Annotated in this window: 47 protein-coding genes, 1 tRNA gene and 4 pseudogenes (1 of these 52 running past the window's edge); 14 read left to right on the top strand and 38 right to left on the bottom strand. The window is 55.5% G+C overall.

Going from position 1 to position 57,671, the window contains the following annotated elements; genetic code table 11:
* The first annotated feature begins 312 nt into the window (after window positions 1–312).
* The 3 genes and pseudogenes from wecC to RAE09_RS05370 form a co-directional block, all read left to right on the top strand.
* A complete protein-coding gene (gene wecC / locus RAE09_RS05360; protein ID WP_316981144.1) occupies window positions 313–1,566 on the top strand; it encodes a UDP-N-acetyl-D-mannosamine dehydrogenase in 1,254 nt (417 codons plus the stop codon).
* A gap of 262 nt (window positions 1,567–1,828) precedes the next feature.
* Window positions 1,829–2,035, top strand: coding sequence for a hypothetical protein (locus RAE09_RS05365; protein WP_316981145.1), 207 nt, complete (start codon window positions 1,829–1,831; stop codon window positions 2,033–2,035).
* Window positions 2,036–2,600: 565 nt separating this feature from the next.
* Window positions 2,601–3,213: pseudogene (locus RAE09_RS05370) on the top strand (DDE-type integrase/transposase/recombinase); the annotation flags it as partial.
* A 117-nt stretch (window positions 3,214–3,330) separates the two neighbouring features.
* Here RAE09_RS05370 and RAE09_RS05375 read toward each other — a convergent pair.
* The 5 genes from RAE09_RS05375 to RAE09_RS05395 form a co-directional block, all read right to left on the bottom strand.
* Window positions 3,331–5,628 carry a heparinase II/III domain-containing protein gene (locus RAE09_RS05375; RefSeq protein WP_316981146.1) on the bottom strand — a complete coding sequence of 766 codons (2,298 nt, stop codon included), beginning with the start codon at window positions 5,626–5,628 and terminating at the stop codon, window positions 3,331–3,333.
* 144 nt (window positions 5,629–5,772) lie between these two features.
* The gene (locus tag RAE09_RS05380) at window positions 5,773–10,200 is read right to left on the bottom strand and encodes a glycosyltransferase (protein ID WP_316981147.1); all 4,428 of its coding nucleotides are present in this window, start codon (window positions 10,198–10,200) and stop codon (window positions 5,773–5,775) included.
* A 15-nt stretch (window positions 10,201–10,215) separates the two neighbouring features.
* A complete protein-coding gene (locus RAE09_RS05385) occupies window positions 10,216–10,767 on the bottom strand; it encodes a hypothetical protein (protein ID WP_316981148.1) in 552 nt (183 codons plus the stop codon).
* 2 nt (window positions 10,768–10,769) lie between these two features.
* Window positions 10,770–12,338, bottom strand: a complete 1,569-nt coding sequence (locus RAE09_RS05390) for a glycosyltransferase family protein (RefSeq protein WP_316981149.1) — start codon at window positions 12,336–12,338, stop codon at window positions 10,770–10,772.
* 3 nt (window positions 12,339–12,341) lie between these two features.
* The gene (locus RAE09_RS05395; protein ID WP_316981150.1) at window positions 12,342–12,719 is read right to left on the bottom strand and encodes a hypothetical protein; all 378 of its coding nucleotides are present in this window, start codon (window positions 12,717–12,719) and stop codon (window positions 12,342–12,344) included.
* A 596-nt stretch (window positions 12,720–13,315) separates the two neighbouring features.
* On the opposite strand from RAE09_RS05395, the pseudogene RAE09_RS11925 reads away from it, so the two are divergent.
* Both RAE09_RS11925 and RAE09_RS05400 read left to right on the top strand, forming a co-directional pair.
* Window positions 13,316–13,711, top strand: a pseudogene (locus RAE09_RS11925) (glycosyltransferase family protein); the annotation flags it as partial.
* 561 nt (window positions 13,712–14,272) lie between these two features.
* Window positions 14,273–15,119: pseudogene (locus RAE09_RS05400) on the top strand (IS3 family transposase); the annotation flags it as partial.
* Here the strand turns inward: RAE09_RS05400 and RAE09_RS05405 are convergent.
* From RAE09_RS05405 to RAE09_RS05435, 7 genes and pseudogenes are all read right to left on the bottom strand, one after another.
* A pseudogene (locus RAE09_RS05405) lies at window positions 15,107–15,703 on the bottom strand (transposase); the annotation flags it as partial. The pseudogenes RAE09_RS05400 and RAE09_RS05405 overlap by 13 nt on opposite strands.
* Window positions 15,704–16,139: 436 nt before the next feature.
* Window positions 16,140–17,075 (bottom strand): ABC transporter ATP-binding protein, encoded by a 936-nt coding sequence (locus RAE09_RS05410; protein WP_316981151.1) that lies wholly within the window; start codon window positions 17,073–17,075, stop codon window positions 16,140–16,142.
* A gap of 11 nt (window positions 17,076–17,086) precedes the next feature.
* Window positions 17,087–18,019 (bottom strand): ABC transporter permease, encoded by a 933-nt coding sequence (locus RAE09_RS05415; RefSeq protein ID WP_236882566.1) that lies wholly within the window; start codon window positions 18,017–18,019, stop codon window positions 17,087–17,089.
* Between the two features lie 116 nt (window positions 18,020–18,135).
* Window positions 18,136–20,223: a glycosyltransferase gene (locus tag RAE09_RS05420; protein WP_250412530.1), complete on the bottom strand. Its 2,088-nt coding sequence runs from the start codon at window positions 20,221–20,223 to the stop codon at window positions 18,136–18,138.
* A gap of 652 nt (window positions 20,224–20,875) precedes the next feature.
* Window positions 20,876–22,174: a glycosyltransferase family 4 protein gene (locus tag RAE09_RS05425; protein ID WP_250412529.1), complete on the bottom strand. Its 1,299-nt coding sequence runs from the start codon at window positions 22,172–22,174 to the stop codon at window positions 20,876–20,878.
* A 116-nt stretch (window positions 22,175–22,290) separates the two neighbouring features.
* Complete coding sequence (locus RAE09_RS05430) at window positions 22,291–23,505, bottom strand: glycosyltransferase (protein ID WP_250412528.1); 1,215 nt, start codon at window positions 23,503–23,505, stop codon at window positions 22,291–22,293.
* A gap of 3 nt (window positions 23,506–23,508) precedes the next feature.
* Window positions 23,509–25,299, bottom strand: coding sequence for a glycosyltransferase family protein (locus tag RAE09_RS05435; protein ID WP_250412527.1), 1,791 nt, complete (start codon window positions 25,297–25,299; stop codon window positions 23,509–23,511).
* Between the two features lie 212 nt (window positions 25,300–25,511).
* Between RAE09_RS05435 and RAE09_RS05440 the strand changes: the two genes are divergently transcribed.
* Complete coding sequence (locus tag RAE09_RS05440) at window positions 25,512–26,363, top strand: hypothetical protein (protein WP_316981152.1); 852 nt, start codon at window positions 25,512–25,514, stop codon at window positions 26,361–26,363.
* On the opposite strand, the gene RAE09_RS05445 is transcribed toward RAE09_RS05440, so the two are convergent.
* Complete coding sequence (locus tag RAE09_RS05445; RefSeq protein WP_250412525.1) at window positions 26,351–27,580, bottom strand: hypothetical protein; 1,230 nt, start codon at window positions 27,578–27,580, stop codon at window positions 26,351–26,353. The two genes, RAE09_RS05440 and RAE09_RS05445, sit on opposite strands and share 13 nt — an antisense overlap.
* Window positions 27,581–27,754: 174 nt before the next feature.
* Here RAE09_RS05445 and RAE09_RS05450 point away from each other — a divergent pair.
* Window positions 27,755–27,827 (top strand) — tRNA-Asn (locus tag RAE09_RS05450).
* Window positions 27,828–27,970: 143 nt separating this feature from the next.
* On the opposite strand, the gene RAE09_RS05455 is transcribed toward RAE09_RS05450, so the two are convergent.
* The 5 genes from RAE09_RS05455 to RAE09_RS05475 form a co-directional block, all read right to left on the bottom strand.
* On the bottom strand, window positions 27,971–29,170 hold the full coding sequence (locus RAE09_RS05455) for an IS1249 family transposase (protein ID WP_316981153.1): 1,200 nt from the start codon (window positions 29,168–29,170) through the stop codon (window positions 27,971–27,973).
* Window positions 29,171–29,880: 710 nt separating this feature from the next.
* A complete protein-coding gene (locus tag RAE09_RS05460; RefSeq protein ID WP_316981154.1) occupies window positions 29,881–30,546 on the bottom strand; it encodes a DUF1707 SHOCT-like domain-containing protein in 666 nt (221 codons plus the stop codon).
* Between the two features lie 38 nt (window positions 30,547–30,584).
* Window positions 30,585–31,766, bottom strand: coding sequence for a non-hydrolyzing UDP-N-acetylglucosamine 2-epimerase (wecB, locus tag RAE09_RS05465; protein WP_316981155.1), 1,182 nt, complete (start codon window positions 31,764–31,766; stop codon window positions 30,585–30,587).
* An 86-nt stretch (window positions 31,767–31,852) separates the two neighbouring features.
* The gene (locus RAE09_RS05470; RefSeq protein ID WP_316981156.1) at window positions 31,853–33,022 is read right to left on the bottom strand and encodes an acid phosphatase; all 1,170 of its coding nucleotides are present in this window, start codon (window positions 33,020–33,022) and stop codon (window positions 31,853–31,855) included.
* Window positions 33,023–33,257: 235 nt separating this feature from the next.
* Window positions 33,258–33,407 carry a hypothetical protein gene (locus tag RAE09_RS05475; RefSeq protein ID WP_005324243.1) on the bottom strand — a complete coding sequence of 50 codons (150 nt, stop codon included), beginning with the start codon at window positions 33,405–33,407 and terminating at the stop codon, window positions 33,258–33,260.
* A gap of 156 nt (window positions 33,408–33,563) precedes the next feature.
* On the opposite strand from RAE09_RS05475, the gene RAE09_RS05480 reads away from it, so the two are divergent.
* Window positions 33,564–33,845: a hypothetical protein gene (locus tag RAE09_RS05480; RefSeq protein ID WP_005324241.1), complete on the top strand. Its 282-nt coding sequence runs from the start codon at window positions 33,564–33,566 to the stop codon at window positions 33,843–33,845.
* Window positions 33,846–33,924: 79 nt separating this feature from the next.
* Here the strand turns inward: RAE09_RS05480 and dnaG are convergent, their stop codons facing one another.
* A complete protein-coding gene (gene dnaG / locus RAE09_RS05485; RefSeq protein ID WP_179386822.1) occupies window positions 33,925–35,847 on the bottom strand; it encodes a DNA primase in 1,923 nt (640 codons plus the stop codon).
* A 211-nt stretch (window positions 35,848–36,058) separates the two neighbouring features.
* Here dnaG and RAE09_RS05490 point away from each other — a divergent pair, with 211 nt between their 5' ends.
* Both RAE09_RS05490 and RAE09_RS05495 read left to right on the top strand, forming a co-directional pair.
* Window positions 36,059–36,520: a ribonuclease domain-containing protein gene (locus RAE09_RS05490; RefSeq protein ID WP_040425180.1), complete on the top strand. Its 462-nt coding sequence runs from the start codon at window positions 36,059–36,061 to the stop codon at window positions 36,518–36,520.
* Window positions 36,521–36,522: 2 nt separating this feature from the next.
* Window positions 36,523–36,756 (top strand): barstar family protein, encoded by a 234-nt coding sequence (locus RAE09_RS05495; protein WP_005324236.1) that lies wholly within the window; start codon window positions 36,523–36,525, stop codon window positions 36,754–36,756.
* A gap of 154 nt (window positions 36,757–36,910) precedes the next feature.
* Here RAE09_RS05495 and RAE09_RS05500 read toward each other — a convergent pair whose 3' ends face one another.
* The 4 genes from RAE09_RS05500 to RAE09_RS05510 form a co-directional block, all read right to left on the bottom strand.
* Window positions 36,911–38,203: a deoxyguanosinetriphosphate triphosphohydrolase gene (locus RAE09_RS05500; protein WP_040425179.1), complete on the bottom strand. Its 1,293-nt coding sequence runs from the start codon at window positions 38,201–38,203 to the stop codon at window positions 36,911–36,913.
* Window positions 38,204–38,254: 51 nt separating this feature from the next.
* A complete protein-coding gene (locus RAE09_RS05505) occupies window positions 38,255–40,018 on the bottom strand; it encodes an FtsX-like permease family protein (protein ID WP_316981157.1) in 1,764 nt (587 codons plus the stop codon).
* Entirely contained in the window at window positions 40,015–40,656 is a 642-nt protein-coding gene (locus RAE09_RS11930; RefSeq protein WP_083798079.1) for an ABC transporter ATP-binding protein, read from the bottom strand. The genes RAE09_RS05505 and RAE09_RS11930 overlap by 4 nt, the downstream gene beginning before the upstream one ends.
* 133 nt (window positions 40,657–40,789) lie before the next feature.
* Window positions 40,790–41,377 (bottom strand): YdcF family protein, encoded by a 588-nt coding sequence (locus tag RAE09_RS05510; protein ID WP_316981158.1) that lies wholly within the window; start codon window positions 41,375–41,377, stop codon window positions 40,790–40,792.
* 54 nt (window positions 41,378–41,431) lie between these two features.
* Between RAE09_RS05510 and RAE09_RS05515 the strand changes: the two genes are divergently transcribed.
* Entirely contained in the window at window positions 41,432–43,444 is a 2,013-nt protein-coding gene (locus tag RAE09_RS05515; protein ID WP_316981159.1) for a TPM domain-containing protein, read from the top strand.
* Between the two features lie 94 nt (window positions 43,445–43,538).
* On the opposite strand, the gene RAE09_RS05520 is transcribed toward RAE09_RS05515, so the two are convergent.
* Genes RAE09_RS05520 through RAE09_RS05530 form a run of 3 tightly spaced genes read right to left on the bottom strand, consistent with a single transcriptional unit; the run spans window position 43,539 to window position 45,870 of the window.
* Window positions 43,539–43,979 (bottom strand): hypothetical protein, encoded by a 441-nt coding sequence (locus RAE09_RS05520; RefSeq protein ID WP_316981160.1) that lies wholly within the window; start codon window positions 43,977–43,979, stop codon window positions 43,539–43,541.
* Complete coding sequence (locus RAE09_RS05525; RefSeq protein ID WP_005326456.1) at window positions 43,979–44,488, bottom strand: hypothetical protein; 510 nt, start codon at window positions 44,486–44,488, stop codon at window positions 43,979–43,981. The genes RAE09_RS05520 and RAE09_RS05525 overlap by 1 nt, the downstream gene beginning before the upstream one ends.
* A 2-nt stretch (window positions 44,489–44,490) precedes the next feature.
* Window positions 44,491–45,870, bottom strand: a complete 1,380-nt coding sequence (locus tag RAE09_RS05530; protein WP_239278674.1) for a glycine--tRNA ligase — start codon at window positions 45,868–45,870, stop codon at window positions 44,491–44,493.
* Window positions 45,871–46,054: 184 nt separating this feature from the next.
* On the opposite strand from RAE09_RS05530, the gene RAE09_RS05535 reads away from it, so the two are divergent.
* Complete coding sequence (locus tag RAE09_RS05535) at window positions 46,055–46,345, top strand: ArsR/SmtB family transcription factor (RefSeq protein WP_005324221.1); 291 nt, start codon at window positions 46,055–46,057, stop codon at window positions 46,343–46,345.
* A gap of 70 nt (window positions 46,346–46,415) precedes the next feature.
* Window positions 46,416–46,835 (top strand): Fur family transcriptional regulator, encoded by a 420-nt coding sequence (locus RAE09_RS05540; protein ID WP_005326453.1) that lies wholly within the window; start codon window positions 46,416–46,418, stop codon window positions 46,833–46,835.
* Between the two features lie 82 nt (window positions 46,836–46,917).
* Here RAE09_RS05540 and RAE09_RS05545 read toward each other — a convergent pair whose 3' ends face one another.
* From RAE09_RS05545 to RAE09_RS05560, 4 genes are all read right to left on the bottom strand, one after another.
* A complete protein-coding gene (locus tag RAE09_RS05545) occupies window positions 46,918–47,673 on the bottom strand; it encodes an isoprenyl transferase (RefSeq protein ID WP_005326452.1) in 756 nt (251 codons plus the stop codon).
* Between the two features lie 10 nt (window positions 47,674–47,683).
* On the bottom strand, window positions 47,684–48,400 hold the full coding sequence (gene recO / locus RAE09_RS05550; protein ID WP_316981161.1) for a DNA repair protein RecO: 717 nt from the start codon (window positions 48,398–48,400) through the stop codon (window positions 47,684–47,686).
* Window positions 48,401–48,406: 6 nt separating this feature from the next.
* Entirely contained in the window at window positions 48,407–49,444 is a 1,038-nt protein-coding gene (era, locus tag RAE09_RS05555; RefSeq protein ID WP_316981162.1) for a GTPase Era, read from the bottom strand.
* A gap of 82 nt (window positions 49,445–49,526) precedes the next feature.
* Window positions 49,527–49,772: a hypothetical protein gene (locus RAE09_RS05560; RefSeq protein ID WP_005324209.1), complete on the bottom strand. Its 246-nt coding sequence runs from the start codon at window positions 49,770–49,772 to the stop codon at window positions 49,527–49,529.
* Between RAE09_RS05560 and RAE09_RS05565 the strand changes: the two genes are divergently transcribed.
* A complete protein-coding gene (locus RAE09_RS05565; RefSeq protein ID WP_005324208.1) occupies window positions 49,771–50,160 on the top strand; it encodes a hypothetical protein in 390 nt (129 codons plus the stop codon). The genes RAE09_RS05560 and RAE09_RS05565 overlap by 2 nt on opposite strands.
* A gap of 82 nt (window positions 50,161–50,242) precedes the next feature.
* On the opposite strand, the gene RAE09_RS05570 is transcribed toward RAE09_RS05565, so the two are convergent.
* The 8 genes from RAE09_RS05570 to RAE09_RS05605 form a co-directional block, all read right to left on the bottom strand.
* Window positions 50,243–51,259: a formamidase gene (locus RAE09_RS05570; protein ID WP_005326447.1), complete on the bottom strand. Its 1,017-nt coding sequence runs from the start codon at window positions 51,257–51,259 to the stop codon at window positions 50,243–50,245.
* 371 nt (window positions 51,260–51,630) lie between these two features.
* Window positions 51,631–52,479, bottom strand: a complete 849-nt coding sequence (gene pdxY, locus RAE09_RS05575) for a pyridoxal kinase PdxY (protein WP_316981163.1) — start codon at window positions 52,477–52,479, stop codon at window positions 51,631–51,633.
* Between the two features lie 52 nt (window positions 52,480–52,531).
* Window positions 52,532–53,149: an rRNA maturation RNase YbeY gene (gene ybeY / locus RAE09_RS05580; RefSeq protein WP_005326445.1), complete on the bottom strand. Its 618-nt coding sequence runs from the start codon at window positions 53,147–53,149 to the stop codon at window positions 52,532–52,534.
* Window positions 53,146–54,126 (bottom strand): PhoH family protein, encoded by a 981-nt coding sequence (locus tag RAE09_RS05585; RefSeq protein WP_040425220.1) that lies wholly within the window; start codon window positions 54,124–54,126, stop codon window positions 53,146–53,148. Before RAE09_RS05585 ends, ybeY begins: the two co-directional genes overlap by 4 nt.
* A gap of 23 nt (window positions 54,127–54,149) precedes the next feature.
* Window positions 54,150–54,908, bottom strand: coding sequence for a 16S rRNA (uracil(1498)-N(3))-methyltransferase (locus tag RAE09_RS05590; protein ID WP_316981164.1), 759 nt, complete (start codon window positions 54,906–54,908; stop codon window positions 54,150–54,152).
* Window positions 54,908–56,059, bottom strand: a complete 1,152-nt coding sequence (dnaJ, locus tag RAE09_RS05595) for a molecular chaperone DnaJ (protein ID WP_005326440.1) — start codon at window positions 56,057–56,059, stop codon at window positions 54,908–54,910. Before dnaJ ends, RAE09_RS05590 begins: the two co-directional genes overlap by 1 nt.
* A 69-nt stretch (window positions 56,060–56,128) precedes the next feature.
* Window positions 56,129–57,178, bottom strand: a complete 1,050-nt coding sequence (gene hrcA / locus RAE09_RS05600) for a heat-inducible transcriptional repressor HrcA (RefSeq protein WP_316981165.1) — start codon at window positions 57,176–57,178, stop codon at window positions 56,129–56,131.
* Between the two features lie 10 nt (window positions 57,179–57,188).
* Window positions 57,189–57,671: the end of an ATP-binding protein gene (locus tag RAE09_RS05605; protein WP_316981166.1), read on the bottom strand. It continues 690 nt past the right edge of the window; only the last 483 of its 1,173 coding nucleotides appear in the window; the start codon falls outside the window, past its right edge — the gene reads right to left on this strand; it ends in the stop codon at window positions 57,189–57,191.

Consider the following 57,671-nt stretch of genomic DNA (forward strand, 5'->3'; position numbering starts at 1 on the left):
GTAAAATCCCAGTCGGCTAGCAGCCATGCCCGAAAACAACACGACCAAACAACCCCGCAGAGAGAATCCGCCCCCAATTTCTCCACCCGCTAGGTTGACAACCTATATAGGAACACCCCCCACCTTAAGGCATTGTTTAAGCCGAATTAACCCAGTGACACAAGGCACCTAACATTTCCGCGCGCTTGTCACCTCATTTTCTCCCTAAAGCAAAACAAGACGCATAAAAAGTGCTAAGTTCTTCCTGTTAGCCGTTTCTTCCACATGGGACTCGGTTTCAAAACTGTACGTAGGTAGGTTAGGAACCCCAAAATGACCAAACAAAAAGTTGCATTCGTCGGACTTGGCTACATCGGCCTTCCAACGGCTGTTGTGATGGCAAACTCCGGTGTAGACGTAACCGGAGTGGACGTCAATGCCGCAAACGTGGAGAAAATCAACCGCGGTGAAGTGACTATCGTCGAGCCAGGTCTCCAGGAAGAATTGAATAAGGCACTTTCTTCCGGTCGTTTCCGAGCTACCACTGAGCAGGTTCACGCCGATGCTTACATCATCGCGGTTCCAACCCCGTTCACCGATTCCTACGACGTTGACATGAAGTTCATCTACTCGGCGGCAGAGGCAATCGCCCCTCAGCTTGTTGGCGATGAACTCATCGTTCTCGAGTCCACCTCCCCTCCACAGACCACCGCAAAGATGGCTGAGCGTATTCTCGAAATCCGCACTGACCTCGTTGCTGATGGTGCCGAGAATCCTGATGACAAGCCAGTTATATATTTCGCGCACTGCCCTGAGCGTATCCTCCCTGGGTACGCAATGGAAGAATTGCGCACGAATGACCGTATTATCGGCGGCCAAACTACAGAGGCCACCCGCCGCGCAACCGAGATATACGCAACCTTCTGCAAGGGCGAGCTTCTGCCAACTAACGACGTCACCGCCGAAATGGCAAAACTTACGGAGAACTCCTTCCGCGACGTCAACATCGCGTTCGCCAACGAGCTCTCCCTCATCAGTGACAATCTGGGCATCGACGTCTGGGAGCTCATTAACCTTGCAAACCACCACCCTCGCGTGAACATCCTGCAACCAGGCCCTGGCGTCGGCGGCCACTGCATTGCAGTTGATCCGTGGTTCATCGTCGCCGCTGACCCGGAGAACTCGAAGCTGATCCACACCGCCCGCAAGGTAAACGACGGTAAGCCGGAATGGGTTAAGCAGAAGGTCAAGGAGGCTGTGGCAGAGTCCAACGCTTCCAAGGTTGCTGTCTTCGGTCTGGCATTCAAGGCAGATATCGACGACCTACGCGAGTCGCCGGCGCTGAATATTGCGGTTGATCTCGCTGAGGAACTCGAAGACAAAACCGTCTTCGCCATTGAGCCGAATGTTTCAGAGTTGCCAAAGCGGCTTAAGGGATTCGATAACGTCCAGCTCAAGGAATACAACGATGCAATTGCAGAAGCTGACGTCGTAGTCCTCCTCGTGGACCACAAGGAATTCAAGGAGTTCGACAAGACGAAGCTCGAAGGCAAGGAAATCATCGATACCAAGGGATTATGGAAATAGCCGAGTCCTTTCATTAGGGTTACTTCTACTGGGGCGCTTGGTCCGACCACGGTCCGCGTACTTCGTGCGTGGACCACTTCTTTTCTTCACGTATGTTGGGCTAAGTAGCAAAAGGGGATGCGGACATTTTTAGGAATATTCAGAGTAGCAGTTCGCGTCAGCGTTGATTGATGCTTAATCCGTCGAACTTGGACCTGACCCCGTTAGGTAGACACCCCTGTATTCCAGCCATTGTGGTTGGGGAGGAAGGTAATCTACCACCATGCCGCGTAAGGTTTACACGGAACAGTTCGAGCGCGACGGCGTCGCGATGCTCGAGGCGAGGCCAGATGCTTCGATGCGCAAAGTCGCAGAAGTGCTCGGGAGCAATCGCGCGACCCTGGGATATTGGTACAAGCAGTTTGGTACCAACGTTGCCGCTAAAGGTGCAGGCTCGTCAGCAGCAGGTAAGCTTGCTTATGCGGAGTGAATTCGCCAGCTAGAGCGCGAAAACAAACGGCTTCGTGAAGAGCGTGAAATTCTGCGCAAGGCCGCGAAGTATTTTGCGGAAGAGACGACCTGGCGATCCGCTTCCAGTTCGCCTGTGACCATATCCCCGACTACGCGGTTAAGCGGATGTGCGAAGTTCTAAACCTTAACCGGTCTTCGTACTACACGTGGAAGACTTCGGCTCCACGTCGTCGTCAGCGCCTTGTAGATGGCGCTGTGGTGGCCGCTTAAATCCAGACTATTTTCGACGCTGAAAACGGCGCCTGGGGCGCTCGTCGCATCACTGCCGAATTCAACAACCCCACACGTCGCGACGGTGCTACAACCCCTGCCAAGCGGATCAATCGCAAAAAGTGGCCCGCTTGATGTGTGCCCAGAACCTGTTCGGATGAAGCGTCCTGTTTTTAGTTCCTACCTCAAGTAAGGAAGGATTAGGCACTATGCCCAGAAAGTATTCCGTCGAGTTTAAGGAGAAGGCGGTCCATCAGATCATTGAAATGGTCCGCTTGGAGTCCTGCTTACTACAGCGCGCCTGAAAACATGGTCGGCGAGCTCCTCAACGTATGCCAAGTGCGAGAGAGTTAAGCGATAGCCTGCTCATTCCAGAGGTTCGGCATGTACATGCGGAGAATTTTTTGGTCTACGGTATTCGAAAAAGTGGCACGCTATCAACCGCGAAGGCTTTCATATTGGCCGCGATAAGACTGCCCGGTTGATGAAGCTAGCAGGTGTTTCCGGCCGCAAACGTGGACGAGACCCGGTAACAACGCTAAGTCCAAAACACCTGATTGTCGCCCGGACCTGGTGCAGCAAAACTTTCGTGAGCACGCACCGGGCAGGATTTGGGTTGCCGATATTACCTAAGTTCGCACTTCGTCGGGATTCCCCTATACCGCATTTGTAGTTCGTGTCTTCAGTCGGAAAATTGTTGGTGTTGCTACGTGCTCTACGCTGCGCACTGATGCGCTGCCGATGGAGACTTGAGAGCACGTTTTAACCACTGCTGGAAGAATCCATGGCAATCAGTTGATTCCCCATAGTGAACGGGGCAGTCGGTACGTGTCGTTGAAATATTCAACGGCTTTAGCTGAGTATGAAGTTCGCCCGAGTGCGGGAACAGTCGGCGACTGCTATGACAACGCATTGGCGGAGGGTGTCGGAAGCTTTGTGTATGAGGTTTAATCCTCAATCACAAAGCTTCCGACACCCTCTTGGCATATGATTTTAGAAGTCACGTCGAAAACTGCCAGAGTCGTATTTCATCGAAATATGCTCCTACGACCTCTTACGGATCAAATGCGCGGGATTTCCCGCTACTACCGAATTCGACTCAACAGGTTCTAACACAACCGATCCCGCGCCAACAATACAATTGTTCCCAATGGTACCTCCAAGGAATACCGAATTGGCACCAAAAAATACATTGTCTCCTACCACTGGAGCTCCCAATCTTCGATTACGACCACCGAGCGTCACATTTTGTGCTACGGTCACGTTTTTTCCAATGATTGAGTTCGCATGAATGACAACTCCAATACCGCCATCTCCGAGTTGGAATCCGGGGCCTATCTCGGCAGAACCTGGGATTTTGCAGTTGAACCGTCGATAAAGTTCGTTATCGAGAAATTTTGATCTTTCAACAAGCCCGAGTAGAAACAATGAGCGGCTAGCCCGGTAGAGTTGAACGGCATTCGCTTCTCGAATCACCTCCTCAGGAACTCCACCCAGACCATCCAGATTACTAGTTCCAGCAAGAACACGTTCATTGATATGCTCACTAGAATCCTTGACTTCGCAACCAAAGATTCGCATTCCTACGAACTTGGACTCATTGGAAACTAATCCTTTAAGTAAACCGCGAGCTTTTAGAACGGCCGCGACGGTTAAACTCCGCTCGTCAAGTCCATAGACAACTGTTGGTTGATTTGCGATTTCACGATCGGACGCGCGTTGAAAGGAACTCGCATACTCAACCAGCTCGTCCAAGGACGGGCCCTCTGTCTTCTTGTTTTGTCGAAGATCCCCTTCAGAAGCGTGGATCGTATACTTCAGAGATCCGGCCTCAGATGGGCGGGGAAATATCTCTAAACATATTCCTTCGATTAATTGATTCGCATTTGTCGAGTACCATCCACGATATGGTTCCTGTCGCTCACCACGAATCTCCTTGATCTCTACATCAGAATCAAAAACAACCTTCAGTTGGACCCCCAATCGAGTCAATAGAAGAGTCCTCCCTGATATAGACCATTCGCAATTATTCGGTAACAAATAGCGCGACACGACGACATCTCCAGCGACCCCTGACCAAGAATCTTCAACTACAACCGAGTCATGGGGTGACACCTCCACTCGACGATCAAGTATTACTCCGCTGATTATGTTTCTCATTTTGACGTGACTGTCACTAGCTTCGGGCATCGAGGGAAGAGCCGCAGGTTTAGAAGATTTGTAAGCTTCCCAAGACGGAACCCGGCTAGCGCTTTCTATGGAAAGAACAGAATGTGCTGCGTAGGTACGCAATGCTCGGACCCGAGGATCTTCGTAGTTGTAGCTGTGAAAACCTCCGTCAATAAAGAAATCAATGCCCTTGTAGGCTAGATAAAGCTGCGTATCGTCAGGATGTTTATGAGTCACTGATGAGTAGCCACAAGTAGCTAACAAATAGAGATTCTGAGAGGAATAGACCCATGTACCTACTCGCTGGCTAAATGCCGTCCCAAGTTGCGGGGCCAGTCTAGTGAGCTGCCTAGGAGTGTCTCCGCGAGGGACGTAACGTTTGTTCTTCAAAATCAGATATCGAGAAGATTCATCTGATGCTTCAAGAATCCACCGAACTTTGTTGAAAACCCCGATATCAGTAAGCTCCGGAGTAAACGTATTCGTTAGCCCCCGCAGCAAATTTATCCAAACTCGGTCGTACATTGGAGAGTTCTCACCGCACCAACCGTCATCGCCATATACATAATCCAATATGGCAGGTAGACGATCAGAGATAGCTTTGTCTATACGTCTGGAAAAGTCATTGGTGCCAAGATGCTGAAACGCGCCGCCTTCAACTAACTGCATTTTCGCGAATAAAAGTGAACGAACGACAAACATCCCGTGATTATTCAGCGGAATGTTGGAAACATCGCTCGCCCACTCAATATCTTCAGCCACAAGTCCCGTGACTGCTCGAATAACATCGTCGGGAACATACCTATCCAGAAGAAGCATCGCGAATGTTTCAATCCGCATGGAAGTAGCGTGATCCCATGAAGGATTACTCACATTTTTCCTGCGAACCTTAGCTGAACCAATCCAGCCTGCATAACTTTCAAGAACTGGACTCCACGACTCCGAGGACAGCCGAGGGGCCACAAACCCCAAAAACTGCCCTCCATGTAAATACAGTCTTCCGGATACCGAAAGCCCCGCTTCAACGTCATCCCACGGAACTGTGTCTCCGGGCACGAACTCGAAGCTCTCGCCAGTTGGCAAACCTACACGCACTACACCGCCCTTCAGGTCAGCTGAGGTATTCGCGTATGGAGCGTAGAATGAATGGCTTCTTGCCGAAATGGAGGTCAATTCAAATCCTTTGAACTTTTAGGGTCGATATTATAATCGATACCCAATAACTTATAGGCGTTTTGGAACAACTATCGCCTAGTACCCGACAAGCGGAGGCCAACATAACGTAACAGCGCAAAGTGCAGCGCAGGCGCCAGACCCTCAACCAAGCCGTACGACCTTTCTGTCAATGCAGTTTGAGGAGATGAAATCTTTCACCTCGCGCTGTCGGGAAGGGTTGGAAGAATAATATTTGCGGATAAAGCTAGCCTGATTATCAATCAGATAATTAACCGCTCCAGCGTTTTTCTTGTGAATTCGATTACGGGTTTCAATCAGGCAATTAATAACTGCAATACGTTGCTTTACGCAAAAGTCAAATGACTCGGGTTGGCGAGAGACGGAGTTGTCGCTCATACGTCGCACATACATTGAGCCCGCCATCGGAGCGCACGGAACTAGAGTGAGGTCTTCAAACTCCAAAAGTTGACTCATGAAAACGGTATCCTCTCCCGATACCAAAGAATCTTCATACTTGATTCGTTTGGCATATTTGGAAGGTATTAGCTTGCATGCATTTAATCCCAGCAATCCGGATCGATTTCGAAGAGGCTGACGGCCTCCCTTGAGAGCTGCGACTCGATTGTTGTTCGGTGTATTAATCTCCCGCTCTCCGCGGAGCGATTCGTCAGCTAATAGGCCAATTACAACGGATTCATCAGATGCAGACAACCACATAGACAGAAGATAGTCTGGCTCCAGGTAATCGTCATCGTCAACAAACGTTATATATTTGCCCGTCGCAGCCCTTATTCCAACGTTTCTCGCGTTGCCAACGCTTGCTCTTTTTTCAAACATGTACGACACATCAAGGTCGGGATGTTCTGAGGCAAATTCCTCAACAATTGATCTGGTATTGGATTCGTTTCCGTTTTCAATTACGATCAGTTGAATCAGACGTTCTGGAAGCGTTTGGGCACCTATGCTGTCGAGCATTTTTTGTATCGTAAATTCTCCTTGATAGGTTGCAAGGATGACCGACACTTTTTCGTCATAAATAGATGACTCTACGGCGTTTACTGCGTGCAGCGAACATAACTCAATTTCCTCTTCAGGCAAATCGACCTCATGCCTCACTCCAAGACCATTAGGAATCGCAGGCTGCTCGACAGGAAGCCCCATACACCGCAGCATCGTCCTTAAATTAAATTCGAACTCAGCTGATTCCTGCCAAATAAACGCGGAACTGTTGACGGAAGGATTTAGTTCTAGCAAAGTAGGCAGTGCTGGAAGCCATGTGACGGAGACACAATCCGCTTTTCTGGCCGCAGCGAAGAACTTCGGTGACAAAGTGTGCTCGCCGCGATCGATCAAAACGCTCGGTATCCCCAGCTTGCGTCCATGATCTAAGATTTTTGTAATCGGATAGCGACCTTGATCCTTATGGAACTGAACTCGGTTCTGCCAAGGCCCATTGTCATTTGCCGCTGTATCGACAATTAATACGTCGACAAAAGCGTCGATCGCCTCAAAGTAACCGGTGATTGGCATTTCGATTACTCGGCCAACCAATGAACGAAGCCGATTGACAAAGTCCTCGCTACCTACTACCGCGACCGTCAACTCGCTCAAACGAAAATGTAAATCTAGCGAATTTTCTTTGCTGCTCTGATTTCCAGCAATCGCACTCTCGATCAAGGGCGCCATTCTATCCAATTCGATAAACCGTTTGTCCACTTTCAGATCGACAAGGTCTTGCAACCCGATGTCAACCAATCTCATTCTGCGGGCATTGACCGCGGAGCGCGGTGTCAGAGCAATTCTTGCGTCAGCACGACGCCAAGTACTAAGGGCCAGCTCATACTCGGCATCGTTAAATTTACTATCAGAAATTCGATCATTCAACAAGCTTAGCGACCTCTCATCTGGGATCCAGACGAACGGCAAGCCCAACTGATCCGCTGCGAGCGAACTCGCAAAAGCTACTTCCCAGCCACCGACGGACAACAAAGAGTCAGCACCAGTTTCCAAAACATGACTAATCAAGGTTGCTTTTACAAATTGAACCCATCGATCAAAACGAAGGTTCTTGTCAGTCGAGACTTGGTCAATTGCATAGTCATGTTGAATATCATTACTAACCAAATCCAGGAATTCCGTCGTCCTTAAATGGAGTGGGAGCTCGACATCAATAACCAATTGATCAAAACCGCCGACATGCGGCCACTCCTGCCTATCGCCCTTTACCTGCACAACCAAGGGACTGGTAAACGCTGTGCTTTCGGTATCGCAAATATAATGGTTCAGCCGCATTTCATCCGCAGCGGCTAATCCTCGAACATACAGCTCTAGGTCCTTGAGAGCTCCGGATTTCCCAACTGTTAACTTTATGCCTTCGTCAAGCTGCGAAAGGGCTCCTTCAGTATCTCCACGCCTAAGTTCTTCGGAGACGTCTTTATAAAGCTGTTGTTCCGCGTACGACAACGCTTGATTTTGTGCCGCAGCAGGGCGGCGCACCGACAATTCACTAGCTTCAACATCGAATACTTCCTCAAGCCACAAATCACGGACAATTTCCAATGAATATCGCCTCATTGCCGCCTTAGCTTTTGCGGACTCTCTAACGAATGTCTCATGAGAATAATTACTGGTCATTATTCGTGAGAAGGCTTCATCAGTCGAACAGACATTGTATTCTTCACCAATTATGTCGATCGAACCGTCGCGCTCCCAGGCAATTGGAATAGCTCCTGAAATTCCGCCTTCGACTGCCGCCATATGGAAGGTTTCTCTATACGAAGGAGAGAGGATCCAGCCAATTTTCCTCAACCAATTGCCCATGTCAGGTGAGAAAGGTTCGAACGAAACGTTTGCGAGAAGTTTTCTCTCTCCTAATTCCTTGTAGAATGCACGATACGCATCTTGATGAGCCGACTTCTTCCATTCCCACGTGTAATTCCAGGGAGAATGGCCCTTGATATGAAGTACATAGCGCTCATCAACGGCGACCAACTTCTCCAGCAGATCTAGTGCTCGGTCTGGACGTTTCAGAATTGGAACGATACCAACGAGCCCGAGGTGAAAACGCGAATCCTCAAACTTTCGTCGATCCATGTCTGCAGGATTCACGCTATTGGGAATCACAACGACTTTATCGCTAGGCCAACCCTTCATTTCAAGTGCCTTTTTGCGATAAAAATTCGATGCTACGACGATCCGGTCGACGCGGTTGATTTCGAGCTTATCTATCCACTCGGACAGCAACTCATAACCGTGAAGGCGCACAATCAACTTCTGATGGGGAAGTTTATTTTGGGAATACCAAATTGCATTGAAAGATGCAAACTCTGCGATAATCACATCCGCCCATCGGAGAAATGGTACGGACTTCGCAGGTTGTGGACTCGAATTGCTTTCGAACACGTCCAAGCGTAGCTCGACATCCTCACGCTGGACCAACAGATTTGTTAGATCACCTGCGAATTTGAAGTCTGCACCTGCGAGCACAATTTTTAATCGATTTTCATGAGGAGGATGCGTAGCGTAGTTAGGAAGGTCAGCTAAAAAATGCTCCAGAAACGAAGACTGACCATTTGAGCCGCGTTCAGTAACAAGGCGTCCCACGAATTCAGAACCGTCAAATTGTGGATTCTGAGAGTCGAACTCAAGAAGTTTGAGAGAATTCGAATCCACAACTTGTTCTAAAATTGCGCTTAAATTCGATGCTAAGCCCTCCGGGACAACCAGCATACTACCTGCGGTAACGAAATCTGAGTTCTGTACATTCCTCGAATCTACGATTAAGCCTGGGACGTCGAGAATTCCACTCCGTTCTACAGATGCGGTTTCAATTGCCCCTTTTGAAGCGTCGAAGCCGCAAAGCAGCAAACGGGGAATCTGACGCTCACCACGGGCCAAACGTGAATATTCCGAAAAATCGATTTTCAAATCTGCTTGGTTGAAAATCAATGAATCAACAACATAAGTCGGAGGACCACTCGGTAAGCGCTTGGTCGTTGCATGGCGTCGTTTGGCCAGATAAAAACGGGGCAAGAGACGCGTCTTAGAAATCGCCTCACGGCATGAAGCCTCGATTCGTGCTCGGCTTCTTTCGTCAGAAGCTAAGAGAACTCGCGCCTTCGCACAGATGGTTTTCAGCCGCGTAGCATCAAAAGTGCTAACCCGACCTCTCGCCGGAGAATCTTCAACAATCGCCCACAAATTCTTTGGGCATTTATCACTGGCGGAAACCTGGAATGCAAAGGCTTCGCCTTGGACAATGACAACATCCGGCGCAGTTTCGCGCGCAAGGCGAATCAGCTGGCGAGCTCGATAACGCGGTAATACACCAAATTCATCCGTAGAGTCGGGTTCATTACCGGTTTGCGCAAGAATCACAGAAACACCCAACTCCGCCATTTCCTTGTGAAATGCGGACTCAGTTGTTTCCCTCGCCAAATACGTAACTTCACAGCCGTCGTCGATGAGCTTGCTAGCGAGGGCTAACGACCACGTCTCGGCAGTCGGATCCTGTTCCGGCAAAAAGTCGAATGCGAGTAAAACTTGCAGAAGTTTATGAGTATTCGTCATTTTTATCGTCTCTCGTTAGCCCTTTTGGCTCTTAACAAAATCCTGAAGACTGATCCAGAGCTTCGATTGCCGAGCGCCCTCCTCAAAGTCAACCCCCGGAATATTATCAAAAGTACACGTTGCAGTAGATTCAATACGCGCGAACGCCTCGCCAGGGCTAAAATCAGGCCGACGTAGAAGAATCACGATGCGGCCGGTTGCGCGGAAAACGCGACCGGCTTCAAAAATTTCTTCGCTTAGCTCTCGAAATGCGCCCGAGTCACTGCCCAGCCATGGGCCAGCGGCAAAAGCCGCAGTGTCAATGATCAGATGGGAAAACCGAGCATCGTCGGACTGCTCCCCCAAAAGGCCCGGCACCGCAGGCCGAGTCTCGACTCGTTCATTAAGAAATCCCCGGAGATCATTTCCCCCAAGGAATAGAACTGTGCCGTGCTTTTTAGCGAAGGCTGCGTCGCCAATGAGCTGTCCTAATGTCAGTCCGAAGGGCGAGGTTGGAACGTCCGGAGTCGAACTCCTACCCACCTTGTCCAAGATAAAGTGAACAGACTGCTCGTTAGTATTAACCATCTCTAGCGATCCTCCAGTTCGGGGAATTTACGCACTACCATTGTCCAGAGGTCCTCTCGCGCTCGTGAGACATCTCCAACAGGTGTTTTCACAGTCGCAGGTTTGGTTGACAAAATAGAACCACTTTCGACAAAAGCCCAGGTCTCGGCGGAGCTACCAGCATAGTCACTCCATTTAGAGGGAAGGTAGGGGTTGACAGTGTGATGCTCACCCGACCGCGCGTCGTTTACGATGAGGTAATCAAGTTTCTCTGTTGTCGCGAGAAATGTGAGATAAGGGAGCGAAGCGTTCAAACGAACCAAATGTTCGATTCCCGTCGCCCCCACGCCCTCCAAGGCTCGATTGACCAAGTCGTCGAACTGCGCTTGTGAAAAGTTGCGGGGCCGGCGAGCCCCGTCAAAAGCTGGTATATAATTAGTAAAAACATGCAGTCTAACTCTGCGCTGAATCGTCTCGGGCAAAGATCTAATTGCCGCGGTGACCTCAGTAATTCCGCGACTGGAGTAAAATTCGCCAAAATATCCTAGGTTAAGAGCGTCATCGTCAACTTCGTAATTACTATCTTCTCGGAGGTAGTAGTTACGCGGAAGAGTCGGGTGGTTGGAAACGCTCGAAACTTCTTCGATACGAGCCCGCGCTCGCGGATCAACGACATGCTCAAGCATCGTAGCTCGCTGATTGTCGTTGGTAAAGATAATCTCGTCTGCGAGTGCATAAACCAAATACTCTGCCAGCGAAAAGATGTTTAGGTCTTCCGGCATAACATCAGCGAAGGACCTTTGAATTTCCTGCATTAACGTAGCGCTGAAGGCATCGCGAGGAATCTCGCCCCCACGAGAGAGTCCCTCCACATCCAACGAAAGCGGATCCGAAAACTCGGCAACCCATGCAATCTCAGGATGCTTCATTTTGAACCATGCGCCCGCATAAATCGACGGTGCCCACATCGCGCGCGAATAAACGAAATCATATTTACGGCCATCCGCCAAGAGACTATTTGCGGCACGGTTTGAATGCGCCACAAAAGCTTGGAAAGCCTCCCAAGACGCCCAAGAAGGATTCAAAGGCAAAAAATACTTCGAATTAACGTAAGGTTCCGCGATAGCCTCAATCGTTGAATCGATCTTCTTCTTATTTAAAAAGGAACAAGCGATTACATCGAATGATCTTGTAAAATCGCGAAGCCGCTTTGAGGCAACTGTCGCGCCTGTGTCCTGGAAGGGAGAAAAATTGTATAACATGGCGAGTGCTGTCGACGGTGGACGCACTACGTCCCACGGGAATCCCTCATCCACTCTGCCTTGTACAATGTCGGAAAGTCTTTGGCGGTCTTCGGGATGCGCAGCCATCCAGTCCTTCAGCCATCGCACCGCCTGAATCTTGTATCCTTCAAGTTGTTGGACATCACTACGAGTGTCCGCCGTCTCTATTTTTCGATTTAGTAAAGACACAAAATCGCAAGTCGATAAAAGTGCTTCGTCCTGTGAGGATATTGAGGGTAACGAAAACATCTCATACCGATCACTAAAGGCTTTTACTGCCTCGCTGAGGGAAGTAAAGGTATTGTTCATTAGCTATCGTTGTAGACTTTCGGTCCTGAGCCGTATCATCCGAGACTCCCTACGGATCTCATTAGCAAGGCGCGCGAGCTGACCAACTTCGCTATTGGAAAGCGCCGCTGAAACAGTCTCTACCCTCTGGCTCAACTTCGAAACACTTGTCTCCAGAGATTTCAAATGGTCGTCAGCAATATGCCCTCCATTGCCCCTAAGACGACGCATCGCATTCAGCATCCGGCGCATTCGCAAATGAGAAACGACCGGGATTAGGGCAATCGCGAGTCCACAAAAAAGAAATGCCCAATTGGCTGCGCCAAAAAGACCAAACGTCGCCCCTAAACAAGCAAATCCCACAGTTAAAAAAAGAGCAACGATATATATCTTCTTTTCCACCAATTATTCCTTATAGTTTTGCAGCGAATACTACACCATCGACGTCTCGGAAAACGGGATGAAACCCACGCGATCTCACTCCGTTCGAATTTTACTTCCTCTTTTGTCTTGTCACCAGTTATATTCCGGCGAAGTCCAGACAAGCAAGACAGTCGCCTACATACTTGCGCGTCGGAAAGCTGAATATCGCCATCCAAGCCTCAAATCCCAATAACCCGCGACGCTAATGTGCCACAGTCGAGATCTGATGAGACTGTATCACAGATGCCAGTACCATTCGTCCAAAAGCTAAACCGTTTCGCGAACTCGCATCTAAGCCACCGCGACACCGAGAAGCAACTTCATTACAACGATAAGGCCACCCGGGTCACCGGGATCATGCCGAACAATGCTGTCAGCTTGGAGCGACGAGGGTTGAAAAATGTTGAGTAGCGAAGGCTGGCGTCCAGGACGCTTAGTACCTTTGAACTCGTTGTTGGGTGCTACGAATGAGCTCCAGAGAGAGAATGGCTATGTCTTCGACATTTATTCCCTACATGACGGCGGTGACGCCAAGTACCAATTCCCTGGCACCCTAAAAAAATCGCGTTGTCGGATCTCTCCCCTACTCGCAAAGGCTCTCCGCCTACAAAGATTACAAGAACTTTCTCAATGTAAATTCAGTCACTCAGAGTCCTACCATGTGCGCTAGAAGGCTTTTCGAGTTAATCGCCTGCGGCACACCGGTAGTGACGACACGTAGTCAGGCGATCGATAACCATTTTGCGCCTAATGAAGTATTTTCTATTGATCCGAAGGAAAAAGTAAAGCCCCTCATCAAGGCTCTCCTCATGTCGCCGGCTATCAGTGACCGGGTCTTACACCGCGCGCAACGCAAGATTTGGCCCGAGCATACATATCGCGATCGTGCGGAATTAATCCTGGGTAAGGCAGCCATTTTTACCTTGAAGGCGCAGATGCCCTGTCGCTGCGCTGGCCGCAGAAAGAGCTGACTTGGTACCACTTTGTCGCCGACACTACACTGTTTTGCAAGTCCCAGGTTCTTAAGAGCTTGAAAATTGGAGAATTGTCAAAAAACGAAGACAGTGATTTGCTGAGACGAGCAGCCAAAGCAGGATACTCCATATTTTCACCGGTTAGGTTCAATTACATTGCCGCTCGCCGACGCGACGTCAAAAAGTCGCAAACCTGGCAAATGAGCGATGCGAAAATCCTCTCCTATTCTCAAGTGGAAACTTTCGGATTGAGCCTAAATCACGACCGAGCATAGCACTAACCATTTTGGCCAGCCCCAAGAAAATGCTTTGATGCTATTCATCAATGCACTCGCAGTTAGTCTTACGCGGCCAACGCCGCTCACCTTACCTCTACTTGCCAAAGTTCCGCATAGCACAACGTGAAGCGTCCTGTTTTTAGTTCCTACCTCAAGTAAGGAAGGATTAGGCACTATGCCCAGAAAGTATTCCGTCGAGTTTAAGGAGAAGGCGGTCCATCAGATCATTGAAATGGTCCGCTTGGAGTCCTGCTTACTACAGCGCGCCTGAAAACATGGTCGGCGAGCTCCTCAACGTATGCCAAGTGCGAGAGAGTTAAGCGATAGCCTGCTCATTCCAGAGGTTCGGCATGTACATGCGGAGAATTTTTTGGTCTACGGTATTCGAAAAAGTGGCACGCTATCAACCGCGAAGGCTTTCATATTGGCCGCGATAAGACTGCCCGGTTGATGAAGCTAGCAGGTGTTTCCGGCCGCAAACGTGGACGAGACCCGGTAACAACGCTAAGTCCAAAACACCTGATTGTCGCCCGGACCTGGTGCAGCAAAACTTTCGTGAGCACGCACCGGGCAGGATTTGGGTTGCCGATATTACCTAAGTTCGCACTTCGTCGGGATTCCCCTATACCGCATTTGTAGTTCGTGTCTTCAGTCGGAAAATTGTTGGTGTTGCTACGTGCTCTACGCTGCGCACTGATGCGCTGCCGATGGAGACTTGAGAGCACGTTTTAACCACTGCTGGAAGAATCCATGGCAATCAGTTGATTCCCCATAGTGAACGGGGCAGTCGGTACGTGTCGTTGAAATATTCAACGGCTTTAGCTGAGTATGAAGTTCGCCCGAGTGCGGGAACAGTCGGCGACTGCTATGACAACGCATTGGCGGAGACCGTCAATGGACTCTACAAAGCTGAACTCACCTACCCTTACGGCCTGTGGACGTCAGTGGGGAAAGTTGAGTTGGCGACCTAGCGGTAAGTGCATTGGTAGAACACCAAGCGCCTTCACGAAGCATTGGACTTTCCCACCCCGCAGGAAGTAGAAATCGAGTACCCTCTCACCCAGCCCGTCAATACGGGTAGTAAAAGAAACGGAACTAAACCCAGGACGCTTCACAGTTCTCGGTAGCCATCATTGTTGACACCGGTTGCTAGCAGCACACTCGTTGTGACCACGCGTCCGACTTCCCGGACTTTCATCGTCAGCGCGTCGCACGAGAGGTAGTAGTACGGGCCGGAATCCAGTGGCCGGGGGCACAAATCCTCCACCATCGAATCCAAGTCTTTGGCCATCTCACTGACTTGTGACTTCGAAAAGTTCGTGATGCAGAGAATGGCGACTAGGTCGTTCATCCTGGGGGTAGACACAGCCTTTAAATAGCACGTGGCGATCACGGTGGTTAAGGAACGTTCGGTACGGGTGCGTCGTTCTAACAGCTAGTCAGACAAGAAGGAACCGTGGCGTAGTTTCGGGATAGCCATATCGACGGTGCCGACCCGTGTATCCAGTAGTCGGTGGTGGTAGCCGTTGCGGTGGTTGACGCGGTTGTCGCTGCTGGTGCCCTGGCCAGCGCCGCAGACAGTGTCGGCTTGGGCAGATAGAATTTGGTTGATGAAATCACCGAGCATCTGACGCATCAGATCGGATGATGCTTGGGTGAGTAGCTCTTCGAGATACGCGGTCGGGCCAATAGATTTAGGGCCAGCGGCCATTATGGGTGTCGTCTTTTCAAGGATAGGTAGAAGTTGATTTGAAAGGTACCCATGATGGTCGCCTTATTTGTCCGCGGGGCCCATCACAGGAACTAACTCGTACACCACGCTAACGGACGCAACCTCCAGATTTTCCCATCTACTCAAACGGAACAAAACCTGGGGCACTTCATTACACGTTTGGAGCACAGTTTCGCCTTTGATTTAGCAGGAATACCAAATGTCTCCAATTATATGGCTTTGCCATTGAAGGCCGTTGGGTATCAACGACTTAATTTGGACTAGTTCAGTGCTCCAAGTCGTTCCTTAAGTTTCGCCTATTCGCTAACCCTTCGCTACAGCTCCCCTTAGTTGCCAGTGAATGTGTTCTAGACGCTTCCTAGTTCGCGTCAGCCTCAATCTATTCGTAGAAAGCCGGGGCGCTATCAGAGCGCATCTAGCTACCCCAAAATTTGAAGAACGGTTGCCGCGCCCGGCGATACGCAGGCTTCCGGTGTTTCCCGGTTTTCTTGGAAGGACCGATCGGCGCCGCATCGCCCGGTTGTTTATTCTCCTCAACGCAGATGACCGGCGGAACATAAGCGTCTGTTACCTCGCGCAAATATTCAATGCCGGGAGTCTTGTCAGGCTTACCCATAAGACGGGCCCATTCATGGTACTTAGGAGCAACTTCGGTCGTCGGACCGTCAGCGATGATGTGGCCCTTGCTAATCCACACACAACGTTGGCAGTTCTTTTCAATCTCGGCGATTGAGTGAGACACCAGGAAAAGATTACCGGCGCGATCAAGGAGATCATTCATGCGTTTGGACGCCTTGGCCGCGAACGCAGCATCACCGGTTGAGAGTGCTTCGTCGATGAGAAGAATCTCAGGCTTAATCGCCGTAGAAATTGCAAAAGCAAGGCGCGCGCCCATACCCGACGAATAGGTTGACTTTGGACGATTAATCGCATCCCCGAGCTCCGTCCATTCGGCAATAAGGGGAATCTGCGCTTTAGCCTCCTCCGGGGTCATTCCCAGAGCCAGACACCCGACGTAAATATTCTGTGCACCGGTAAGGCCACCCTGCAGTGCAGGAGCCACCCCCATCAGCGTTGGCGTAGACGAAGTAAGCACCTGTCCGGAAGTCGGGGCTTGGCCACCCGCGATGATTGAAAGGAGCGTAGATTTACCCGAACCGTTCAGGCCAATAATGCCAACAGATTCGCCCGGTTTTACCACCAGAGAAGCATCCACCAAAGCATCGACGACTTGGTCTTGTTTGCGTGTACGCACAACAGAGGCATCATCCGAACGCGATTGCGAAATCACGTATCGTTTGCTTACCCGATTAACAACAACGTTGGCGTCTTCAATGTAATTGATATCCACGAGGTGCCTTCCTAGGTCAATCGGACGTATCGGTCTTCGGCCTGCCAGAAGAACAGGAACCCAACTGCAAATAGTCCAAAGGTCCAGGCGAACAGCGAACCCCACTCGCTAAGGGACGGAATGGTGTCGTAGATAGCGACGTTACGTACTGCGCTTAGGAACTCATACGCCGGATTATGACTCATAATTTGTTTCACTGTTGGTATGTGATCGAAACGGTCGAGCGTAAACATGACGCCTGACAAGAAGAACCAAGCTTGCGTGACCAATGGCACTACTGCTTTAACATCAGGTAACTGAGCGCACACACGAGCTCCGATCATCAAAAGACCACAACCGAAAATGTGGATCATTAAGAACAACGGAACAACGAAAATCACTTTCCAAGAAGGCACCGTATGCCATTGGAGTAGCAATGCGACGACAATCGAAACAGCAGCAGGAATCAGGTTATCGATTGCTGAACGAAGCGTTTGCGAAAACGCCAACGAAGCTGTTGGAAAGTTGAATGCACGGATCATAGCCCGATTTGAGGGAAGCAAACTTGTGCCTTGAGACAGCAGGCCCGACATCATTGGCATAAAAGTAGTGCCAATAAATAAGTAGCCAACAAAGTTAGGCACACCGCGTGATGTCTTGAAGAGGACACCGAACAAAAAGCCGTAAAAGACAACGTTAAGCAATGGGTTGATAACTAGCCAAAGCTTCCACAAACGATAATCACGCGTCGTACGAAGCGCCTTTGAACGAGCATCTGCCCAGATAAAATGTCGGCGCTCCCATAGCTGGAGCACATAGTCTTTCAGCGATGGACGCGTCTGAAGCGGTGTCAGTCGCCCCTTATCAACGATAATTACTGGGCCGTCGTGATTCTCGATATCTTTAATTCGCTGCTGAGTTTCGGCCTGACGCGAACGCTGCGAATTGGATAGGTTGAGCTTCATTCGTCACCAATCCTTTCGTTCGTTGTAGGGGTCGACTATGCACGATCCGTGCTCGCACTTGATAGAACTCTTAAGATGATACCCGCGAAGGGTTAGCTTAGGCCTAACCGCAAGCATTATTGACTCATCCCCGTTTCGATGATGGTTCGCAGCGCACTAACGACCGAGGAAAAGTCACCGGCTCCTGAGCGATAACGCATCTGTTGCTTCGAAAGCGGCGAGTCTTTAGTAAGAATTCCCCAAATTGGAACTCCGGCGCCCGAATAATCTGCAAACTTCGAAGGCAAGAACGGATTTACCGCAAAATCAGTGCCTGATACATCAGTGTCGTTAACAAGTAGAGCGTCGAATTTCTGTGCAAGGTTTAGGAATTCCAAGTACGGCAAAGCCGCATTGACTATTACTTGCTCTGGTGCCCCTAATGCCCAGAGCTGTGCCTGCGCTTTCTCTGGATTCGGACAAAAGATATGCAGACGAACAACCTGACGGAGATCTTCAGGTAGAGCTGTGATCGCCTTCACAACGTCACCAACACCGCGATTTTCATAGAAGGATCCGAAGTATCCCACATGTACGCGGTGCTCCTCCAGCTCATATTCCGGCTGCACAAGTTCGTACAAGCCGGAATCGGGCTGCGATTGAGCCAGGACCGTCGACTTAGAGAGGAATTGCTCTCTCAAGTGTTGTGGATACGGTGCCAACATCAGTTCTCGCTGTATTTCATTGGTGAAGACCAAGGTATCGGCAGCGATGAACGTTGCAGCTTCAGTCAAAGCAAAATGCGAATCTAGCGATTGCGTATCAATTCCAGCGCGCGAGACTAGTCGTCGCAACCTCATGGTTACGGGATGCGGAGAGATCTTTCCCTTGCGCTGCTGCCCTTGTGCGTCAAGGCGCATGGGATCTGAAAACTCTGCTTCCCAAGTAACAGACGGATGCCTAAGCTTAAACAAAACGCCTGCGGCATGGGAGCCCGACCACATCGACCGGGAATACATTGATTGATAGCCACCTTGCTTTCGCGAAAGCTTAGAAGCACGACGAGCTGCGTAAGTGGCAAACGAGCAAATCAAAAACCAATTGCTAAACGACGGCGTGACGTCTAGGACTTCGCGATGCCCAATGAATTGCTCCACCATCAACAACGAGCTGGAGTCAATGCTTCTTACCTTTGACATGTTGGCAGAGAAGACATCCACGAGCTCGCCTTGCTCACGAATTCGCTTTGAAGCAACATTGCCGGCAGTATCTGCAAACGGCGGGAAGCAATAAGAGAACACGACGCGGGATGCAGTTTCCGCGCGCAACCCAGCCCAAGGAAGTCCAGATACCCCAAGCTCAGTCGCCAGCTTGATCGCATCGCCAGTGTGCTCCGGAAAGCGCGTCAGATAGTCTCTGACAAACGAAAACTGGGCGTCGACAAGCGCATTGCGCGCTACAGTCGTGGGAGATTGGTCATAAGGACGGGCCGCCGGACGAATCCTAGAAATACATTCGAGCCTTTGCCGCACCGCAAAGTCAAAGTCGATTTTTTGGCGAGACACCGAATTCGGAGTCATCGTGCGGAGATAGCGAGCACCGTTAAGGTCTGAAGGAATCCGGAATGCGAGTGCAGGAAAGTCAAGGAACTGGGCAAAGAAGACGACATCTTCCCCTGACCGAAGATCTTCTGCAAAACGCAAACGAGTGGCGACCTCGATGGGAAACACTTTCGAAGCATTAAACCCCAGCAACCACGGAGCAGCGTGTAGAGGGGCAGTCTTTCCTCGCAGCCCCATGATTCGAGCATCCAAAGAATTTGAAGCAAGAGCGGTACCGTCCGAATCGACGTCTTGAATTCCTACAACCGCAATGGCCGCAGGTCCACACGCAGACCAAGCTCGCTCTAAATACTGCGACTCCAGCGCATCATCATCGTCGAGGAAAGTTACATACGTACGGGACGCGAGTGTCAGACCGAGGTTGCGGGCCCGACCCGCCCCATTGCGCTTGGAAACTACGCACACAACTTCAATTTCAGGATGCGCTGCCCGAAAGCTCTCCACGATGGTGCGCGAACGATCGGCTGCGCCATTTAGCACGACGATAAGCTCAATGAGTGAATCAGACAAGGTCTGCGCCGCAACGGATTCGAGGCTCCGAGCAAGGGTTTGGGAATTATTATAGGAAGGAAGAATCAGACTGATCCCTGGTGTACGGGTCATCGAATTTTCTCCAGAATCTTGTACAGCGTAACCACGACCTGCTTTGGCAGACGTTGCTTGAGTGGCTTGGCCAGAGGGGCAATCTTCAAGATGAGCTGACTTCTAATGCTCGGGAGCGCATCTGCTTGGTTCGCAGTGCCCCTGCCCTGGCAGGCACTAGTTTGCTGCTCTCTGAAAGGAGAGTGGAACAACTGTAGCGACTGAGAGAGAATTTCTTCGCGTGTATCTGCCATGTCTTCAGAGCATGTAGTGTGTTTTTCCAGTTTGAGCCATACGCAGTCTCCTGCTCGAGAAGCACCATAAATGACAAGGGTATCTTCTCGTGCGAGGGCGGCATTTAAGATGCCAGCAGTTGCGGGCCCTGCGGCGGGCAGGAGCCAATACGCATCCACGCCGCTAGTGCTTAGCCATCTTTCGACCGTCTTCGTGGCCTCATCATTGGGATGCCCGTCAATGCTCGAAGGGCCAGAGCCTAGGACGAGAAGTCGGTCTCCCTGTTTGGGTGAATGTGGAACATCATTTGGGGAAGAAAGTACACTCACCTCGCTTCCGATTGCCCCTAAGTGGACTGCGAGTGAATCATCGAATTTGAGGAGCCATACGTGTTGTTCTGTAGGAATAACCTCGGTTTCTCTCATTGAGCAAATGCGCATTAGTCCTCGCTTGCGATGCCAGCGATAAAGTCAAGTAGCCGTTGTGGAACGACTTCATCGCGCTCATTTTTTACCCAGTTCTTCCCTGCCCTGTTTGTATTTAGCAGGGAGCGCTCGGCCGATAAGTGAGCCCACAGTTCAGCAAGCTCCTCCGGCGCTTCAGGAGTAACAACGTGGCCGGCGTCCAAGTCCTCAATTAGGTCCGCGCACTCGCCCTCCACTGCAGCAGAGATGTGCAATCCTATACTCATGAGCTCATAGGTCTTTGAAGGAATGGTACGAGTAAGCGGCTCCCACCCTGCCAGATGAACAAGTGCCGTATCCGCCCATTCATAGTGTTCTTCAAGATCCTCTGCTGCGGCGCGGTGCCTAAATTCCACGTCCACGCCGAGCTTCTCGGCTAGATCGTGCAACTCATTCCATGCAGCTCCATCGCCAACAAACCTGAGCTTTACTGGCACTCCAGTATCTTGTGCCAAACGGGCAGCTTCAAGAGCATTGCCGAGTTTTTGGGCGCGGCCGAGCGTCCCTGCGTAAAGGACCCGCAGAGGTTCGGTGTTTTCTTGTACGCCTCGTTTTCTATAAGTCGTACGTGGTGGAAACACGTTGCGGATCGTTGTCATCGACTGCGTCGAAGACTCGTGCTCGATGCGGAGCCATTCTTCGAGCCTTTCCGAGGTCGTGATGATTCCGTCAGCCTTCTTCAGCACACGGTTCATTGCTTGTTCGGTAAGCCAAGACAACGACTGTAAAAATCCGTGGCGGGCGATTCGTTCTCGCAGTGAAGGTGCTCCAGTGGCTGAATTCCAATCATCGCTGACATTTAAGAGCGCAGGCCACGCATCACGAAGATCGATGACATAAGGCTTTCGGTACTTCTTCGCAATTGCGCGAGTCACCACCGAGGTAGGCAAAGCTGGGACTGTGCCGATAACCAAATCAGGAGAATAGTGTTTTAGTTCTCTAGGAATACGAACCGGAAACACCATCATCGACAATGCGACTGCGGCCTGGTTGAGAATACGACTGCTCAAAGAACGCCCAACTGGGAAGTACCCAGTTCGAACAACCGTCTCCTCGTTGGGTCCTTTTTCAAGTTTAAAGCGGTTCCACGGTCGCGCCGATTGCAACCATTCGCGTATGGAAACTGAACGCTCATAATGAGCTGGCGGGCAGACAACCACCACTTCATGACCATTGCGTTGCAAGATTCGAGTCAACCACGCCCATCGCCGCTGAGGTACACCATTTTCAGGTAACCAATACTGGGAGAGAACTAGGATCTTAATGATTCCCACCTCGCTCCATTGTTATATTTGCGGCACTCGAAACTCGCTCGAGTATATCAGAGCCGCTACTGACAGTACGCGATTACGACGGTCTACTAGCTTTCCTAAACTCACGGAGCGCTCTTCTATCTTTCTTTGATGAGGGCGACACTGTGGACCTTAAAAGGGATGCTGTGCGCACCAAATGGCAGAAATTTCAGCCCGTGAAGCCGTACTCCTTCAGGCAAGAAGAAATCAATATTCGTGGTCGAAAGTCCAGGAACCGACTCCAGATAGCAATAGTGGCCAATGATTTTCCAGCGAGAATTACCAATGCCTTTAATGCGTAGGTCACGTGGAATCGCGTTTCCATTTTCATCCCGCAAGTCTAAGGACACGACAGCAGCCCGTGAGGCCGAGCGAGTGGAAAATTCATGTTCCACTACCAATCGAACTTTGCGTAAAGGAACGGGAATTTCCAGACTATATGGCAAAACAACGCGCCGAGATTCCCCTTGGATGACCTGCCTTTCTCCTTGCTGCATTATCGCCGCCACATGCGGGAATTGCTGCTCCACAAAGTCTAAATCGCTAACCTCCGGCAACCGGGCCAGAGAGTTCATAATTTCCGACATGGATTGTTCTCCGCCGGTACGCAATCCGCTATCTTGCCCGACGTGATTCAAACGCACATAGCTCAGAGCACGCGAATCCAGAATGACCGGCCCTCGCCGGTCCGCCATGTTATGTGCCCCGCTTCGAGGCTCAATCAACCGACCGTCTTCGCTGCGACGGCAAACGTCGAGCAATCCGAGCGAGTACATCGGCCAATGGGAAACGCGTAAAAATGAGATCTCCTCGGAATCATAAATTGCTTCGATTCCGAGTGGAAGGCTGACTACCATTCCGGCAAATGGCTCAGCGATATAAGGCGCCACGTTATTGAAATAGTCTCGGGCCACGACGTCGTCATCATCAATTCGATAGCGTCCGTACGTCTCCCCTACAGCCACATGCTGCTGTGCAATCTCCTCTAAACTGCAGCCCCAATTACCGTCAGGCTGCTCATCCAAATAAACGAAGGGGAAACGCTCAGCCGCTTCGTGCAGTCCCTTCTTAAAACGTTCAGGTAGCGATTCCGAATAGGACACCACATGAATCAAATCGATCCCGGCTTGGATACGAGCATCATTAAGAGATGCCAAAGTTAACTCAGTAAAGAGTTTCTCACGCGTACGCAGACGTTCAGGATCATAGAGCTTCTTCTTATAGGCATTAACGCTGTCTTCACCTGCCGAAAGATGCCACGAGTTAGTTTCTGGCAAACATTGGCTGAATCGAGTGCGGCCGATAAAAAACACGTTTTATTCCTTTCCCACCAACACGTGGTCCGCGTGACAGCCGTAGCTAACGACACGCCCGCTGCGCTTCAACGCGTCGTCGTTAATGTCCCAAGTATGAGCGCCTTTACCTCGGTATTGGATGTAATTGAAGCGATCAGCTGAATAAATCCGACCACCAGACTCCTGGACATCCCGCAAGAACTGCGTATCTTCGCCCTTACCCAACTCCGCAAACGGGTGAGCTTCAAATACCGATTTCCATCCGGTCAGCGTAGCTCCAAGGACAAGTTCTACCCAGGAGTGTTCATTCCATTCTTTACGCAGGACCAATTCGTTCGTCGACTCGAGGTAGAGATAAGCGGCTTGTTTGCCAACGATATCCGCTCCGGAAAACCGCAGTGCGTTAATTTGATCGTGCAGGTAGTACGGCCCGTAAATATCATCGTCGTCCATCTTCGCGACAATGTCGCCGTGCGCATGCGAGACAAGCTGGTTTAGACATGACCCCAAAGACTCAGTCGAAGGCGCATAAAAGAAGCGTACGGCGCCATAGCCATCTACATCCACTACGTCCTCCGCGTGGAAACCATGCGTGAGTACCAATACTTCGTAATCCACCTCGCTTTGCCCAAGCGCTTGCTCTAATGCTCCGGCAAGGCGTTCAGGCCGATTAGTCGAGATGATGACACTTGCAGAAACAGAACCAACTACACGAGTATCCGCCGTAATTCCCACTGCCTTGAGAATCTTGGCGGCTCGATGCGTATATGTGTGTGCATCCCAAATGACTCGCTGCGCTCGATGAACTTGCTTAGCACGAGCCAAGTCAGAACGCACCGCGCTTTCGATGACGGCTGCAGCATGCTGTGTATCATTGACGGTGGTAATTTCCTGATGCGGGAAAAAAGAATCGATGCCCTGCGCGGGAGTACTAATTACCTGACCACCACAGGCTGCGATCTCTAAAACACGACGCGAAAACATCGTTGTACTGTCAGTAACGGTATTGACGTTTAGAAATACCTTGAAAGCGCGATATGCCGACAGCATCTTGGAATAAGGCAATGCACCGACCACCCAATCCGTCAAGGGCGCCGGAAACTGATATTTCTCATCGACGTCTTCGTTGCGGGAGTAGATAGTCAGGGAGCTATTGAGGTTTTCGCAGGCCTCGGCTCCAGCGCTCAGGATAAGCCGTTGTGCCTCTCCGCGCTCAGGAAACTTTTCGCGGAAATAGGTGCCAGCAAAGCATACGGAACCACGCCCATATTTCGTACGATCACCGTCGCGGATAGGACTATGAATAGCAGGCTGTACCGCAAAAGGAATAACATCGACATAAGAATCTGGAATTTCTTCTCGATATTTTTCTACACTGTCTGCATCTGTGGTGAAGACGAAATCAAACAGCCTCGCTGACGCAATAAAGTCATCAAAATGAACTGGATCTTCCTTATTCCAGAACACCGTCGGGATAGCGCGCCTACGGCATTCTGCAACTAGTTCCTGAAGCTCATCCGAGGGAGCTTGGCTGCCGACAACTTGATACCGCCAAGCACCACTATTTCCCTGCCAAGCCGACTCGACAAGCAAAAGATCGATTCCAGTTTCGACTTGCTCGCGCCACTTCTGGGGCTGCAAATCTACGGTGCTGAATTCATTTCCCCACGCCAAATGAGAGAAATCATCAAGAATAACTCCCACGGTCACAGCCTCGAAGGGCTTCTCTCGGCGGGCATCTACCGTGTATTCGGGAAAAGCGAGCGGATCAAGTCCCCGACGCTCGCTGCGCACAACATTCTGAAGTGCCACGCGGTCCTCCTCGTTCTCTGAGGACTCCAATCGCTTACGCTCCTCAAGCTCGAGGTATCGATTCAGTTGGCCTAAGCCACCGTGCCGAAAGTGCCAAAAGGCGGTACGCAGCTGCTTAACGTTCATGGTGCCTGTGTTACCTCAATTCTCGTCAAGATAGGCCCTGTTAACCATAGCCCTTCTGCAAAGAGGTGTGCACTAAGATTCGTGACATGGCTTTCGTAAGGAATTATTCACGCTACTCAGCCAACGTCGTATTGCATCGAAATTTCGACGCATTCCTCGACGAGCCCGTCCGTAGCGGAATTAATGTGATCGATTGTGGACAGACGCTATTAGAGCTGCATATTCAGGATCGCAATGCCGCTACTACTCTGGTCGTATTTCATGCGGCAGCAGACCTCTCACAGACGTCCCTCCCGCTGTTTACTGGCGAGCGCCTTACTGAAGGATCGGAGGCAAACATGGTGTTTGTTTCCGATCCCATGCTCGAACGTGGCTGCGGAATTGGCTGGTTTACAGGAGATAATGACTGTAAATTCCAAGCAAAGCTAGTGGCAATCCTTCAAAAAGTGCAAAAGGATCTCGATGCATCGAACCTAATCTTTTACGGCTCCTCGGCCGGTGGCTTTGCAGCTTTGTATTATTCGCACCAATTCCCTAATTCTTTGGCAGTGGTATCGAACCCGCAAACAAACATCGCCGAATATCACGAAGCCGCTGTTAAGCAATACGCACAAAGAGTCTGGAAGAGTGACGATATTTCTAATGCCCTCGCGACAACAGATCTGGTGCCCCTTTACGCGAAGTCGTTTCCTAACTACGTCGCTTATCTCACCAACGAGAAGGATGAGTTCCATAACAGCCACCACCTAGCCCCCTGGGCTCAAGCCACGGAAGATTCCGCCGAACGTCGACGATTCCTTGTTGGCGATTGGGGCGATGGACACGCTTCTCCACCACTGTACGTCCTCAAAGGCGTAATCGACTTTGCTATCGCTGTAAACGGTGAATGGGAGGAGTTCTTCGCCGACGATGAGTTCTCGACTACTTACTCGCTTTGAGCAAGACCGAGAACAAACTGACGAACGTCTTCGCAGGCTTCTTCGTCTTTCGGCGTATACCGTTCAATGCCCGCCGCACGTAGTTGTTCCTCAAGTCGCGCCATGAGCGGAGCTGGATAGTTGCGATAAAGGCGCTTATCGGCGCGAAGCATGAATCCCAAGTCCAGTTCACGCGCTGCTGGCAGTAGCTTGTTTTCAGCGCCGCTCACCATGCAGGTTGCAAGGTCTGGTCGCCCAAGCCAGGCAACGGTGAGCGCACTTAAGTCAACAACAAACCTTTGGCCTACCTTGTACTGAGGCACTTCGGGATGAACCGGCGTCGGTAATGGCTCTCTGTCTAGACCTTCGAAAGTACGAAACGCCTCCACAAGAGCCCACTTTCGCACGTGTTTTTCTTCTCTCGGTCCTGCCAAAGAACTAAAAGATTCCGCGATAAGTTCTGGCGCGAACTGTTCCAAGACCCTGACTGTTCCAACTTCCGATAGCCCCTGCGCCACTGGCGCATTTCTCAGACCAGCTGCCGCAAACGGAGGGAAGGTGGAATTGCGTTCATAGGGAGTGTTTCGTTGCAGTCGTGTCGATTCCAAAATGGCACCAAACGAGCAATAGGCCGCGTTCAAAGAGTCGGCGGCCAAAATACTTCCCAGGCCCAAAAAGGACCAGGAGTTTTTACGTAGTGGGGTCTCTGTAATGTTCGTTTCGATGACCAGTGGGTCAAACTTCTTGAAGAACTGTCGTTCCCGCGCAAACCGTCCCCCGAAATCAAGGGAGACCAGCTGGTGGTCTGCGGGCAAAAGATAGCGGGAGGCCAGTGAATCGAAACCACCTGAAAAATTCAGGATCACCTTGTTACGCAACTCTGACTGGCCAACATCCCTCAGGGAGGGTTCGCTAGTCCCCACGTGCGATTGAGCCTCAACCTCCGATTTAGTCCAAGCTTCGATTGCTTGTTGAGTTCCCGATGCAACCGGAAATGCAAACTTAATCCGTTCAAACGCCGCTCCGCACAAAGTGGAGGCTGCCAATGCGAGTGCATCCCCACTGACTTCTAATGGCCTGCTAAAGCGAAAATGCACATCCAGACGTCGCTCCGGCAGGCGCGACCGGACCGCCCGCATCAAACGCCCTGATACAGACTTGCGATACGTCAGGTTCGTCCGCAGCACGATGGCTTTTGAATCCCAACGCAACGGCTCGAAGCAAATTTCACTAGGCATAACCCTAGATTAGCTAGATTTCTCTGCTTTCCGTGCACGACATTTCGAAGGCTTTAAAACGAAGATTAATAGGCGATCACCTGGCGATTTGCCTTGAACGCACCCCACTAATATAGTTACTAAACGTCGCACAGAGCGGTTAGCGCATAGCACCTCTCAAAACGACGATCTTATTCCTCCATAGCTCAGTTGGCAGAGCATTCGACTGTTAATCGAAGGGTCACTGGTTCGAGCCCAGTTGGAGGAGCAAAGCTCCCGCTTAGTAGCACTAAGCGGGATTATTTGCGTTTTTGTCTATATTTCTTCAGAAATTCAATTTTTAGGCCTAAACGACAGAATGTGTTGTTTTGCGGCGTGTCAGGCTAAACGACATTTTGTGTTGGTGGGGGTTTAGCGTATGTGGCCTTTGCGTATTCCCATAGAGTGGTTGTAGGCAGTGTCGATGGCACTGTCGTAGGTTGCTGGTCGGCCGTCTTCGTGGCCGCTGGTGGCTTGTTTTTCCTGGTTGGCTAGGGTTTGTGCTTTGGCGAGTGCGTCCTGGCCCCAGTTTTGCTGCCTGGCGATCTCTACAGGGTCGTCAGGCAGTTGCGTGTGGAGGTATAACCACCAGTCGCAGGCGATGCGCTGTTGTTCATCGCGCAGTCCGCGGTGGGTGTGCATAAGTTGCTTAATTTGTGAGTTCACCCCGCCTTCTAGCTTGTTGGTCGTGCGTTCAAACCGTTGGCCTTCTTCGGCTTCGGTGAGGTAGGCAAAGAGGTGTCCTTGTTGGCTCATTTTCTTTAGCTGCAGGTAGATTCCGCGGTGGGTGTAGTGGGTGTACCACCACTTTTTGTTCCGGCGCTTGGACTTTGGAATCTGGTCGAAAGGGACGTCTTTGACGTAGGTTTTGGCTTTGAGCTCGGTGCTAAATACGGTGCCGAACTGCTGTAGCTTCACTGTCCATTCGGCTGCGTCATCCAGGTTGTCAACGGCGAGTAATTCAAAGGAAAGCCGTTGTAATGCTTTACCCATAGCGGAAGTGGGATGAAGGCCGGTGGCGCGTTGGATATTGCGCTTGACGTGGACAATGCAGCGTTGAACCGGGGTATCTGGCCACAGGTGGTGTAGTGCTTTAAGGCCGCCGGCATCCCCATCGCAGGTCACCAATTGTGGTGGGGCTAGTGGGTCGAGCAGGCGCGTGTAGGACCACGAGGATTCTTTCGTGCACCAGAACCAATTGATGACATGGCTGGAGTCGGCAGCTACAACAAGGCACTTGGTGTTGAAGTAGGTGCCGTCGATGAAGATTTGGTCGTAGATTCGCTGCTTATCAACGCTTTGGGGAGGTTGGATAAGCCAGAACGGTTTAAAGCGTCGTTGCAAAGTTCGCGTTGAAACACCGCAGGTTTTAGCTGTTTCTTCCAGGCTGTTGCTGGAGGTGAGCCAGAAGATGAAAAGGCGGAACCATTTGGCTTGCACGGCATCGTTATTCGGGCGGGTGAAGGTGGCCTTGCAGGTGCGGCATCGCCATCGTTGGCGCCCAGCACTCGTTGTTCCGTGTTTCGTGCATTCCCCGCCGCAGACGGGGCATCGAGGATGATTTTTACTCATCCCCTCATCGTGAACCTAGGTGCCTAGCACACCGGCATGTCTTTGGCGGTATTTCATGGTCGAAGCTGGAATATCCCTCTGGATAAGTGAAATAGTCCTAATATCAGCACGCCAGACCGGCTAACCGTACAACCTCCCCAACACATCCTGTCGTTTAGGCCAATTTTTAAACGCTGTGGTGCAAGTACTGCTTATACACAAGCGCATTAAGCCCGAAGACAGCTAAGTAAGAGAACCAAACTGGAATCCTTGAAGCCACCGGACGGCAGTGTTGAGGAGAATCCTGGATTGGTTTGTCGTAGATTTTTCGTGTCTCCACCTGGCCGGCGACTTTGATGGTCTGCGCGATATTGCCGGGCTAGACTGCCCTGCCAAGTTCTGAGTTGTTAGTCAAGTTTAAAATGTGCCCTGCAGATCTCGGCTTCAAATCTATTTTTAATTGAAGTCGGATGTCTTTGGCATTGGCAAGCCTTGCAGGAGGCAGCGGCCCCCGTGCGGCTGAACACCGGTACGCGTGGTTGTACCGTTGTCCACCACGCTAGACCGGCTTCTAGATGTGTAGTGCGCCCCGAGCAATTTAAATGCTCCTTGTAGGCCGAAGACTGCCGTGGGTCTTCCAAAGCTGGCTCGAGGGGGCCGGAAAAGTGTTGTCAGAGTGTCTGAAGACAAGCGCTAATTCCAGATACGCCCTCTAGCTCCTATCGTCCTCTTTAACCACCGTATCGGCGCCCCACGTGAACGTCTACGCCGCCGAAGAGGCTGATGCAGTTGACGACGATTTCTGGCGCGTCTATCGGAAGGTCATTTGGATGGATGGCGCCGTGCTCAACCTTGAGGTCGTGACCGCCAAATAGGCCGAAGCCGTCAACACGGACACGGAATCCTTCTGGAATGTAGACGTCGGTGCCTCCGAAAAGCCCCACGGCATTAATGGTAGTGGTGCGATTGCGCAGCGCCGCTCCTGCAAGGTCGACGTCTACGCCACCGAAAACGCCCAAGGCCGTGAGAGTACGTGCTACTGCCCCACCACTAACGGTCGAACCCCCAAACAGACCCACCGCGAGGGAACGTGGAGCGTCCACGTTGGGCTGCACTTGCTGGATAGCCTGTTCTACTTTGGCAATCGCGTTGGATTCTTGGTGCCCCGAATATGCTTTTGCGATTTGGCGTTCTTCCCCGAAAAGAAGCACCTCTGGGTCTTCCACAAGGTCAGCAAGCGGCTCAATGAGCTCGCCTCGGGTTGTAGCCTGCTCGGACGCTGCCGAACGCTTTTCAAATTCATCGAGGTCGATTTGACCGGCCGACAGCGCATCTCCCAGGATGTCGGCAGCCTTCATGCGGTCTTGGTGGTTACAGCGGATATCCAGCGGTTTCATACCTCTATTATATCCGCTATATCTCCCCCATGCGCAGGTTATTTCTTATTCTGGGCGGCCTTGGAGGAATCAACCTCGGGCAGGAAGTCGTCTACGCGCTCGCCTACTCCGGTCAGCTCCGCGATGGCGGCAACGGCGCGCTGCGCGCCCTTGCCATCGCCATAAGGGTTAACGGCGTTGGCCATGGCTTGGAAAGCGGCGTCGTCGGAAAGCAAAAGCTTAGCCTCGGCCACGATGAGCTCACGGTTGGTACCCACCAGCTTCACGGTTCCGGCGACAACGGCCTCGGGGCGCTCAGTGTTTTGGCGCATAACCAGAACCGGCTTGCCCAGCGCGGGAGCCTCTTCCTGGACTCCGCCGGAATCGGTCAAGATGATGGTCGCGCGGTTTTGCAGCTGGGTGAACTGGTCATACGGCAGTGGATCGGTAATGATGATATTCGGCAGGTGCTCAACCTCTGGGAGAACTGCCTCACGCACCTTGGGATTTAGGTGCAACGGCAGAGCGAAGTTGATCTCTGGGTAGGCCTCAGCCAGATCCTTCACAGCACCGCCGATTTCCTTCATAGCTTCCAGGTTCTCGCGGCGGTGGGTGGTCACAACGACGAGGCGCTTGTCGGAATCTGCAGCCTCCTGCAGCGCGGGATCCTCGAATTTGGTGTCCCAAGATGCTGCTTCCAAAAGGGCATCGATAACTGTGTTGCCGGTGACCACAATGTCCTTGGAGCGCACGTTCTCGCGGCGCAGGTTTTCCATCGATCCAGCGGTAGGGGCCAAGTGCAGCTCGGCCACCTGGCCGATGAGCTTACGGTTAGCCTCTTCTGGGAACGGCGAGTGGATATCGCCGGTACGCAAGCCCGCCTCCAGGTGCACAATCTTTACGCCGCGGTGGAAGCCAGCGAGGGCTGCGGCCATGGCGGTAGAGGTGTCACCCTGGGAGATAATGACATCCGGCTGTTCTTCCTTAATGATGGAATCCAGACCCGCAATCGCGCGGGAGACAATCTCATTGAGCCCCTGGCCCGGCTTCATCAGGCCCAGATCGTGCTTAGGGGTGATGCCGAACATGGAATTGACCTGCTCCAGCATTTCCTTGTGCTGACCCGTAGAAACCGGGATGGAGTCAAAGCGCTCATCATTGTCTAGCGCCTTAATCACAGGGGCGACTTTAATGGCCTCTGGGCGGGTGCCGTAGATGGTCATTACCTTGGGCTTAGTCATTACTCATTTCCTTTTGGTTGATGGGGATACTTCTTTATTGAACCATGTGCGGGAGCGTTGTACCCCCACGCAGGTTGTTGGACTCGCTAGCCGCTGACATTCACGCCACCGTCTGGGGTGAGGGTCACCGTGGCAGCCATGGCGCGGGCTAGGTCGAGGCGCTGCCAGGAGCCGCCTTCTGCCTGCCAATCCAATGGATTGCCGGCTGGGCGCGCGGTCTGGCGTAGCACCTCGGCACGCTGGTTCCAGCTGAGCTCTGGATGGGATGCGGCAAGCAGCACTGGGGCAGCCTGCGGAACCACCATCGGCGCGTCGGTGCGGTAGCGCGGGGCAAAGTCATAGTCCATGAATTTCGAATATTCGGCGACCGCATCTTGGGTGGAGCGGTAGTCGGTACCCTCTTCCCTATCCTGGGCCACCAATTCTTCCACCGTCTTGCCGGTGCGCCACTTAATTTCCTTGCGCACTTCCATCGAGGCTTGCCACAGGGCATGGCGCATGCGCTTGTCATTCAAGCGGTCTGCCGCGGCGGCTTGGCCGGTCATGCGCCCACCGATGACATCCAGCGGGTAATGCACGCCCAGTACTACGCGGTGGTTGCCGGCCTCCGCGCCCCGCAGCATGAGCTGTGGACCTACCTCAGGCAGCATGAAGGACATCAGCGTGGTAATCCACGTTGCCTGATTGGTATGGCCCGAAGGGAAAGCTGGCGAGGTGGGATAGAGATCCTTGGAGCCATCGTCGTAGCGCTTAATCGCCTGCGGCGCGCGCTGGTACGGGCGCTGATAGTTGAAGTAGTACTTCTCTGACATCGTGGAATTGGCCAGTCCGCCTGCGCGGGCGGCGTAACCATTGCCTAGCAGGTATTCGGTTTTGGGCAGGCGGTGCTCGGCCAAGGCGGCACGGAAGGCATCGCCTAGGTTCTTGCCCATCGAGTCAGAAACGGCGTTGAGCACGCTGGTGGAGCTGGCCTTGGCATCGGCCTGCGCGCGGCGGATCAAAGCGGGATCACCGGCTGCGGCGTTATTAATGGCCACGGCCTTGTCCATATTTTCCTGGCGGATTTCTGGCTGGGTCTTGATGTGATCAAAAAGCTGGACTACCTGCCAGTAGTTGCCAAATTGATAAGAGGAAACATCGGATTCAAAGCCCGCGATATAGTCCGTGCTAAACGGCTCTGGAACCGGGGCGCCGGGGTGCTGAACTGGGGCTGCGCCGGTGATGTGCTGGGTGACGGGCTCACGCAGCTGGGGCACGGTTACAGGGAGGGCTGCGGCCGCCGGTGCGAGGGTTATAGTCAGTCCAGTGGCCGCGCAGAGGGCGAACACGCGGGCTGCGGGTCGAAGTTTATTCCGATTGTTCAACGTAGAAACCTTTTACTAGCATCAAATTCCCACGAATAATATCTAGCTAAAGTTAAGGGGAAGTGAACGCGACGCTAAACTCGCATGCACAATCGTGGATTGGCGGGTAGACCTTTGCGGTCACCACTCAGCGTTCTTCAGGCCAATTGGGGCCTTGGTGCGCCGCGGCGGTATCCGGTTGATGGCCGGAGGATTCCGCAGAAATGCTCGCGGTAAAAAGCGCGGCCAGCGCCACTGCTGAAGCCGCCGCCGAATCCCTGCGCTTGTTATTTTCCACACATTTAAACTAGCGCGTATTGCGCGCCATGAAAAGTGCTAGTCCAATGCGGGGCTAGCGTCACCCCTCACTCGTAGCTGGCGGCGCGCGGCAAGGCTTCGCGGTAGGCTAGTGGGGAACTTTTACTCGCATAGAAATAAGGGGACACGCTAGATAATGATCCAATTCGTCTTCGGCGCCGCAGCAGGATACGTTTTTGGCACTAAGGCTGGCCGCAAGCGCTACCACCAGATCAAGGGCGCCTACGAAAAGGCCGTCAACTCCCCCGTGACTAAGTCTGCCGTCACCTCGGCGCGCAAGGCGGTGGCTAATCGCCTGGACCCGGAACCGCGCATGCGCGAGGTTCGCGATTTGTCCTCCAAGCGCAAGGGCAAGGGCCGGCTGCGCGGATCGCAGGTGGATAATGCGGACCGCATTTATGAGCCCGATGAGGACTAGGCCGGTAGCAAGCTAACCTTTAGGCCTCTCCCCTCCCCGCGGCACGCACTTTATTTGAGCTCGTGTCGAGGGGAGATTTTTATGCTTGGGGAGGCGTGCCGCGGAAGGCGCGGTCATTAAGCTCGCGGCGGGCCTGCTCGAGGGCAACGAGGTCGGCGAAGAGCGAGTTATAGCTGGCCTCATCATCGGAGGGACGCATGCGGCCGAGGCGGGCCTTGAGCTGGGCTATCTGATCGCCCACCACGGTCTCTTGCAGGCGGGAAAGTACGGAGTCGGCGTATTTTTCGGGGCCGACGTCGGTAGGCAGGATTGCTTCCACGGCGAGCTCGGAGACGAAATTGCGGCCGGTGAGGTCCTGCATCTCGCCGGCTACTGCGGCAATCCATTCCACGGCGGGCATGGACGCACCCTGGGCGGCGCCGCCGGCGGTGGAAATTGCCTGGCGGACGAGGCGGTAGGCGTCGTTAGTATAGGCGTCGGCAGTAATGCCATCGAAGTACGAGCCCGCCACCTGCGGCATCTGCAAGGCCAGCTTGAGGGCCTCGCGCTGTGGCCACAGGTGGGTTTCCTTGGGGCTCGGCGGATGGATCATCGGCACGTCCTGCTGCGCCGGCTGCTGCTTCGCGTTGTCGAAGCGGCGGATGGTGGGCTTTTCGGCCTTCTTGGGCTTGCGCGCCTCCGCGCGGACCTGCTGGAGGACCTCCTCCGGATTGGCCCAACCCACCCAACCGGCGAGGCGGCGGGCGTACTCGCGCTGGAGGGGCTGATCGCGGATCTGCGCCACCACGGGGACTGCGCGGCGCAGGGCCTGCAGGCGCCCCTCCGCGGTATCGATGCGGTACTCCGCGATGACGGATTGGATGACGAACTCGAACATGGGGATTCGGTCCGCGATGAGCTCGCGCACTGCGGCATCGCCCTTCTGTAAACGCAGATCGCACGGGTCCATGCCGTCAGGCGCCACGGAGACGAAGGACTGGCCGGTGAATTTCTGCTCACCGTCAAAAGCGCGCATGGCGGCCTTCTGCCCTGCCTCATCGCCGTCGAAGGTATAGATGAGCTCGCCGTTGAAGTAGGAATCATCCAGCATCAGTCGGCGCAGCACCTGGAGGTGCTCCCCGCCAAAGGCGGTGCCGCACGATGCCACTGCGGTCTTCACACCGGCGGCGTACATGGCCATGACGTCCGTATAGCCCTCGACCACCACTGCCTGGTGGTTATCGGCAATATTGCGCTTGGCCAGATCGAGACCGAAGAGCACCTTGGACTTGTGATAGAGCATGGTCTCGGGGGTGTTCATGTACTTGCCGAGCTTGTCGTCGTCGAAAAGCTTGCGGGCGCCAAAGCCAATGACGTTGCCGGAAAGGTCCTTGATGGGCCACAGCAGGCGGCGGTGGAAGCGGTCAATGGGGCCGCGCTTGCCCATCTTGGAAATGCCGGCCGCCTCCAGTTCCTCGAAGGAAAAGCCTAGGCGCAGCAGGTGCTTGGTGGCGGTATCCCAGCCCTCCGGCGCATAGCCGCACTCAAAGTCATAGATGACCTCGCGGGAAAAGCCGCGATCCAGCAGAAAGTCCCGGGCGGTAGCGGCCTGCGGGGTCTCCAATTGCTGGCGGTAGAACTCGTGCGCGGCCTTATTCGCGGCGATGAGGCGCTGGCGGGTACCAGGCTTCTCATTGCGCGCGCCCGTGGAACCGCCCTGGTAGTTGATGTGGTAGCCGATCTTCTGCGCTACCGCTTCCACTGCTTCTGGAAAGGAAACCTGCTCCATTTCCATCAGGAAGCTAAAGACATCGCCGCCCTTGCCGGTGGAAAAGCAGTGATAGTAGCCGCGCTGCGGGCGTACGTGGAAGGACGGGGTCTTTTCATCCTTGAAGGGGCTGAGCCCCTTGAGCGAATCGTGTCCGGCGGGCTTGAGCTGGACGTACTCGCCCACGATCTCTTCTAAAGGCGCGCGTTCACGGATAGCTTGAATGTCGCTGTCCGGAATTCTGCCTTTTGCCATGCGTACAGACTACCCCGCGCGCGGCGGGAATGTTCAAATGGCTGGGCCAGGATGGTGTGGTGCCTGTGAGTTCACGGTTTGGGCGGAAACTACCCTCTGATGGGGTGTATTCCGCATGCCTTTACCTACCCCCGTGACGGGGGAATTTTTGGCCTTGTTGGGAGTACCGGCCGATTTCGGTATTCACCGCTACACCTGCAAGAATAAAGGTATGCCCAAGTCCCAAGCGTCTAAGAAATCGCTCCCAGTAGCCCTCGGCGGCCTTGCGCTTGCCGTCGTTGCAGGCTACTTCGGCTTCGACCTCGGCGGCGATGGCGATTCCCCTGCTTCTTCGCCGTCCGAGTCCGCAGGCGGCGCTAAGGCTGGCGACGCCGATACTTGCGAGATGTCTTCCCTCCCTGCCGAGGCGAACGACACCGCGAACGATATTTTGGCCGGTGGCCCCTATGACTACCCGGATAATGACAACGCCCGCTTTGGCAACTACGAGGGACGCCTGCCGCAGCAGGACAAGAATTACTACCGCGAATACACGGTAGAAACCCCGGGCAGCAAGAACCGCGGCGCCCGCCGCATCATCACTGGCGGCGGCAGCGAGACCGACCCGGACGTGTGGTACTACACCGATGACCACTATGAAAGCTTCTGTTCTATCCCAGACGCGGAGGAGTAATAATGCAACGCATCCTCATTACTGAACACATCCGCACCCGCGCGGACTTCTTCAACGCGCTTGGCCGCACTCGCGGCTGCGAGGACTGCGGCCCCCGCAACCTCGATGACCTGGCGGACTTCCTGCGCGAGCAGCGCACCACCGTCATCATTGCCTCCGACATGGAAATCGCGGACGCGGAGTTGGAGGGCGTTGCCACCGTTTTGGAGGATCAGGGCGTGAAGTTGGTGCGCTAGCGACTCGGGCCCTAGGACTAAGACTGGGGCTGGGGCGTTAGGTCCATAGATATCAGGCCGAATTGAGGGTTGTGAGCTCTCAATTCGGCCTTTTCGCGCTCAGATCGGCCTGATGAGTTTCGACCTAACTCTAGCGGTGCTGGGTGGGCCAGGTTTAGCTGAGGAACCCAGACAGCTCCGCGCTCCGCCGAGCCAGGCGCTCCAGTCGCGATTCGGTCATGGAGGCAATTTGGTCGATGATGGCGCGGTCGCGGGCTGCGTCGGTATCGGCCTGCTCCCACCACAGGCGGAAGGTGGCATCGAGGGAGCCGGGGGCGCCGGCTACCAGGTAGTCGTAGACGCGGTAGATGCGCTCGCGCTGGCGGTCTTGGCGTGCGAGGTGGGCGGGCTCGTCCATGACGTAGAGGACGGCGATGGTTTTGAGCAGCTTGACTTCGGCTTCGGCTTGCTTGGGAACGATGAGGTCGCCGTGCATGCGGCCAAGGCTATTGGAGGCGATGAGTTCGGCATTGGCCTCGCTGGTGGCGCCAACGGTTGCGCCGACATAGCGGCCGACGAGCTCGGAGGTCATCTTCTTCAGGTTGGCGTAGTCGCGCAAGGAATAGTCAAAGTCACCGATGGCGTTGATGACGCTTAAGTTGCGCAGGCTATCGGCTGCTTCTAGGAGCTCGTCGGCGGTGCCGCCGAAGGCCTTGGCGCCCTTTTCTGCTAGTTGGGCCAGCTCCACCAAGTCCCAGAGCACGCTCAAAGAGATGCGCCGGGAGATGATGCCATCTTCCACGTCGTGCACGGAGTAGGCGATGTCATCGGACCAGTCCATGACCTGGGCCTCGATGCACTTGCGGTTATCGGTATGGCCCTCGCGCAGCCAGTCCAATAGGTGCGCGTCTTCGTCGTAGGCGCCGTACTTGCGGTTGGTGGTGCCATCCGGGTTGGTCTTTGTCCACGGGTATTTGCAGGCGCCGTCGAGTGCCGCGCGGGTGAGGTTGAGTCCAAAGCTTTGGGGTTCGCCGCGGGCATCGTCCACGATGACCTTCGGCTCCAAGCGGGTGAGGATGCGCAGGGTTTGGGCGTTGCCCTCGAAGCCGTTGAGGGCGACCTCGTTGAGCGCATTCTCGCCATTGTGACCATAGGGCGGGTGGCCGATGTCATGGGTCAGGCCGGCCATATCGCAGAGATCGGGATCGAGGCCCAGCCCGGAGCCGATGCTGCGCGCGATTTGGCCGACCTCCAGGGAGTGGGTCAGCCGGGTACGCGGGGTATCGCCGTCGCGCGGGCCGACGACCTGCGTTTTATCCGCTAGCCGGCGCAGAGCGGCCGAGTGCAGCACGCGGGCGCGGTCACGGGCGAAGAGCCCGCGGTGCTCCTCCACGGGGTGGAAGGCTGAGCCCTTCGGCTTTTCATCGGCCAGGCGGGCAAAGTCGGCGGCGGAATAAGAATAGGACACGGCCTCAAGTTTATTCCGTGAACTGGCCTTTGGGGTGAGCAACGTGGCCGCCTAGTTTTTAGCAGGCTGCGGGCCTTTCACAAAGTTGCTGCCCACAGCAGCCAAGCCCACAACTACCACTAGGAAAAGTATGAGTCCAAACGGGACAGCTGGAAAGTGCAGTACAAGTTTATGCGATATATAAGAATGCATATATGAGCCCAGTAGAGCGGCTGATCCTAGCGATAAGGCCAAAGCAAAAGCCGAAGGCAAACAATTAGCCAATTTCCTGTTCCTGTGCGCTTCAGCAACTGAGACGCCTTGTTCCCAAATGGTCTTAGTGAAGCGAATGAGCCGACCTTGTTGAGCCAACGCCAGTCCGAAGATGAGAACTGCTCCCCCAACAATCACGTAGGCGAACAACGGGATAAATTCGCTTGTACCAGTACCGTTTGGACCGTAAAGCAACGTTGAGGGTAGGTTTTCTGCCCATTGCTGAGCACCTACAACCTCCATCTCTTGACTATCGCTCAATTCGACTTGTTTCGAAAAAATTGCTACAGCATACCCTTCATCTTTCCTTTCGCCCGCTCCCCAAGTAGGCTCTGCTTCAGCATTAAAGGATTTATCCCATGGCCGCATCCACGTTTGATCAAATGGAGATCGGGGGTCCGTCTCAACTACTCCTTGGTCTTTGACCAAGGAACCTACTGCTCCGTTCCTATCTTCTACTAGTGCAAAGACAGCTCCGTCTTCCATAGTGGAAGGCTGGAGCTCTCCCGAGTCTTGGACAGCAGGAACCCAGCTAAGAACTCCTAGGCAATCTGCGGCGTGGTCCTGACAAAAGTTTTTAGCGGCGGAGGTGCCGAAAGTTTGTCCATCCTGCTGCGCCCCTACATAGACGTCCCTTACATTGTCAGCCAACTCTTCTCTTGCTGAGTAGAGGGCTGAATCATTCACAATAAAAAGAATGATGGGAAACAAGATAAAAACACAAGAGACCCGCAATGTAGTAGCGGCGATAAAAGACCGCGCATACCGGACTCCTAAAATCGGAGGATCCCATCCCCTAATCTTGAGGGAGAGATATTCGGCGAAATATAAGACAACTGCGTAGAAAAATACAGAAGCAGCACTCACCAAGAAGGGGACGCAGTAGACGAAAATCATCGGCCACCTACTAGACGGATCCGCCTGGGGCATCGCCACAAATCCCACCAGCAATACAACACTGGCCGCTATCCCTAGAGGATATCGAAGGAGTTCTGCAGCCCGCGGATTCCTTGGATTTGGATCTATGCGAGCTGGGCCTTGGCTCAAATCTTCCAAAACTCTCGTCTCCTGTTGGAAAGGAACGAAACTCAGGAAAGCGATCGCGCACCATGAGATCACAGCGACGAGCAGCGGTGAAGGAAGTCCTTGTGGAAGATCAATGCCAAAACCCGAATATAGAACCAAGAAGATTGGCTTCATTAGCACTGGAACCAGAACTGCGCTAACTATTGAAAAGAAAAAATAAACTATAAGTAGCTCAAGAAATAACGCTCGCCGAATTCGTTTTAATGCTAACCCAAATAAACGAAGGGCCTCATAGTGGTGGCGCCTCCCCTCCACCACATGCCTTAAGCTGTATTTGAGTGCCAGAGTAAAGGGAATGATCGATACGAGAGCCGAATACATCAGCCCCATTGCCATAGATTCGGCTACTTTGTCCGCCGCTACAGTGCAGACTAACAGACAGACAAAGAAGATGAGCACAAACGAGGTAGCTAGTAGCGGGATACTCTCCACAAATGTGCTTTTACGGATCTTCGCTTCCACAGCGCGAAAATTCATTGGTTTACCCCGATTTCCAAAACCTGATCACAAAACTGCGCTAAACGGTCATCGTGGGAAACTACCAAGGCGATTGCGTGGTTTCTTACAATGTAATTATGCAGATATCGCAACACTGAATATGCGTTGTCCTCATCCAATGCACTCGTCGGTTCGTCTGCGAAAACGAGTTGGGGCTTTTTAGACATTGCCGTTGCTATGGCCGCACGTTGGCGTTGTCCCCCTGAAAGCTCGTGCGGTAGAGAGGCTCCGTATTCACTCATATTGAGTTGAGCTAGCAAAGAGCTATTAGCGTCCGAGTCCGCAGTTACTCCGCTTAGCCCTTGCGCGAAGGAAAGGTTTTCGGCGACTGTCAAACAGGGCACTACGCCGGAATCTTGAAACACTATTCCCATCGATTTAGCTCGAAATTTATCTCTGTTTCGAGCGGATGAGCTCCATAAATCATGTCCGAAAATATTGACGGTTCCTGATGTTGGCTTCTGGAGTCCAGAGATAACGCGAAGCAGCGTCGATTTGCCGGACCCAGAGGTACCTCGAATCCAAGTAAGGGTCCCCGGCTCATGCACAGAGTTGATAGAGAATAGCGGACTACTTTTCCTGCCTAGCTTCACAGATATGTTTTCCAGTTTTAACACGCTTTCCTCCTGAGGCTTCGTAGCATTTCAGCGCTGACCAACATGGCTCGGTGTTATTTCCTGATGTAGCGGAAAAGAAACCCTTCTCCCATAGAAATGTTTCGTCAGCCTGCAGAATATCATGCGATCTTTCTTATCGCCGTGGAAAAGTATCCCTATCTTCCTGCTGGATCGTCTGATGCCGCAGCTTCTGATTGGGGCGCAGCACTTGCTCCACGCGGTAGAAACCATTGCGCAGCGCCGCGGCGCCGCGCGGTGGCAAAAGGCCGGCCAGCAGTGCGTAGGCTACGCCACCGGTCTCGTGGGCAAGATAGCGCCACCAGGGCTTAGAAAAGCGCGCGGCCGGGTAATACGGCGTGCCGGAGATGGTGGCCGTGATGCCCTCTTGGCGGGCGATGAGTGCGGTGCGCAGGCGGTGGAGGGGATCGGTGATGATGGTGGCGTCGGAAAGCGCGAAGGCTTCCTTGACCGCGCTGAGGGAGCTGCGGGTATCCATGCCCTCCTCCACCGCGTGCACGGTCAGGTGCGGGAAGTGCTCGCGCAGGTAGGTGCGGCCGACGCCGGCCTCAGTAAACCTATCCCCGGGCAGCTTGCCGCCCACGGTGATGACCTCCAGTCCCTCGGCGGTGGCGAGCTCGCCGGCGTGGCGCAGGCGGCCGGTCAGGATGCGGGAGGGGCGGCCATCGTATTGGGCGGTTCCTAAAACAATTGCGTACTTCACTGCCCCACTACATTACCTGCCAGAGCGCAAAGTTAAGCCGGTAAAGTGGTGGGCATGAATTTGAGTGCACGTTTGGGCCGCGCGGCCATTGCCGCTTTCATTTTAGGCTGCACCTCCGTCGGTGCGGGGTCTGCCTTCGCCGCCGAGACCACCACGGTGGCGCAGGGCACCGATACGGCAGCCCTAACGGAAAAGGTTACCGATGATGCGGGTGTATTAAGCACCCAAGAGAAGGCCGAGCTCAGGGAGAAGATTGGCCAACTGCAAAAGGACAAGCACTTAACGCTCTTTGTCTATATCACCGACGAGCTGGGCACGGATCCGGAGAGCTTTGCCGGCCAGGCGGTCAAGGACAAGGGACCGAATTCCGCGGTCTACGCGCTATCCATCAATGACCGCAAGATGGGCGTACAGACCGGCGATGCATGGCCCAAGGGCCGGCTGGACCAGATGTATGACGCGGCCTATGACAAGCTGGCCAGCGACGAGTACGGGGCTTCGGCCCTCGCGCTTGCTGATGCCGCCTTGGGCAACTCCCCCGCCTCCGATTCCTCCGACTCCTCTGGCCTGGCGTGGCTGGGCGGTGGCGCGGCCGCCATCGTCGCCGCCGGTGGCGGAATCATGTACTACTCGCGCCGCAACACCAAGAAGAATAATGCGCAGACGCTGGAATCCGCCCGCGAGATCGCCCCGGGCGATACCGATCAGCTAAACCGCCTCCCGCTGGAGACTTTGGACCAGCTGGCCCAGGAGGAGTTGGTCTCTACCGATGAGTCCATCCGCCGCGGCAAGGAGGAACTTAATATCGTGCTCTCCGAGTTCGGCCCCGAGCGCGTGCGCCCGTTTACCAAGGCGATGAACCACTCCACTTCTACCCTGCAAAAGGCCTTCCACCTGCGCCAGCGCCTGGATGATGCCGTGCCGGAGTCCCCGGCCGAGCGCCGCCAGATGCTGGTAGAAATCGTCTCCTCCTGCGGTCAGGCCGATGACGCCCTGGATGCGCAGTCCGAGGAGTTTGCCAAGATGCGCGACTTGCTCATCCACTCCGATGAAAAGCTGGACGAGCTCACCCAGCGCACCGTGGGCCTGCGCGCCCGCCTGCCGGAGGCCGAGTCCACGCTGGCTGGCCTGAAGTCCAACTATGACGAGCACGTGCTCTCCTCCATTGCCGATAACCCCGAGCTTGCCGCCGCTTCGCTCGATGAGGCCGAGAAACTGCTCGACAAGGCCCGTGGGGTCCAGGCCCAGCCGGCCGGCCAGCAGGGCCCGCTGGTGGGACTTATTCGCGATATCGAGCACGCCTGCGAGATGACGGATCGCCTCATTTCCGGCGTGGAAAATGCCGAGGAAAATATCGCCACCGCCCGCGGCAACCTCGAGGCGCTTATCGCCGAGGTCGAGGGCGAGATCAACGAGGCCCGCGAACTTGAACGGCAAGGCAAGGCCCAGGGAACCACCGCGGATTGGGACAAGCTCGAAGATCTGCTCGGTCGCGCCGGCACCGCCGTCAACGAAGCCAAGGCCCACGGCCAACAGGATCCGCTGGGCCAGCACACCGCGCTGACCTCCATCGATACCGAGCTGGATGAAGCACTCGACCGCGTGCGGGAAAAGACTTCCACCCACGCGCGCCAGCTAGACCTCTTCCGCCAGCAGATTTCCGTGGCGGAATCCAATATCCAGGCCGCAGAAGACCTCATTTCCTCCCGCGGGCGCATCATCGGCTCGGGTGCGCGCACCGCGCTTGCCGATGCCAAACGTCTCCACGCCCAAGCCCTCCACACCGAGCGCAGCGATATCCGCGCCGCTCTCCAGTCCTCCCGCGAAGCGGTGGCCGCGGCCCAGGCGGCGCTGCAGCGCGCCAAGGAAGACATCGACGAGCACCGTCGCCACCAGCAGCGCCAGCAGATGGGCAACGCCGCCGGCAATGTCGTGACCGGTATGGTCCTTGGCCAAATGCTCGGCGGCGGCCGCGGCTTCGGCGGTGGATTCGGAGGCGGCGGCTTCGGTGGAGGCAGCTTCGGCGGCGGTGGCGGCGGAGGCGGCTTCCGCGGCGGCTCCTTCTAGGCCTCCCAGCCCAGACCGCTCCACGGTCCGGAAGCCAGGCAGCCCTCCAGTCCGGCTCTAGGCTCGCACGGGCAGCTCGGCTCGCGGCGCTGGGCTAGGTGCGGAGGGTGCGCGGGGCGGCGTCGAGAAGCGCGCAGGCGTAGCTCAAGAAGATGGCGTCGAGCTCCGGCAGATCGCCCACGCTCACGCGCAGTCCATCGCCGGCCGGCGCGGTGCTGGCAACCTCGGCGCCCGTGCCGCGGGCCACGATGCGGCGCTCGCGGCGGAAGGGGTTGCGGCGCTCGAGAAGGTACTCGCGGTCGGCGCAGGTCGCGCGCAGGCGGGTGACGGTAATCCCGGCCTGGGTGACCGAGAAATCCTCGCCCGCGGCGGTCTGCGCGCGCAGGAAGAACCGCGGGGAGGAAGAATCCAGCGAGGATTCTACTGCGAGGCGCTCGCCGGCCGCGGTGGCAAGCACGCCGTCGCGCACGGAGGCAAGCTCGTGCCCCTCGGCGTTGGTGAGAGCGCCCGCGCGCCAGGTCCACTGGATAGTCATTAGAGGACGAATAGCGCGACGAGGGCGACGATGGATGCCAGGACCAAGGTGATGATCCAGGCCCAGGCTTTGCCCTGGGTATTGGCATCCAGGATGACGCGGGTAAACCAGCTCAGGCCGGCGATTTCCGCGGTGGTCAGGCCCTCGGCATCGTGCTCGAATTCGAGGATGGCCTTGCGCACGCCGGAATTGCGGGCGGTAAACTGCCCTACCTTTTCGTCATCGACGTCATCGATGATCCAGTCGCCGCTGTTTTCGTTGATGAAGGTGAAGGTGCGGCCGTTGAGCGATGCCTCCAGGCGCTTGTCGCGGCCGGGGCGGCCGGCGAGGCGGTAAATGGAGCCGTCGGCAAGCGTGGCAGAAGCGCCAAGGTCACTGACCTCGGTGCGCCAGAAGTGGCCGTCCACCTCCGCGGAATGCTCCGAGAATACGCCCAGCTGCTCCGGGCCTTCCTCGGCCAAGAGCACGGGCTTTGCGCGGTCGGAGCGATCCCAGCTGGTGTAATGCATTACTAGCACCCAATCAGGCGGGCGGCGAGGTAAGCCTCGAGGTCATCGAGCTTCACGCGCTCCTGCTCCATGGTGTCGCGCTCGCGCACGGTCACGGCATCGTCCTCGAGGGTGTCGAAGTCGAAGGTGACGCAGAACGGGGTGCCGATCTCATCCTGGCGGCGGTAGCGGCGGCCGATGGCACCGGAGACGTCAAAGTCCACGTTCCAGTGTGCGCGCAGCTTATCGGCCAGCTTGCGGGCCGGCTCGGAAAGCTCTTCCTTCTTGGACAGCGGCAGGACGGCCACCTTGATCGGTGCCAGGCGGCGGTCCAGGCGCAGGACCACGCGCTTATCGGTGCCGCCCTTGGCGTTGGGAGCCTCTTCCTCGTCGTAGGCATCCACCAGGAAGGCCATCATGGAACGGCCCAGGCCGGCGGCCGGCTCGATGACGTACGGAATCCAGCGCTCCTCGTTGGCCTGGTCATAGTAGGACAGATCCTCGCCCGAGCCCTTGGCGTGAACGGACAGGTCATAGTCCGTGCGGTTGGCCACGCCTTCCAGCTCGCCCCACTTGGAGCCCTTGAAGCCAAAGGCGTACTCCACGTCCACGGTGCGCTTGGAGTAGTGGGAGAGCTTTTCCTTCGGGTGCTCGTACAGGCGCAGGTTTTCTTCCTTAATGCCCAGGTCCACGTACCAGTTGTAGCGGTCATCAATCCAGTACTGGTGCCACTCTTCGTCCTCGCCCGGCTTGACGAAGAACTCCATCTCCATCTGCTCGAACTCGCGGGTACGGAAGATGAAGTTGCCTGGGGTGATCTCGTTGCGGAAGGACTTGCCGATGTTCGCGATGCCAAACGGCGGCTTCATGCGCGAGGAGGTCATCACGTTCTTGAAGTTAACGAAGATGCCCTGTGCGGTTTCCGGACGCAGGTAGTGCAGGCCTTGCTCATCGTCCACCGGGCCCAGGAAGGTCTTGAGCAGACCGGAGAAGGCCTTCGGTTCGGTCCAGTCACCCGGCTGGCCGGTTTCTGGGTCATTGATATCTGCCAGGCCGTTTTCTGGCTCGTGGCCGTGCTTTTCCTCGTAGGCCTCAATAAGGTCGTCGGCACGGTAGCGCTTGCCGGTGTGGCGGGATTCCACCAGCGGGTCAGAAAAGACCTCGACGTGACCGGAGGATACCCAGACCTGGCGCGGCTGGATGACGGAGGTATCTACGCCCACGACGTCTGCGCGGGACTGCACCATGTGGCGCCACCACTGGCGCTTGATGTTTTCCTTGAGCTCTACACCAAGAGGGCCGTAATCCCACGCGGAGCGGGAACCGCCGTAAATTTCACCTGCCTGGTAGACCAAGCCGCGGCGCTTACACAGGTTTACAACGGTATCGATGACGGATGCCATTAGTTTTCGGACTCCTCTGGTAGGGGACAGTCTTGACAATCTCGTTCAGTCTAACCCGAAGCGCTTCCCGGCGGTGGGATTGGGGCATGAATTTAATCTGAAATAAATACAACGTATTGCAAGTATCGGGTAATATAAGGGTAACCGACAGGTAATAGGTATTTAATTGAAGGTGACATTCCCTATGACGACCACTTACAAGGCCCCAAATACTTCTGCGGCTGCCGGCGTTATCGCTGCCCTTGATTCGCCCCTACGCATCGCAATCATCTCCCGCTTGGCCGAGCGCGATCACTTTGTCCATGAGCTGGTCAAGGCCACCGGCAAGTCCCAGCCCCTTATCAGCCAGCACCTGCGCGTGCTCAAGCAGGCAGGCATCGTGGACTCCGAGCGCAGCGGCCGCGAGGTAACCTACTCGCTCATTGCGCCGCGGGTTTTGGACCTGCTTGCCGACGCCGCCAAGATCGCCTCCTAGCCCCTCCCCTCCTGCATAAAAAGCCGCCTGACTGTGCAGTTATTGAAAAAGCACTGATAATATTGCGGTCATGGCTTTACACGACAGTATTCCCAAACTAGGCGCGCGCAATACCAAGCAGCGCACCGCAGTGGTTGAGGTACTGCGGGAAATGGAGAAATTCGCCTCCGCCAAGGAGATCTACCACGAGCTCCAAGAACGTGAGGAAAAGGTGGGCCTGACCACCGTGTACCGCACCCTGCAGTCCCTGACCGATATCGATGCGGTGGACGCCCTCCACATGCCCAATGGCGAAACCCTGTACCGCCATTGCGATACCGATGCCCACCACCACCACTTGGTATGCACCAAGTGTGGCCGCACCGAGGAGATCGACGGCGGCCCGATTGAAAAGTGGGCCACCTCCGTAGCGAAGGAGTATGGCTTCGAGCTCACCGGCCACGATGCCGAGGTCTTTGGCATCTGCAGCGACTGCGCCGCCTCTGCCTAATCGCGCTCGCGCTTCCCCTCAGGGTCGCCCCTCCCCCTCACCTCAGCCTCCAGTTACCGGCGGCTGAGGTTTTTCTTTTGCGCTACTTCTTCACGCCACCGAAGCGGCGGTCGCGCCGCGCATACTCCTCGATGGCGGCGAAGAGGTCCTCCGGAGTGAAGTCCGGGAAGAGTTTGTCTTGGTAAATCATCTCCGCGTAGGCGGACTGCCAGAGCAGGAAGTTTGAGGTGCGCTTCTCACCGGACGGGCGCAGGAAGAGATCCACGTCCGGCATGCTCGGGTCATAAAGATGCTGCGCGATGGTTTCTTCCTTGATATCGCGCGGGTTGAGCTCGCCCGCGGCCACCTGCTTGGCGATGTCCCTAAAGCCATCTACCAGCTCTGCCCTACCGCCGTAATTCACGCACATGGCCAAGGTCATCTTGGTATTGTCCTTGGTCAGCTCCTGGGCAGCCTCGAGCTCTTTAATAACCGAGCGCCACAGGCGCGGGCGGCGGCCCGCCCACACCACCCGCACGCCGCGCTCATTGAGCCACTCGCGCTGACGGCGCAGCACGTCGCGGTTAAAGCCCATGAGGAAGCGGACCTCCTCCGGGCTGCGGCGCCAATTCTCCGTGGAGAAGGCATAGGCCGAAAGGTAGGGAACGCCGGCGGCGAGGCAAGCATCGACGACGTCGAGAAGCACGGCTTCTCCGCGCCTATGCCCCTCGGTGCGCTTCATGCCTTTTTCCTGGGCCCAGCGGCCGTTGCCGTCCATGACCAACGCAATGTGGCGCGGCATGAACTCGTCCGGGATATTCGGCGGGGTCAAAGTGCGGTTCGGGTCTGGCGTAATCACGGGCTATATTCTACTGCTCCATAACCTGCAATGCGGAAACATTGCGCTCCATGTGCCACTGCAGGTGCGCCCGCGCTAGGCGATGCCCCTCCTGTTTCTGCGCATTCGTCGGATTCGTCGGGTGATTATGCGCCAAAAGCCACAGGTGATGCAGGGTTTCCGGGTCTACCTCGGCCGCGCCTGGCGGACGGCATTCGTGGCACGCCGCGCCGCCTACCGCCGGGTGAAAGGCGTGGTGCGGGCCCGGCCGGTTGCACTGGGCGCAGTTAAACAGGCTCGGCACCCAACCTGCATGCGCCATGGCCTGCAGTAAGAAGGCATCCAGCGCCATGGTCGGGTCCGCGGTTTGCAGCTGCTCCAAGGTCGCGGTGACGGAGTCGTAGAGGTAGGGGTCTTGGGCGGCGTCGGCAAACGCAAGGCGCTCGGCCGATTCCAGCACCGCGCACGCGGCCGTGTAGCGCTCATAGTCCTCAATGAGGCGCGCGCCAAAATAGTCGACCGTATCCGCCTGGGAAATGGTAGCCAGATTCTTGCCCACATACAGCTGGACATCGAGGTTGACGAAGAGCTGCAGGCGCGAACCAAAGCGCGACTTGGCGCGGCGCACGCCTTTGGCCACCGCGCGCACGAGGCCATGATCGCGGGTAAGCAGGACTATAACGCGATCAGCCTCACCAAAGTCATAGCTGCGGATGACCACTGCGCGGTCACGATAGTTCTCGCGCATAGTGGTTTAGAACCCGAGCCTACCCAGCGACTTCGGGTCAGACTGCCAATTCTTCAGCACCTTGATGCGCAGATCCAGGTACACATTGTGGCCGAGCAGCTCGATAATCTCCTTGCGGGCATTGCCCACAATGCGACGGAAGCGCAGGCCATCCTTGCCCTCGATAATGCGCTTTTGGCCGGGGCGCTCCAGGTACAAAATGGCGTGGATATCCAGCACACCCTCGCGGGTGCGCGACGGCAGCATCTCATCGACCTGCACCGCCACCGAGTGCGGCAGTTCCGCCTTCAAGCCGGATAGGGCGGCTTCACGGATGAGTTCCTCGATGCGCTTTTCCTGGCCCTCATCGGTGATGTGGTCATCCGGGTAGAACTTCGGGCCTTCTGGCAGGTGGTCCACGATGACCTGCACCAGCTCATCAAGCTGCACGCCCTCCTTGGAGGAAACCGGGATGACTACCGCATTCGGGTCATCCTGGGAGAGCAGCTCGTGCAGGGCCAGCAGCTGCGCGCCAACCTGGTCCTTGCTGGCCTTATCCAGCTTGGTGACGATGCCGATGATCGGGGTCTTTGGCGCGATGGAGCGCACGTTTTCTAGGATCCAGCGGTCACCCGGGCCAATCTTTTCATCGGCTGGGATGGTCAGGCCGATCACATCCACATCGGCATAGGTATCTTTCACTACCTCGTTGAGGCGCTCGCCCAAAAGGGTGCGTGGGCGGTGCAGACCCGGCGTATCTACGACGATGACCTGGGCATCATCGCGGTGGACCAAGCCACGAATGGTATGGCGGGTGGTCTCCGGCTGGTCTGCGGTAATCGCAATCTTTTGCCCCACCAGGGCATTAGTCAGCGTGGACTTGCCGGTATTCGGACGCCCCACAAAGGATACGAAACCAGAGCGGAAACCCTCCGGGGTATCGGTGTACTGCGAATAATCAAGCGGGGCTGCCGAATTCTCGGCGCCTTCCGGCACGGCATCATCGGGGTCTTCCGGAAGACCCTCGAATGCCGCATCAAACTGTGCATCAAAATCAGAACTCATTACCCGCAATAATAGCCCACAGAGTCAAGATCTCCGATTAGTTCGCGGCCAATTCGCACCGGTGAAGCGGCATAGGACTAATCTATGGAGAAACCTCTTCTCTCCAGCGCATACCGCGCTCACTCTCCGAAAGGCTCCTCATGCCCCGCAAATCCCCTGCCCTACTTTTGGGCGCTGCCCTTACTCTCATCCTTTCCGCATGCTCCTCGCCTAATTCCGAGTCACCCGCCGAGACGAGTACTAGTTCTTCGGCTACCTCTTCTTCATCCGCCACCAGTTCTTCAAGTACGGCCTCTTCTGCCGCTACCATCAGCAGCGAAGAGAGCATGGCGGAAGAACCTGCAAAAAGCGCCGCTCCTGAGCCGGAGACCCAGCCTCAAACCGCGGCTGCCGAGCCGGAGCTGCTGTATTGCGATCCGGGAAATTTGACCATCATCGGTACATTTTCCGACGGCACGCAAAGGCCCACAGAGCTATGCGATACTCCCGCTCATCGCCGATCTGCACGCGCAGAAGGAGTGTGCGGCAGTCTAGACGGACGATATAAGTACCCCGAAGAATGGGCCGAGCTGTGCAATGGAGGCCTTCCGCCTTCAGATTCAGATTCGTTGAATGACTATGGCGACGTAGATGCTGGATACACGCCAGAGTCCGACGCAGTGTTAGATACGCCAGCCGATGCCGATACTGGTGCGGTAGAAGGCTACGAGTATTAGCGGGAAAGACCGCACGCTGGACAACGCCAAAGCCCTGCGCCCGTCGAAACGGGTGCAGGGCTTGCCGCTAAATTAGTGAAGCTTACTTAAACTCATCCGGCAGCGGTCCAAGCTGCGGGCCGTCCGGGTAGTACTTCCAGCCATCCTTGATGCGGACGTCGTCAGCCCACGGCAGCTTATACTTGCCCTTAGCCAAGTCCTCGACCCAGGTGAGATAGTTGTCGGTCTTGCCGCCGGGGTAGCCCACGTATCCGCGGTTGCCCAGGTTGAAGATGTTGTTTTCTAGGCCCCAATTGATACGGGCCTTGTCAGCCAACTCTGGGAAGATTTCGGCGGTGACGATCTCGCCGGGATTGCGGTGGCCCTCAGAAATCATGTGGCCGTCGTAATTGCAGACGTTACCTTCACCGAAGTAGTAGAAGGTGTTGTCGTAGCCAGCCAAGTTTACGGATGCGGTGTACATCAGGTTCTGGAAGGCATTCGTCTTATTGGTCATGATCCACTGATCCTGGGTCTGTGTGGAGTAGCCAGAGATGCGGATATAAACGTTGGCGCCCTTGTATGCAGCCTCGCGAGCAAGCTCAGGGAACATGCCATCGTGGCAAATGTTCACGGCAAGCTTGGAGCCCTTCGGGCCGTCGCAAACCGGCATGCCCAGATCGCCCGGGTACCACGGTTCGATAGGAGTCCACGGCTGGAGCTTGCGGTAGTGCAGCGCAATTTCACCATCGGAGTTGATGATGATGGCGGTATTAAATGGCGGCTTTCCTTCCTCATGGTTTGGTTCCATGATGGAGAAGACGCCCCACACGTCATTTTCCTTACAAGCCTGCTTGAACTGATCTACCTTGGGATCATCGAGTCCAATGAGGAATTCATCATAGGACCAAATCTTGGTGTTGAGACCGGAGGAAGAATATTCCGGGAAAACAATAAGGTCGAGGTCTGGGTAACCGGCCTTGGTGGAACCCACCATGCGGCAGATTTCGTCCACGCTAGCCTGGACGTCTTCCGGGGTATTGACCACCGGAACGGGATACTGAATGAGGGCCATCAACAGGCCGTCGGGGGATGCGCTGATGCTGCCGGTGCTGGACATGGTGGACTCCTATCGCAAAGTAGGTGATGTGACGGGAGCCATATTACTGGCGTTTTGGTAGTACGTCACACTATTCGCCCTGAGAAGTAGTCTCGTATATGAGACTCATCGTGAGCCGCCTTTGATGAAATAAGAGAGCCGAACTGAGGGGAAGGTTTACTCAGCTCGGCCGAAACTCGATAGACCTAGGGGGCGTAGGTGCGGGTCCTTAAGGGAGCAGAGGAGAAAAGTCCAAGGTGATCGGGCCGAATTGAGGGCGAAAAGGCCGATCTGAGGGGTACTTTCCCTCAGATCAGCTCGATCAGAATGGACCTAGCTTTAGTAGGCCAAACTTCACGGAGCCCAACGCGCGAGAGCGGGCCGCGCAGGGTTTAGAGCTCCTCAGCGTGGAACTGCATGCGCGGGTGCGCGAAGACATCCTGGGCCTGGATGAGACGCAGCTCGGAGGATTCGGCCTCGTAGGTGTTTTCCAGCAGGTCGTAGACGGAAGAGGCGGTACGGCGCAGGGATTCCTTGACGTCGCTGGTCTCGGTGTAGTGGCCGGTAAACAGGGCGGCGGTGACGTCGCCGGAGCCGTTGCGCTTGAACGGCAGCAGCGGCGTGGATACGAGGAAGGCGCGGTCGCCGTCGACGGCAAGCATCTCAATCTGGTCGTCGGCAGTCTCGGGGCGCTTAACGGAGGTCACCAGCACGGTCTTTGGGCCGATTTCCTGCGCCTTCTTTACTGCGGCGAGGGTCTGATCAAGTGTGCCGACCTCGGAATCGGTGAGGTAGCCCAGCTCAAACTGGTTGGGGGTGATGATATCGGCGACGGGCACGACGCGGTCGCGCAAAAGCGGCGGGATCTCATCGGAGACGAAGCAGCCGGACTTGGCATTGCCCATTACAGGATCGCAGGCGTAGAGGGCCTTGGGGTTGGCGGCCTTGATGCGGCGGACGGTTTCCACGATGGCGTCGGCAATGTCGGCGCCACCCTGGTAGCCCGAAAGGATGGCGTCGATCTGCGGGAAGGCGCCGCGCTTCTCAATGCCGTCGATGATGGAGGTGACGTCGCTGGCTGGAATCATCGGTCCGCCCCAGTCGCCGTAGCCGGTGTGGTTGGAGAAATTCACCGTGTGGACCGGCCATACCTCATGGCCGGCGCGCTGCAGGGGAAAGACGGCCGCGGAGTTGCCAACGTGGCCGTAGGTGACGTGGGACTGGATGGAAAGGATAGTCATAGCTACCCATTGTGCTACGCTGCCCGCGCGCTCACCAAGGAAAAGACAAAAATTATTCCTCCGGGCGATCTTGTGGCTCGCCCACCGCAGGGATTCCGCCACCGGGAACCTGCTTGTCCAGATTGGCGCGCTCGGCGGCGTCAGGAAAAGCCTTCGGGCCAGAAGGCTTGGGCTGATAGGAAACGCCGCGCTCGGCCGCATCGTCGTACCAATCCGCGAGCAGCTCGTTTTGCCGGCCGAACATTTCCTTCTCCTCGGCCGGAGTGGAGTGGTCATAGCCCAGCAGGTGCAGGCAACCATGGACGGTAAGCAGGGCCAGCTCGTGACCTAGGGAGTGGCCGGCGGCCTCCGCCTGGCGCAGGGCGAACTCGGGGCACAGGACGATATCGCCCAGCATGGCCGGGCCTGGGTCGGCGGCATCGGGGCGGCCGCCACCGGCGATGGCGCCAGGGGTGAGCTCATCCATGGGGAAGCTCATGACATCGGTGGGGCCTTCCAGATCCATCCAGCGCACGTGCAGATCCTCGATGGTCTTCAAATCCACACAGGTGATGGTGCACTCGGCATCGGGGTTGATGTCCATCGCACCGAAGGCATAAGAGGCGACGTCAATCAGCATCTCCTCGTTGACGCCTTCGAAGCCGGATTCATTGAGAAACTCGATACTCATTCCATTTCCTCGTATTCTGCGGCTTTCTTATTATCAAAGGTCTCATAGGCATTGACGATGCGCCCGACCAGTTGGTGGCGCACCACGTCTTTAGAGCCCAAGTCCGCAAAGTGGATATCGTCCACGTTGCGCAGGATGCGGCGCACGATGCGCAGGCCAGAGACCTGACCATGCGGAAGGTCTACCTGCGAGATATCGCCGGTGACCACAATTTTGGAGCCAAAGCCCAGGCGGGTGAGGAACATCTTCATCTGCGCGGGCGTGGTGTTTTGGGCCTCGTCAAGGATGACAAAGGCATCATTGAGCGTTCGGCCGCGCATATAGGCCAGCGGGGCGACCTCGATGATGCCGGCTTCCATGAGCTTAGGAATCATTTCTGGGTCGAGCATGTCCCGCAGGGCGTCGTACAGCGGGCGCAGGTACGGGTCAATCTTGTCATTGAGCGTGCCCGGCAAGAAGCCGAGCTTCTCCCCTGCCTCCACGGCCGGGCGGGTGAGGATAATGCGCGAGACCTGCTTGGTCTGCAGGGCCTGCACGGCCTTGGCCACCGCCAGGTAGGTCTTGCCGGAACCTGCCGGGCCGATACCAAAGACCACCGTATTATCGTCGATGGCCTGCACGTATTCAGACTGGCCCACCGTCTTCGGGCGGACGGCCTTGCCGCGGCGCTTAACGATGTCCGCCGCCAGCGCCGCCGATACCGACTGCGGCGCCTCCACGGCCACCATGTCCATGGTGTGCTTGACCGTATCGGTGGACACGGCGTGGCCGCGGCGGGCGATTGCCTCGAGCTCATCGAGGATCTTGGCGGCGCGGGCCACTTCATAATCGGGACCGGTGACGGTGACGACATTGCCGCGGGCAAAAAGGTCCGCATCCAGGCGGTTATTGAGCACGCGCAGGTTATCGTCCGCACTACCCAGCACGCTGCTGACGTAGGCGGAATCTAGCTCACATTTCTTCGTGATGATAGGCACGTGCTTTAGGCTACCAGCGCCGCCTACCAACGCTCGGTGCGCATGCCGATTGCCGCGAGCGCCACCATTGCCGCGCTCGCCGTGCGCAGCACTTCCGGGCCGAGCTTAATGGGCGTGGCGCCGGCTTCTTTGAGGCGATCGAGCTCGGCGTCGCCAATGCCGCCCTCGGGGCCGACGAGCAGGACGACATCCTCTGTGAGCGGCACGTCCTTGATAGAGACGGTAGCTTCCTCGTGCAATACAAGCACGGTGGGTGCGTTGGAGGAAGCGCCGTCGCGGCCGCCGGTGAGTTCCTGGACGAGCTGCGGGGTGGTCAGCGGGCCGCGCACCTGCGGGATGCGGGCGCGGCGGGATTGCTTGGCCGCGGAATCGGCGGCCGCCTGCCACTTGGCCACTGCCTTTGGCGCCTTCTTGCCGTCCCATTTAGCCACACAGCGATCCGCCTGCCAGGCGATAATCTCATCCGCGCCGGCCTGGGTAGCAAGATCCACCGCGAGCTCGGCGCGTTCGGATTTCGGGATGGCCTGCACCACGCTCACCCGCGGGGAGGGATCGGGCGCGGTGTCGATGGAGTCGACCGTGCCTTCCAAGGAGTCCTTGCCCGAGGTAGCGGTGATGGTGAGGGTAAGGCGGGTACCGGTGCCGTCGACAAGCTCGAGGCGCTCGCCCTCCCCCATGCGCTTGACCGTGACGGCATGGCGGGCCTCCGGGCCGGAAAAACTGAAGGCCTCGCCGGTGCGCGCGGCGGAAAGATCCGGGTGGATGAAGACGGGCAGCGACATTAGCGGCGGAACTTATCGCGGATGCGGCTGAAGAAGGATTCCTCTTGGCCGTCGCCGGTGGTGCGCACGCGCGCGCCCTCGTCGCGGGAATTGCGGATCTTCTCCAGGGACTCGCGGGTCTTGCGGTCCAGGTCCTTCGGCACAACGACGTCCACGTGGGCAAAGAGGTTGCCGTAGCCATCGGTACGCAGGCGCGGCATGCCGGCGCCATCGACCTTGATGGACTCGCCCGGCTGGGTGCCCGGCTCGATGTCGATGGTGAGCTCTTCGCCATTGAGCTGGTCGATGGTGAAGTTGGTACCCAAGGCGGCGTCAATCATCGGCACGCGCACGGTGAGGTTCAGGTCATCGGCGTTGCGCTGGAATACGGGGTGCTCCTCCGTGTGGACCTCGACGTAGAGGTCGCCGGCCGGACCACCACCGTGGCCGACCTCGCCCTGGGAGGCCATACGAATGCGCATGCCATCATTGATGCCGGCCGGGATATTCACGGTGAGATCGCGGCGCTTCTTCACGCGGCCATCGCCGGCGCAGTGGTTGCACGGATCAGTAATGACCTCGCCGAAGCCCTGGCACTTCGGGCACGGGCGGGTGGTCATGACGTTGCCCAAGAAGCTGCGCTGCATCTCCTGGATTTCACCCATGCCATTGCAGTTATCACAGGTAACCGGCTTGGCCTTGGACTCGGAACCGGTACCGCCACAGCTATCGCACAGCACCGCGGTATCCACGGTGACCTTCTTCTTCAGGCCGGTGTAGGCCTCCTCCAAAGTGATGCGGGTGCGCAGCAGGGCATCGTTGCCCGGCTGGACGCGGGACTTCGGGCCGCGGGAACCGCCGGCACCGCCGCCAAAGAACTCGGCGAAGATATCGCCTAGGCCGCCGCCACCGAAGCCGCCAAAGCCGCCGGCGCCGGCACCGCCGCCACCCTGCTCCATGGGGTCGCCGCCCATGTCCACGATCTGGCGCTTTTGCGGATCCAGCAGGACCTCCTGGGCCAGCGCGGCATCGCGGAACTTTTCCGCGGCAGCGTCATCATCCGGGTTCAGATCCGGGTGATACTTGCGGGCCATTTTGCGGTAGGCCTTCTTAATCTCCTGGTCAGTTGCGTTTTTATCAACACCGAGGATGCCGTAATAGTCACGAGCCACTGTAAGAGATATTCCTTCTAATTCGTCTTGTTGGGGTTAACTTGAAAAAATAATGCGCGGCCAGCCAGTTTACTCGCACTGCTCGCCGGCCAAAATTTCGCTCACATACCGTGCAACGGCAGAGACCTTAGAAATTGTTCCCGAGTAATCCATAAAGGTAGGCCCCACCACGCCGAGGCCGCCGAGTGTAGCCACCTCGTCGCCGGTGCCCAGTCCGTAGCCCGTGGCCACCACGGAGGCTTGGCGCAGCTGGTCTTCCTCGTTTTCCTCACCGATAACCACGGAGACGTTGCCCAAATCGGGCACGCGGGCGAGCAGCTTGAGGACGACGACCTGCTCTTCTAGTGCCTCAATAATCTTGGGCAGACCTTCCGGAAACTCGCGCGCCACGCGCGTGAGGTTGGAGGCGCCGGCCATAATCAGCCGGTCGGAGGGCTGCTCCACCAGGGTCTCGATGAGCGTGGTGGCCACCTTGAGTACGTGGTGGCGGATGTCCAAGGGGGCGTCGTCGACGAGGTGGGCGAGCTCCACGGAGGCGTCGGTAAGCGTCTTGCCCACCAGCGCGCTATTGACGATGTCGCGCAGGCGGAAGGTCTGGTCCTGGTCGATGATGTCATCGAGCTCCACGTTGCGCTGGTCCACGCGGCCGTTATCGGTGATGAGCACCAGCAGCAGGCGCACTGGGGACAGCGCCACGACCTCGCAGTGCTTGACGCGGGATACCTTGAGATTGGGCAGCTGGACGACGGCCGCCTGCTTCGTCACCTGCGCCAATAACTGCACCGAGCGGCGCAGCACATCCTCCAAGTCGACGCCGCCTTCCAGGAAGTTGAGCATCGCGCGACGCTCTGGAGCCGAAAGCGGCTTAACCTCGTGGAGGGAGTCCACAAAGTGGCGGTAGCCCTGCTGGGTGGGCACGCGGCCTGAGCTGGCGTGCTGCTGGGAGATAAGACCCTGGGATTCGAGCACGGCCATGTCATTGCGGATGGTGGCCGAGGAAACTCCCAACTGGTAGCGCTCTAGCAGCGACTTAGAGCCGACCGGCTCCTGGGAGGCAATATAGTCCGCCACGATGGCGCGCAGGACTTCCTTGCGGCGGGCATCGGTTGAGGTAGACACTATGGCGCTCCTATTCGCTTCGGCGAATGATAAATTCTTTAAAGTTCGGGACGGTGTACCTGACTTTACCGTGCTCAGGGGAATAAATGAGACCTTTGTTTATGAGCTTAGCCCGCACCGGACCAAGAGCTTTATTATCCTTCCCCAGACGTTCACCGATTTCTTTCGTTTCCGCTGAACCATCGCCTAAGGCTGCCATGGCACTGAGATAGTCTCTTTCAGCTGGCGTAGCTCGATCCCAGCGAGCTTGGAAGAAGCCTGCGTCTAGTTGCTTTGTTCCCAAGCGAGCGGCCTGCCTTGCATCCGCAATGGTAAACGGTGAGATTTCGCCTACCTTCCAAATTTGGGATCCAAACTCCTGTAAAAAGTACGGATACTGTCCACTTGCCTCCGCAAGAAAATCCAGAGCGTCATCTTCGAATTCCACGTCTTGGCGCTCAGCGGGTGCAGATAGAGCTTTGCGCGCCGAATGCAAGCCAAGGCGGTCAATGGT

This window comes from Corynebacterium tuberculostearicum, assembly GCF_032821615.1.
Taxonomy (GTDB): domain Bacteria; phylum Actinomycetota; class Actinomycetes; order Mycobacteriales; family Mycobacteriaceae; genus Corynebacterium; species Corynebacterium tuberculostearicum_H.

Bases quoted from the DNA above. Each gene is read 5' to 3' on its own strand.
- RAE09_RS05560 (WP_005324209.1), bottom strand. From the start codon at position 49,772: ATGCTCTCTTCGCTGCTGATGGTAGCGGCAGAAGAGGCCGTACTTGAA.
- RAE09_RS05520 (WP_316981160.1), bottom strand. From the start codon at position 43,979: ATGACTATCCAGTGGACCTGGCGCGCGGGCGCTCTCACCAACGCCGAG.
- era (WP_316981162.1), bottom strand. From the start codon at position 49,444: ATGAGTTCTGATTTTGATGCACAGTTTGATGCGGCATTCGAGGGTCTT.
- RAE09_RS05530 (WP_239278674.1), bottom strand. From the start codon at position 45,870: ATGGCATCCGTCATCGATACCGTTGTAAACCTGTGTAAGCGCCGCGGC.
- RAE09_RS05380 (WP_316981147.1), bottom strand. From the start codon at position 10,200: ATGACGAATACTCATAAACTTCTGCAAGTTTTACTCGCATTCGACTTT.
- recO (WP_316981161.1), bottom strand. From the start codon at position 48,400: ATGCGCGAGAACTATCGTGACCGCGCAGTGGTCATCCGCAGCTATGAC.
- RAE09_RS05525 (WP_005326456.1), bottom strand. From the start codon at position 44,488: ATGCATTACACCAGCTGGGATCGCTCCGACCGCGCAAAGCCCGTGCTC.
- RAE09_RS05480 (WP_005324241.1), top strand. From the start codon at position 33,564: ATGATCCAATTCGTCTTCGGCGCCGCAGCAGGATACGTTTTTGGCACT.
- wecB (WP_316981155.1), bottom strand. From the start codon at position 31,766: ATGACTAAGCCCAAGGTAATGACCATCTACGGCACCCGCCCAGAGGCC.
- RAE09_RS05365 (WP_316981145.1), top strand. From the start codon at position 1,829: ATGCCGCGTAAGGTTTACACGGAACAGTTCGAGCGCGACGGCGTCGCG.
- RAE09_RS05515 (WP_316981159.1), top strand. From the start codon at position 41,432: ATGAATTTGAGTGCACGTTTGGGCCGCGCGGCCATTGCCGCTTTCATT.
- RAE09_RS05455 (WP_316981153.1), bottom strand. From the start codon at position 29,170: ATGAGTAAAAATCATCCTCGATGCCCCGTCTGCGGCGGGGAATGCACG.
- ybeY (WP_005326445.1), bottom strand. From the start codon at position 53,149: ATGAGTATCGAGTTTCTCAATGAATCCGGCTTCGAAGGCGTCAACGAG.
- RAE09_RS05570 (WP_005326447.1), bottom strand. From the start codon at position 51,259: ATGTCCAGCACCGGCAGCATCAGCGCATCCCCCGACGGCCTGTTGATG.
- RAE09_RS05440 (WP_316981152.1), top strand. From the start codon at position 25,512: ATGGCTTTCGTAAGGAATTATTCACGCTACTCAGCCAACGTCGTATTG.
- RAE09_RS05420 (WP_250412530.1), bottom strand. From the start codon at position 20,223: ATGACCCGTACACCAGGGATCAGTCTGATTCTTCCTTCCTATAATAAT.
- RAE09_RS05590 (WP_316981164.1), bottom strand. From the start codon at position 54,908: ATGTCGCTGCCCGTCTTCATCCACCCGGATCTTTCCGCCGCGCGCACC.
- RAE09_RS05385 (WP_316981148.1), bottom strand. From the start codon at position 10,767: ATGGTTAATACTAACGAGCAGTCTGTTCACTTTATCTTGGACAAGGTG.
- RAE09_RS05390 (WP_316981149.1), bottom strand. From the start codon at position 12,338: ATGAACAATACCTTTACTTCCCTCAGCGAGGCAGTAAAAGCCTTTAGT.
- RAE09_RS05415 (WP_236882566.1), bottom strand. From the start codon at position 18,019: ATGAAGCTCAACCTATCCAATTCGCAGCGTTCGCGTCAGGCCGAAACT.
- dnaG (WP_179386822.1), bottom strand. From the start codon at position 35,847: ATGGCAAAAGGCAGAATTCCGGACAGCGACATTCAAGCTATCCGTGAA.
- RAE09_RS05505 (WP_316981157.1), bottom strand. From the start codon at position 40,018: ATGAATTTTCGCGCTGTGGAAGCGAAGATCCGTAAAAGCACATTTGTG.
- RAE09_RS05535 (WP_005324221.1), top strand. From the start codon at position 46,055: ATGACGACCACTTACAAGGCCCCAAATACTTCTGCGGCTGCCGGCGTT.
- RAE09_RS05540 (WP_005326453.1), top strand. From the start codon at position 46,416: ATGGCTTTACACGACAGTATTCCCAAACTAGGCGCGCGCAATACCAAG.
- RAE09_RS05565 (WP_005324208.1), top strand. From the start codon at position 49,771: ATGGCGGAAGAACCTGCAAAAAGCGCCGCTCCTGAGCCGGAGACCCAG.
- RAE09_RS05460 (WP_316981154.1), bottom strand. From the start codon at position 30,546: ATGAAACCGCTGGATATCCGCTGTAACCACCAAGACCGCATGAAGGCT.
- wecC (WP_316981144.1), top strand. From the start codon at position 313: ATGACCAAACAAAAAGTTGCATTCGTCGGACTTGGCTACATCGGCCTT.
- RAE09_RS05490 (WP_040425180.1), top strand. From the start codon at position 36,059: ATGCCCAAGTCCCAAGCGTCTAAGAAATCGCTCCCAGTAGCCCTCGGC.
- RAE09_RS05495 (WP_005324236.1), top strand. From the start codon at position 36,523: ATGCAACGCATCCTCATTACTGAACACATCCGCACCCGCGCGGACTTC.
- RAE09_RS05445 (WP_250412525.1), bottom strand. From the start codon at position 27,580: ATGCCTAGTGAAATTTGCTTCGAGCCGTTGCGTTGGGATTCAAAAGCC.
- pdxY (WP_316981163.1), bottom strand. From the start codon at position 52,479: ATGACTATCCTTTCCATCCAGTCCCACGTCACCTACGGCCACGTTGGC.